Below are 57,111 nucleotides of genomic sequence, written 5' to 3'. Positions count from 1 at the left end.
ATTGAGTGACCACTAGACGTGGCTTGCTGGTATCAGACTGGTCTCCATCCGGATTTTGGAAACCGATTTTCAGAAGTCCAATCGCAGCACCGGTCTCACCCATCTTCATCTCAACATAAGGGATCTTGCTCTTCTTATCCGAGTCCGCAACAGCCTTGAGGCTACCTTGGCCCTTGACTTTTCCGTCTGCTTGGATGACGATTTCAGCTCCCTTGCCATTGCGCCAGGTTCCAACTAAGCTTGAGAAGTCTCCTCCGTTAATGGCCGCAATATCCAAGTCTTTCTCTTTTTTCGGTTGCGGATAAGCTTTCCACCACTCTAAATGGTAATCACGGTAGGCCACGTCACCAAAGAGAATCCGACGTTCTTGGGAAGCTACTCCATCTGGACCTGTCACACCCGCTGGGATTAAGTACAAGGTTTGCTCTTGCCCTTGGATCGCAGTCCCATTTGCCCCAGTGAAATAAACTTCATAATAGCCTTTTCGCTTCTTGGGCTCTTTTTCTTTATTGAATAAGTAACTTGCCCGAGTGCCTCCACTCCAGAAAGTCCAGCCAGTCTCCCCATTTACAATACTTGGAAAGGCGTTGGTCTTATTTTGGTAATATTCTTCTGGAGTATAGCCATAAAGTTTAAAACCGGAATCTGCGATTTCCTTTTCATAGGTATCATTGGAATAAGCACCTTCAAACGGTGAGAGATTGCCATCAAGGACGACATCATTTGGATCTGTCGATTTGAAAAAATCCTCCCGATTGGCAAAGACCATCTCGTGGTCGGGATTTTTATCAGACATGGTGACCGTGATCAAAGGCTTCTTATCTGTCTTGTATTTGAAGATACGAACAGTGACTGTAAAGTCTGTATTACCATCGGACTTTTTCATCTTGCCTGTCGAAACCTTGTTAGACCCTTCGACCTTCCAATCCGTACTAAATTCAGCGGATACCTTGCCGTCAGCCGTTTGGTAATCGATCTTCCAGGACTTGCCCTTTTTCTCGATTTTGGCTTCATCCCGTTCATTGGAGACATAGTCACCACTCAGGTCAATAGTTTTTTCCTTTGGCTTAGTGGCCTTCTTACTGGTCTGGTTAAATTCCTTTTGATGGTCTGGTTGGATGTTGGAACTAGAGTAGAGATAGACTCCACCGATCAGAACAACTGCTCCGATAAGCCCCAAAATCGGCCCCAGGTATTTTTTCTTCCACTTAAGATTCATTTTACTACCTCCATGGAATAAGATCTTTACACTAGTATACCCTAAATCGAAAGTATAGTAAAATTCCCCTCTATGTAGTGGTTTTCCATGTTTGAACTGACTAGTTTTAGTAGAAAATACCTGTTTCTCAAAAACAATATTTTGTTTATCATTATTTTTTTATCGTTTTTCGATACTTTTTTATTGACTAATTTTTTATAAGGAGTATACTATAAGTGAAAAATAAATAAACTTCAAGGAGGCTTGCGATGAAAAACTCAAAAACCTTAAAAAATGTCATTGAAGTCTTAACGGCTTTCATTTACTTCTGTGGCTTTATGACCGTGGCTGCATTGGTCGTCCATCTGCTTTCCCGCATGGGCCTTTTCAAAGATCTCATTCAATCAGGTCGCTTGTCCTTTGATGCGAATGGCATCCAGCTCTTTCCCCAACATCCACAACCTCTCTGGCAGCTGCTCTTCCCACTAGCCTCAAGCGCTATCTATATTTTTCTTCTCATCACCATTCGTAGCTTCCTCCAAAATCTCTACCAAGAAAAGATCTTTTCTCACTCCAACATTGATCTTTGCAACCGAGCTTGGAAGATTCTCTTGGTCTTGTCCTTTATGTCTGGCACACTTGAAACCAGTGGAAATGCTTATCTCCTTCCCTTCACTTTCCAATTTACCTTTAACACAGGGCTTCTCCTTGCCGTTCCAATCGTCTGGGTCTCTGGCAAGATTTTAGAGAGAGGTATTGAGATTGCTGAAGAAAATGAGCTAACCATTTAAGGAGGTTGCCATGATTATCGTCAATCTAGATGTCATGCTAGCCAAGCGAAAGATGAAATCCAACGAGCTAGCCGACAAAATCGGCATCACCACAGCCAACCTCTCCATCCTCAAAACCGGCAAGGCCAAAGCCATCCGCTTTACCACCCTTGAAGCCATCTGCAAAGAACTCGACTGCCAGCCAGGAGATATCCTAGAATACCGGCCAGATGAATAGAAACTGTAATCGGAGACTTTCCTTAGGTGAGGACGGACGGTAGCGAATCCCTTTGGGATTCCATACCTAAGATTTGAGCCCACTGTCTCAAATCTTCCGAGAGTCTGAAACGAAAATGTTTCAGACTCTTTTCTCACTGCGGAAGTCTCCATTAATATTCATTACTAATAGGACTCATCTCTATCCTTGTAAAATTCAATGATGGGAACTATATCAATACAACAAAAGCACTCCCACGGGAGTGCTTTTTTATATATGTTTAACCAATAATGCTTCCATTTGGAACAGATGGATCAACAGTTAAGACTGTTAATTGATCTCCATGTTCAGCTGAAAGAATCATGCCTTGGCTGACGTATTTTTTCATCATCTTACGTGGTTTGAGGTTGGCCACGATTTGGAGTTTCTTGCCGACCAATTCTTGTTCATTTGGATAGAATTTTGCGATACCAGAGAGGATTTGACGGTCTTCGCCATCTCCTGCATCTAGGCGGAAGCGAAGCAGTTTGTCTGATCCTTCGACGCGTTCCACTTCTTTGACTTCTGCTACACGGATTTCAACCTTGTCAAAGTCTTCAAACTTGATCTCGTCTTTTTCAGACTTGAGTTCTACTTCTTCTGGAATCCATTCTTTTTCTTGTGGTTTTCCAGCAGTCATTTGAGATTGGATGTAGGCAATTTCTTCTTCCATGTCGAGACGTGGGAAGATTGGAGTTCCTTTGGCAACCACTGTGACATTTTCAGGGAAGCCGGCTAGGGTCAAGTTTTCAAGATCGAAGTCCAAGCCCAATCCAAGTTGTTCCATGATGGCATTTGAGGTGTTCATCATGAATGGTTGGATCAAGTGAGCCACGACACGAAGGCTAGCTGCCAAGTGAGCCATGACTGCCGCCAATTGTTCCTTGTCACCATCTTCTTTAGCGAGGACCCAAGGCGCTGTCTCATCGATGTACTTGTTGGTCCGAGAGATGATGTTCCATACGGCTTCCAAAGCGCGTGGGTAATCAACCGCGTTCATTTGCTTGTGGTATTCAGCGATGTTTTCTTCAACTACCTTAGCCAAATCTGCATCAAATACAGTAACATTTTCGACATAAGCTGGAACTTGACCACCAAAGTATTTATTGATCATGGCAACCGTCCGGTTAAGGAGGTTTCCAAGGTCATTGGCCAATTCATAATTGATACGAGCCACGTAGTCTTCTGGTGTGAAGGTACCGTCTGAACCAACTGGCAAACTGCGCATGAGGTAGTAACGGAGTGGATCCAAGCCGAAGCGTTCCACCAACATTTCTGGGTAGATGACATTTCCTTTAGACTTAGACATCTTGCCGTCTTTCATGACAAACCAACCATGGGCAATCAAACGTTCTGGCAATTTGATATCCAACATCATGAGAAGGATTGGCCAGTAGATCGAGTGGAAACGAAGGATGTCTTTTCCAACCATGTGGAAGACCGTTCCGTTCCAGAATTTGTCAAAGTTTTCATGATCTTCTTGACCATAACCAAGAGCTGTCACATAGTTAAGAAGGGCATCGATCCATACATAGACCACGTGTTTTGGATTAGATGGAACTGGAACTCCCCAAGTAAAGGTGGTCCGAGATACTGCCAAATCTTCCAAACCTGGCTCGATGAAGTTTTTCAACATTTCATTGAGACGACCATCTGGCGTGATGAAATCCGGTTGGGATTTGAAAAATTCAACCAAACGGTCTTGGTATTTGCTGAGGCGAAGGAAGTAAGATTCTTCAGAAACCCATTCTACTTCGTGTCCTGATGGGGCTACCCCACCGATGACCTTGCCATTCTCATCACGGTAGACCTCAGCCAATTGGCTTTCTGTAAAGAACTCTTCATCAGAGACTGAATACCAACCAGAGTATTCACCAAGGTAGATGTCGTCTTGCGCCAGTAAACGTTCAAAGACGTGAGCCACCACTTTTTCATGGTAATCGTCTGTCGTACGGATGAATTTATCGTATGAGATATCGAGTAATTGCCAGAGCTCTTTCACTCCAACGGCCATCCCATCTACATAAGCTTGCGGCGTAATACCAGCTTCTTCTGCTTTTTGCTGGATCTTTTGACCGTGCTCATCGAGACCAGTCAGGTAGAACACATCGTAGTTCATCATGCGTTTGTAACGCGCCAAGACGTCACAGGCAATCGTTGTATAAGCTGAACCAATATGCAATTTACCAGATGGGTAATAGATAGGGGTTGTGATGTAGAATGATTTTGTCATTTTCTTTTCCTTTCAGGGCTAATGGAACCCAATTTAGTAACACTCTATTATAACATTTTTAGGAGACCCTGAAAACCCAAAACCAGCTAGGATCTAAGGAAGACAAGCAAAAAAGCTGACCGAAGTCAGCTTTCTATGATTGATAACGAATCCTGCTATCTTACTTTCCAAGATAGTATTCTTTCACAACGTTCAATTTTTCGTCAAATTCGAATACCAATGGTGGGAAGTTAGGGATTTCCACATCCATGATTTCGTCGTCTGACAATTGTTTGATGTGTTTTACAAGGGCACGGATTGAGTTACCGTGTGCTCCTACGAATACGTTTTTACCGTCTTTAAGAGCTGGAGCGATTTTATCTTCCCAGAATGGAAGGGCACGTTCCAAAGTAACTTTCAAGTTTTCAGCATCTGGAATCACTGAATCGTCAAGTGAAGCATAACGACGGTCAGTGTGTGCTGAGTGTTCATCATCACGGTCCATTGCAGGAGGCAATACATCGTAAGAACGACGCCAGATGTGAACTTGTTCATCACCAAATTGTTCAGCAGCTTCTGCTTTGTTTTTACCAGTCAAACCACCGTAGTGACGTTCGTTCAAGCGCCATGATTTTTCAACTGGAACCCACAATTGGTCAGAAGCTTCAAGAGCCAAGTTAGTAGTTTTGATCGCACGTTTCAATACTGAAGTGTAAGCTTGGTCAAATTCGATACCAGCTTCTTTGATCAATTTACCAGCGTCGATCGCTTGTTGTGTACCTTTTTCAGACAAATCAACATCAGCCCAACCAGTGAAAAGGTTAGCTTTGTTCCATTCAGACTCACCGTGGCGAGCAAAAACCAATTTTACCATTAGATGGATCTCCTTTTTATTCTCCGAGGTTTCCCCCGTTTATCTATTCTATTCTACTAGATTTTCAGTGAAAAATCTAGTGGCGACCATAGAAAAGTGCAATTTCTCACAAAAAAGAGCCTGACGGCTCTGGTTTGAAAAATGAGGAATGTTTATTCTTACGTTGAAACAGCTTATTCTTCTACTTGATTCTTTTCATTTGAACAATTTCGTTGCTCAATCATTTTTCTTAAATCTTTTAAATCACTATAAATATGGACGATATATACTAGCAGACAAAAATAGTATCCAGTTCCCAAGTTATAATAAGATTTTTGAATCGTTAATGAAAATGCAGCATATATCAAAATCACACTACAAGATAGGTAAATCAAAAACGACTGCAGGCTAGCCAAAAATGGATACCCCTTTTTTTCAAAAGAATCATGAATAAAATAGGCTATAACAGGTAAAACAATTAATAGTATGAGAGAAATAATAAAGTAAGAATTCACCACACCTTTAAATTCTTGCCCCCAAAATACTGAGTTGCTTTTCCGAAATAGAAAAACCTGTGAAGTATCAGAATACGAATAATAATGACCATTCAAAAATGGAAGCCCAACAATTGAAAAAATTAGAATAATATACAATACAAGCTCCCAGATTAAACTAAGATTACTTTCTTGTTTTGTTTCTGACATCTTTAACCCCTTTCCTTAATCACTCTGTCTTCAATATCGACCATATCAAAATCCGAATCGGTCACAGTACCTAAGACATAAAGACCATTGGGCAAATTCGATTTTTGTACAATCGCTTGTAATTCATCCTTAAACCGGATATGATCCCTTTTCACACCTTTAGGTAATGTCACTTGAACATATAGGACATCGTGATCTAAAGCTTCTTTTACCGGAAAATCATACCATCCTCCAAGAACAGTCCGTCCGCTCTTCGCCGATTGTTTCTCGTAATCTTCAAGCCAATGTATCCCGCCAGTATAGTTAATATTACTTGAAATACCAAGTTTTAATTCAACCTTCGATCCTTTTAAGATAGAATTTTGATCTATTTTTTTCTTTAATTCCTGCTCCACCTTTTTTCTCTCAGGATTCAATTCTAGGGCTTTTTCAAGAATGGGTACATACGTGCTAGGAGGCTCACTATACATTCCTATTGAATCACCAAGCAATCCAAAACGTCTTTCTTTAGCTACAGGTGGATAATATGGCAAAATGACTTGTTCTAACATCATTTGTTTCTTCAATGGAATAGAGATGACTTTCCCATTAATCCTTTCAGAATAGGTATAATTAGCATTAATCACTAGTTTTGATTCACTTGTAAGCGAAAGGCCCGTGATCCGAACCTCTCCTGAATAATGATTATTCTTGTAGATTTCCTTGATATTTGATTCTAAATTTTTATAAAAACAAATAGTTAAAAGGATAAAAAAACCAACAATGACCAGTAAACTTTTTAGTTTTTCACTCTTTATCTTCATTTTTTAAATCTTTCTATAAGTCCTTATCTCACAAACATTGTTACTCTATCCAACTATATGAGGGGCCGTTTTCAAAAAAAAGAAAGACCATATAGCACCAATCATAAAAATGGTCACTGCTGCTAAGGCATAGACCTGCCACATTTTCCAAGAAAAATTCTCTAGCTTCTTCATCTCGTTCTCCTTTTGTTTGATCGTGAAAGTATATTATATCATGATTTTCCCTATTTTTCTCTCGCTATCCTAGTGTGGCTTTACCATACAAAAAAGAGCCTGACGGCTCTGCTTTCTCTCACATTAATTTTTCTGACAGTCGGGACAAATGCCATAGACCGTCATCTGGGTCTTGGTGATCTGGTAGCCACTTTGACTGGCTACTTCTTCGCGAAGATCTGGGACTTCGATGTCCACATCTGCGATACGACCACATTTTTCACATACCACATTCAAATGGTCATGCCCCATGAAATCAAAATAGGTCGTGGTATCATTGCGAACCTTGATCTCAGAGACAACCCCCTCATCAATCAAAACTTTGATATTGTTGTAGACAGTTGCTAGACTCATGCTTGGAAACTGAGGCAATAAATCGCGATAGATCTTCTCAGCGCTTGGATGTTCATGACTCGCCACTAAATAGGAAAGAACTGCTCTGCGGGTATCAGTAATCCGAATGCCCTTGGCACGCAAATTTTGCAAGACTTCTTCCACGCGCTCTTCTTCATGACGATGCAATGCGTTCACTATGATTCCCCCTTTCCAATATGATTTAATCGATTCGTTACCTTTATTATATCATGTTTCAAAATAAATCACTATTTAGAATGCTTTTAATTAAAAAAAATGGAAAAGCGAGTTTTTGTCCAGTGGACATTGATTCACGAGCCTGAAATAGATTCATCTACTCTCAACCGATCCAACTGGTCATCCAGCGCACGGTTCCTAGGATCATTTTGACCACGAGGATCATAAAGCAAAATTCCAGTACGAACCACAGCCCTTTCAATAGATACAAAATAGGTCGAATAAACAACAAGGCAAAGAGTCCTAAAATGAATCGCATGGTCTTTTCTCTCTCCTTCTTTTTTCCTATTATACCCTTATCCTATAGAGCTGTCCAACAAAAAAACCATCCTAGAAATCTAGGATGGTTTTTCAAAATGCAATTATTTAACTGCTTCTTTAAGAGCTTTACCAGCTTTGAATGCTGGAACTTTAGAAGCTGCGATTTTGATTTCTTTACCAGTTTGTGGGTTGCGACCTTTACGAGCTGCACGTTCACGAACTTCGAAGTTACCGAAACCGATCAATTGAACTTTTTCACCTTTTGAAAGGTATTCTGAAACTGCTGCGAATACAGCGTCAACAGCTGCTGCTGAATCTTTTTTAGTCAATTCTGTAGCTTCTGCCACTTTTGCGATCAAATCTTGTTTGTTAGCCATTTAACAAATCCTCCAAATTTTTTTAGGCTTTACGCCTTAACAGTACTATAATATCTAAAAAAAGCCTTTAGGTCAAGTACTAAACCTGTTTTTTCAAACATTTATTCAGCTTATTCGTAGCGCACCAAAACTGCAAATGCATTCTCACCTGTATGGGTTTGAATAATCGATCCAGTTTCGAGAACAGGGATTGCTTTTTCAACGAGCGATTGCAACTGAGCCTTCATTTCATTGGCCCACTCTGGTGTCCCTGCGTAAGAAATCCCGATCTCAGCTACCTTGCTATGGGAAAGTTTCTCTACCAATTCATCCAACCATTTCTTAAAGGTCTTGTTTCCACGTCCTTTGACGATTGGTTCCAACTGATGGTCCTTCATTTGCATCACCACACGGATGTTAAGAAGCGAGCTCAAAAGTCCGGTAACACGGCCAATCCGACCACCTTTAACTAGATTTTCCAAGGTAGATACGCCGATATACAACTCTGTCTTTTCTTTGACTTCTTCAATACGAGCTAAAACGGTGTCTAGATCTGCTCCTTCTTTAGCCAACTTAGCTGCCTCAACCACTTGGAACTTCATAGCTTGGTCTGTAAAGCCACTATCAATCACGGTCACATCTGCTCCAGATAAGGTTGCCCCTTGACGAGCTGCCTCTACGGTTCCGGATAAGGCATGAGACATATGAATTGAAACGATATGAGCTCCGTCTGCTGCTAACTTTTCATACACCTCCGCAAAGACTCCAACGGGTGGTTGGCTGGTCTTTGGAAGATTTTTGCTAGACTGCATTAAGCGCAAGAAGTCCCCTTCACCCAACTCACTGTCGGAATAAAGGACTCCATCCACCATAACAGAAAGTGGCACAATGGTAATGCCATATTCTTCAACCACTTCAGGCTCAATTGTAATAGATGAGTCTGTAACTATTTTAATATTTGCCATATATTTCTATACTCTTCCTAAGAATGTTCTGCTTTCATTATATCAAAAAACACGGGGTTTTGCAGTGAAAGATATCCATTCCTGCCTTCTCAGTCGTCTGCAGCAGAAAAACCTGTATTATGAAGGACATGGTCATGGACGATGCCTTGATCATCCAAGAGCAATCCATGGAGGACTCCACCAAAGACAGCGCCCCCATCGACACCCATCTTCTGATCTGAAATCCAAAGATTTTCGGTGCCGACTGGCTCATTGAGCAGTCCATAGACTGGTGTATGGCCAAAGACGATCCATTTGCCTGTATGATTCTCCGCTTCATGGAATGGTTTTCGGATCCAGACTTTTTGGTAATCACTGGTTTCTCGCCAATTTTCAAGGGTTAGATCCACACCAGCGTGGACAAAATAATAGGTCTCTGTCTCGTAGTCAAAAGGCAAACTACGGATGAAGGCCACCAAGTCAGGAACGGCATTTTCTACTGCTTGCGCATCTGCAATGCCATCTACAGGAGCATCGAGCGGCCGGCCTAACAGAGAGTTGATGGTCGTATCGCCACCATTTCTTCGGTAGTGGTCATAACGCTCTTCTGGATTGTCCAACCAGGCTAAAAACATGTACTCGTGATTCCCGGAAAGGCAAACAGCTCCGTGATGGTCTACGTAGTCCTTTACGATTTCAATTGATCGTTTGCTGTTTTCGCCTCGATCTATCAAATCCCCTAAAAAGACCAATTGAGCTTTTCCATCCCACTCTGTCATGAGCTCTTCCAGCATTTGTGCTTTTCCGTGAATATCTCCGACTACAAAGTATGTTGACATTGTTTCAAACCTTCTTTCTCTTAACGCTTGAGAAGTTGCTCTGCTTGTTGACGGGCAGCTTCCGTTAGATCCTCTCCTGCCAGCATCTTGGCAATTTCTTCGATTCGTTCTTCTCTATTGAGCAAACGCACAGTAGATACAGTTGAGTGTTCATCACTGATTTTCTCAATATAGAATTGATAATCTGCTGCAGCGATGACTTGCGGCAAGTGAGAAATGGCAAGCACCTGGCCATTTTGACCAATCTTATGAATTTTCGCTGCGATGGCTTGGGCCACGCGCCCAGAGACTCCTGTATCCACCTCGTCAAAGACGATACTGGTTTTTCCTTCTTTTCGAGAAAAAGCCGACTTAATGGCCAACATCAAGCGTGACAATTCTCCGCCGGATGCTACCTTGACAAGGGGTTTAAAGTCCTCACCTGGGTTGGTCGAAATGTAAAATTCGACGGCTTCATTTCCCTCCCGATTAAACTTAGCCTTGCTAAAACGCACTTGGAAAAGCGCCTTGTCCATGTAGAGATCTGCCAATTCTTGCTGGATTTCATTTTCCAAGGCTTGGGCCAAAGTATGCCGCTGATCACTCAAATCTTGAGCCAAGGTGACCAAACTCTTTTCCAAACGTTTGAGTTCTTTTTCCAAGTCCTCAGACGAGAGGTCACTTCCGGTGAGAAGGCTATATTCTTTGGTGATTTGCGCCAGGTATTCTAAGACGTCCTTGACTTGGCCACCATACTTGCGAGTAATAGAGTGGATCAAATCCAAACGCGATTCCACCTGCATGAGGCGATTGCCATCAAACTCCAGACCATCGACCACATCTTCTAAGCGCTTGGTAATATCCTCAAGGGCATAAAAGGTTTCAGATAACTGGCTTGAGAGCTCTTTGTAGCTGGGATCATATTCTTCGATACTTTCCAGATCATTCATGGCTGAGCGAACATTGGAGAGGCTCGAAAATTCTTCTGCATCCAGCATGGTATAGGCATTGGTTAGGGTATCTGCAATCATCTTGTGATTGAGCAGGCGTTGGCGTTCTTGCTCCAGACGCAGGTCCTCATCCACTTCCAAGGCAGCTGCCTCAATCTCTGCAATTTGAAACTCCAACATCTCAATACGGGCCTTGTTTTCCTGCTGGTTGCGCTGGAGTTCCACCACTTGTTTGCGCAGGCGTTTGTAGTCTTCAAAGGTCTGACGATAAGCGTCTTTGGTTTGGAAAAAGGCTGTATCCCCAAATTCATCCAGCATAGCGATATGCAATTGAGGCCGCATAAGTTCTTCCTGATCATGCTGGCCATGGATGTCCACCAGATGTTGCCCAACTGCCTTTAAGACAGACAAATTCACCATTTGTCCATTGATCCGGCTGACACTTCGTCCATTTTGCAAGATCTCTCGGCGAATGATCAATTCATCGGTCCACTCTAGTCCTTGCTCTTCAAAGAGAGCCGTCAAGTGGCGATTGCTCTCAACGGTGAAGAGCCCTTCGATTTCCGCTTTTGGGGCTCCATGTCGGATGACATCCGTCGTTGCGCGGCTTCCCAGCATCATGTTCATGGCATCGATAATGATGGATTTCCCTGCACCTGTTTCCCCTGTCAGTACCGTCATTCCCTTTTCAAAATTTAAGGAAATCTCTTCGATAATGGCAAAGTTCTTAATCGAAATTTCTAATAGCATAGGCTCTTACCACCCAAAGATTGATTTGAGGATATTCTCTGCTTCTGGAGCTGAATAGGCGATCAGTAAGATCGTGTCATCATCTGCAACAATACTAAAGATATGCTCCTTATAAATCTCCCGCAAGCGACGTTTAACTAAAGGTGCTGTCCCCGGAACCATGGTGAAATTGACATATTCTCCCATGCGACGATGAGACAAAATATTGCTTTCGATCATCCCGATCCCTTGGTGGTGCTTGCGTGGCAATTCATAGACATAGGTCATGTCTTTCAGAGGGCGTTTTACGATGCCCAATTCTTTGATATCCCGTGACACCGTCGCTTGGGTTGCTGAGATGCCTTCTTCTTTCAAATGTTCGACGATCTCTTCTTGCGTACCCACTTCATGATCGCGAATGAAGCGGCGAATTTTTTCTAATCTGATATTCTTACTCTTCATGTTTAAATTCCTTGTGTGCCAGCTCCACAACAGCCTCCAGCTGCTCTGTAGTTGACTTTGTTTTCTCTTCTTTTTTTTCTAGATACATCAAAAATTCGATGTTGCCATGGCCTCCTTGGATAGGGGAATAATCCACTCCCATTACCGCAAAGCCATGTGTCCCTGCAAATGCAGCGACCTTTTCAAGAACGGCTAAATGAATCTTAGGATCCTTAATGATCCCATTTTTCCCGATCTGTTCGCGTCCTGCCTCAAACTGAGGTTTAACCAGCGCCACGACTTGTCCATTATCTGCCAAAATCCGGTGAAGGGCTGGCAGAATCAAGTCCAAGGAAATAAAGCTGACATCGATACTGGCAAAGCTCGGTGTCGCTTCAAAATCATCTGGCTCAGCATAGCGGAAATTGAACTGCTCCATCGAGACCACCCGAGGATCATTACGTAATTTCCAGGCCAACTGATTGGTCCCGACATCCACCGAAAAGACCTGGCTGGCTCCGTTTTGCAGCATAACATCTGTAAAGCCACCTGTAGAAGCTCCAATATCAATCGCAATTTTACCCTCTACAGATAAACCGAATTGGTTCAGGGCTTTTTCTAATTTAAGACCGCCCCGGCTGACATATTTGAGCTTTTCGCCCTTTAATTTCAACTCGGTTGCTTCATCAATTTTTTCACCTGGTTTATCGAAGCGCTCACCATTGATAACGGCAACGACAAGACCTGCCATCACCCCTCTTTTGGCTTGTTCGCGGGTATCAAATAGGCCTTGTTTATAGGCTAATACATCCACTCTTTCCTTAGCCATCTATTCGTAATCCTTCTATTAATTTCTTGATTGCTTGCGGATCAAAGTCGCAAGAAGCTGTCATCTGATCCAACAAGTTCTCGCAAACGTCTAATTCGCTTGTAAGCAAAGCTTTTGATTCTTCCAATCCCAAGAGGGCTGGATAAGTCGATTTTTCTGCCACTAAGTCCTTTTGAGGAGTCTTACCCAGAGCTTCAAAATCAGCGACCAAATCCAAAATATCATCCCGTACTTGAAAAGCCAGCCCTAATGTTTTCCCAATTGTTTCTAAAAGCTGACCAATGTCTGCTTGCAACTCTAAAATCGAGGCTGCTGCGATGAATGGATAGGCAAGGAGACGTCCTGTCTTATTGGCATGGATGGTTTGCAATTCTGCTAGAGTGAGCTGTTTGTGCTCCCCTTCCATGTCAAGGACTTGGCCAGCTACCATTCCACGACTGCCGGAAGCATCTGATAACTCAAGGATCAAGGAGACCTTGACCGCATATGAAAGGTCACTCGCAGCAATCATTCCAAAGGGATCGAGGAAAAGTGCATCTCCTGCTAAAATTGCCAGGTCTTCTCCAAATTTCTTGTGGTTGGTCAATTGCCCCCGACGGTAATCGTCATTGTCCATGGCCGGTAGATCATCATGAATAAGGCTTCCTGTGTGGATCATCTCCAAAGCCCCTGCCACTTGAAAATGAGCCTCTGTCAACTCCTGACCGAAGGCTTCTAACAATTCTAGAAGAAGCATTGGGCGCAGGCGTTTTCCACCTGCTTGAATCGAATAAAGGACCGACTCCACTAAATGGGGAGCGATGGATTTTTCCTCATAAAAAGAGCGAATCGCTTGTTCTACTCTATTTCGTTTTTCTTCTTGTCTCATGCTAGATCCGCTTCAGTACCATCTGCTTGCATGACCTTGACCAAGGTTTTCTCTGCTTGATCCAAGGTATCTTGCAATTCTTTTGACAACTTCATTCCTTTTTGGAATTCTGTAATCGCTTCTTCAAGAGCCACATCACCACTCTCCAATTTTTGGACGATGTCTTCCAAATCTGCTAAATTTTCTTCAAATTTCTTTTCTTTCGACATGTTTTACCTCTACTTCTAACTGGCCATCTCTCATGATGAGGGACAGCGGGTCTCCTTCTTTTACTTTCGCAACCGAATCCAAGACTTGATCGTCTTGCTTGACCATGGCATAGCCACGCGCAATAATCCGACTGGTATCCAGCATCAAGAGGGCTTCTGATAAACCTTGCACCTTGACCTTTTGCTCTTTTAGGACTTGTTCCATTCGACTGGTTAAGATCCTCTTATCTTGGAGAACACGGTCTTGATAACGCTCGATACGATGCAATGGAGACATAGCTTCTAAGCGATGACGCAGACCTTGTAGCTGATTGGCCCCTTGTCCATAAGCATCCCGCATCCCTTGTTTCAAGCGCAATTGCAACTGGTCAATCTTTTGCAGGTAGCCATCATAGAGTCTTTCAGGCTGTCTAAAAATAACCGATTGACTTAATTTGGCCAAACGTTCTCGATTATAGGCCAAACGATTGGACATGGCTGTTGCCATGCGATTCTCCTGCTTTTGTAAATGCGACAAGAGATCTAATTTCGTCACCGGAGTGGCTAATTCAGCTGCTGCCGTCGGAGTAGCGGCTCGTCGGTCCGCTACAAAATCTGCTAGAGTCGTGTCTGTCTCATGTCCCACACTGGAAATAATGGGAATTCTAGACTCAAAAATAGCCCGCACAACTGGCTCTTCATTAAAGGCCCAGAGGTCTTCAATCGAACCACCCCCACGACCGATGATCAAGACATCTAGGTCCGTCCGAGCATTGGCCTTCTGGATATTAGCAACCACCTCACTTGCAGCGCCTTCTCCCTGGACCTTGGTCGGGTAGAGTACGATGTCCACACCAGGAAAACGACGGCTCACCGTTGTGATAATATCGCGAATCACGGCCCCACTTTGACTAGTGACCACCCCGATCTTTCTTGGGAATTGCGGTAGAGCTTGCTTCCACCGATCCTGAAAAAGCCCTTCTTCGGTCAACTTTTTCTTGAGTTGCTCAAATTGGATGGCTAAGGCCCCTACCCCATCTGGCTCCGCCTTTTCGATGACAATGGAATAACTCCCACTTGGTTCATAAAGCTGAATCCGTCCAATGACGTTGATCTTCATGCCTTCTTCTAGCTCAAAGCCAAAACTCTTATAGATCCCAGCCCAAACAGTCGCCTGAATCACAGCCTTTTCATCCTTTAGAGAGAAATACTGGTGATTGGGACGCTTCCGAAAATTCGAGACCTGACCTGTCAAATAGACCCGCTCCAAATAGGGGTCCTTATCAAATTTTAACTTGAGGTATTTGGTCAGACTGGATACGGATAAATAGTTGGACATAGGAACTCCTTTCTACAGAATATGATCAAGTTTAATTATACCAAAAAACACCAAAAAAAGCTGGCAGACAAAGCGAAATCATGAATTTCCTTTCTCTCCAAGCCTCATTTTATTCAAGTCACTTTCTACTGGTCTATTTTAAACCAGCTTCCCTATTTTTCACACTTCTCTAATCGTTCAATAAAGGAGCTAAGAAGTGCTTGGGGTTCCCCTTCATTTGGGTAGGCATAACTAATATAGAAGACTGTTTTTTCCTCTTCAACCAGCGGAATTTTGACAAGATTTGGATATTCTGGAAAAAGAGTCAGATCGGTCATGAGGCCAATCCCTAAATTTTCTTCGATGAAACTCAAAACCAAGTTGGAATCAGTCAAGACAACAGTAGACTGTGCCAAGTCGTCAAAGCGAGCATTCAAGCGTTTAAAAGCAGTCATGTGCACATGGTGTTCATCCAACAAAATGAAGGTCTCCTCTAAGACCTCCTTAAAAGAAATTTCTTTGCGATCTGCTAGTGGATGATCTTTCGAAACAATCACAAAAAATTCTTTCTTATATAAGAGCTGACTGGTCAAATGCGCGTGTGAAATAGGTTCTAAGCTTCCTAGTAGACTAAAGTCTAAATCTCCACGCATCAACAATCGTATCAAGTCTCTTGAGCCTAACTGCACCAATTGCGATTGACGAAAAATCTCAAGCTCTTCATCATGCGTACCAAATTTTTTCATGATATCACTGGTGATCAATGGCGGTAGCCCAATGCGCAACAGATTCTTTTTACTTCGTTCAACAGCTTTTTCCGTCTTTTCGATTTCGATTAAAATCTCTCGCGCGTGATTGGCTAGAACCTTCCCCGTCTGAGTCAGGTGCAAAACACGATTAGAAGACGATTTTTCTACCAACTGGCACCCATAGTGGTCCTCTAATCGCTTGATGGCATAGGTCACAGTTGGTTGACTTACTTGAAAATAATGCGCCACGTCCGTATAAGACTTTAGCTTCGACAGTTGATAAAAATATTCCAAGTCCCGGATATTCATCTGTATCCCTCTATTTCTACAATTTCCATTTCCTTCATTTTAACATAAAAATCTTACTTATAAAATTTTTTTATAAGGATAAGGGAAGTTGACTATAAGAAACACAGAAGACTATAATGGCTTGCGTGAGAAAAATCTTACAGATAAAATATTTATGAGGAGTATTTCGCAATGAAATCACATGAAATTTTAAACAATCCATTCCTTAATAAAGGAACTGCTTTCACAATGGAAGAACGTAAAAAACTTGACCTAATTGGTCTTCTTCCTCCATATGTTCAAAGCATCGAAGAACAAGCTGAACAAGCTTACCAACACTTCTTACGCAAACCATCTGACCTTGAAAAACGTCTTTTCTTGATGGAAATCTTTAACACAAATCGTACTCTTTTCTACTACCTCTTTAACCAACACATCGTTGAGTTCAACCCAATCGTCTATGATCCAGTGATCGCAGACACCATTGAACAATATTCTGAACTCTTTGTAGACCCACAATATGCAGCTTACCTTGATATTAACCATCCCGAAAATATCGAAGAAACATTGAAAAATGCGGCTGGCGATCGCGATATCCGCTTGATCGTTGCAACTGATGCAGAAGGAATCCTTGGTATTGGTGACTGGGGTGTCCAAGGGGTTGACATTTCTGTAGGAAAACTCATGGTCTACACTGCTGCAGCCGGAATTGATCCAGCTTGCGTTATGCCTCTTGTCATCGATGCTGGTACCAATCGTGAAGAATTGTTGAACAATCCAATGTATCTTGGAAACCGTCATGAACGTGTTCGTGGTGAAAAATACGATGCCTTTATCGATCAATTTGTTCAAACAGCTGGAAAACTTTTCCCTAAATTGTACCTTCACTGGGAAGACTTCGGTCGTTCAAATGCAGCTGATATCTTGAACCGTTACAAGACAGAAATTCCAACTTTCAACGATGATATTCAAGGTACTGGTATTGTTGTCTTGGGCGGTATCTTTGGAGCGATGGATATCACTGGCGAAAAATTGACAGACCAAGTTTACCTTTGCTATGGTGGTGGTTCTGCTGGTGCTGGTATCGCAGACCGTGTTCACGCTGAAATGGTTGCAGAAGGTCTTTCTCCAGAAGAAGCTTACAAACGTTTCTTCATGATCGATAAACAAGGTCTTTTGTTTGATGATATGGAAGATTTGACGCCAGCTCAAAAACCATTTGCTAAGAAACGTTCTGACTTCGAAGGTAAAGGCGATATGACCAACCTTCTTGAAGTGATCAAAACCGTAAAACCAACGATCTTGGTCGGAACTTCTACAAACCCAGGTGCCTTCACTAAAGAAGTCGTTGAAGCCATGTGTGAAAACACTGAACGCCCAGTTATCTTCCCAATTTCTAACCCAACCAAAAAATTGGAAGCAACAGCCCAACAAGTCATCGAATGGTCAGACGGTAAAGCCTTTGTCGCTACCGGTGTCCCTTCAGGAACCATCAGCTACAAAGGTGTGGACTACGAAATCGGTCAAGCCAATAACGCTTTGATCTACCCAGGTCTTGGTCTTGGTATGTTGGCATCTGAAGCCAAATTGTTGACAGATGAAATGATTGGGGCAGCTGCTCATTCATTGTCAGGTATTGTCAATCCAGGCCAACCAGGTGCGCCAGTCCTTCCACCATTCCAATATGTGGCTGATGTGTCTATCAAGGTGGCAGAAGCTGTTGCTAAGAAAGCCCAAGAACAAGGTCTTGCACAAGCCAAAGAAACAGATATGGCAAAAGCTGTACGTGATCTTAAATGGTATCCTAAATACTAATAAGGAGCTGACTGAACAACCATGAAAAAATTGAATGAAATCAAAATTTCCGGTGTCAGTCTCCCTCTATATGCATTCATCGTCATCGTTCTCGCGGTGACGATTGCTATGGGGAAACTCCCACTCAATATGCTTGGATTAACCCTCCTTTTGGTCGTCATGGGGCACCTACTCTACTTTATCGGTGAGAAACTTCCAATCATGAATTCTTACCTAGGTGGAGGATCCGTTTTCACCCTACTAGGAGCTACTCTTCTAGCGACCTTTCATGTTATTCCAGCAAACATTATCACAGCCACCAAGGGCTTCTTGGGAGATTCATTTGGCTTTCTTGATTTTTATATCGCAGCCTTGATTTGTGGAGCTATTCTAGGGATGAATCGCAATCTCTTGGTGAAAGCTTCTGCTCGTTTTATTCCTGTTTCCTTGGTCACCATGGCCATTGGTGCTCTCTCTGTTGGAATCGTTGGAACTCTTTTGGGGCAAGGATTTGGACACTCGATCCTTTATGTATCCTTCCCTCAAATGGTAGGGGGCATGGGAGCTGGAATCCTGCCTCTTTCGAAGATCTATGCTGCCAATCTCCATGGAAGCCAAGCAGCCATCTTCTCTCAATTGGCACCGGCTACCACACTGGGTAATATCCTTGCCATTATCGGAGCGGTGATGATTGTTAAGGTCTTTGCAGACAGCCCCTACAATGGTCACGGCGTCTTGATTCCTGTCAATAAAGATGAATTGAAGAAAGAAAAGCTCATACTTGATCCAACCCAAATCGGGGTTGGTATGATGTTTGCCTTTAGTATTTTTCTTCTTGGGGTCATCTGCAATGCCTTTGTTCCAAAAATTCACAGCTATGCCTTCATGATTATCATTGTGTTTATCCTAAAAGCATTCAATGCTGTTCCAAAACCTTTGGAAAACTGTGTGGTCATGTTTAACCAAGTCATTATGACCAATCTCACCCATGCAGTCCTAGCTGGGATCGGTCTTTCCTTGATTGACCTTACAACTCTTGCGAAAGCGATGACTTGGCAGTTCATTCTCCTTAGCTTGACTTCTGTAGTAGCTATGGGGCTTGCATCTGCCTTGATCGGAAAATTGGTTGGATTGTATCCTGTTGAGACTGCTATCGGATCTGGTATGATCAATAACTCTATGGGAGGAACCGGAAATATCGCCGTGCTCTCTGCATCTGATCGTATGGAAATGATCGCCTTCGCCCAAATGGCCAACCGACTGAGCGGGGCTATCATCCTCATTCTCGGAGGACTCCTCGCTTCCGTCCTATCCTAAAACAAAAAGACAAGTCCTGCGACTTGTCTTTTTGTTCTTTAGGAGATTTTTATATACCTATTTTTGATAGGTTTTTACGACCCAATCGACCCCTTCATCTGCCGTGAGAGTATAGACGGGATTTTGACTCGTTTCATAAAAAGTCATCGAGAGAGTTTTGCCATCCACGAATACTTCGATGGAGTTGGTATCGCGAATGATCGAAAAATGATGATCTTTTTCAGCATCCAACTGAATCCATCTCGATTGAAATGCTGGATTTTCTTTTCCAGAAATGGGGTGCCCAAATTGGTCTCGACTGAAGCTAAAACGTTTTTGAGAGGCGTCGTAAATCAATCGCAAGACACTATCAGGATCAGTTTCATCGCCATAACCTAAGATAAAGGAGCAACCCGGTTTGGCATCTAGTTCAAACAAGGTTTGTTTCCCTCTCGCTGGGATCGTGATCTGATTGCCCTGAACAATGGTTTCTGACGCATGCTCTACAAGAAAGTGTTCTTTCACTGACTCAGGTAACTCCTGAACCAATCGTCCGTCTTTCAAGGACAATTTTCTTGGAAGAGTCATACTACCTGCCCACCCATGAGCTAAATCATGACTGGGGATAGACCGGTGCCACATTTGCATCCAGGCAACCATGTATCGTTCGCCATTTGGTCCTTGACAAGTTTGAGGGGCATAGAAATCCATACCACCATCCATTTCATCATAGGAATCAACACGAAAGTGCCCCGTTTCCCAATTCATGTCACCGATAAAGGAAACCGTCGAATTTAAGTTCCAGTATTTTTCTTGCTGCCTTTCCATTTCAATGGGAGACAGGATCAAGACCCATTTGCCATCTAAAGGGAAGAAATCAGGACACTCCCACATAATTCCTTGCCCTTTTTCACCTTTTAAAAGAACTGATGTAAAAGTCCAATCTACTAGATTACTTGATGCAAATAGGAGAATTTGACCTCTGTCATCCGGTGTCTTAGAAGCAACGACAGCGTAATAGCTTCCTTGGTATTCAAATACTTTAGGATCACGAAAATCTGCAATATCTGCGATCCCCTCAATATGTTGAGCATGGATCACTGGATTAGTAGGCAATTTTTCAAAGGTAATGCCGTCTGTCGACACCGCAAGACACTGAGTCTCCTCGCGCTTTTCCTCATCGTCTACATGACCCGTATACAGCAAATAGAGCTTGTCATCTTTCACGATAGCACTACCCGAGAAACAACCATCCTTATCATAGCTTTCACTTGGTGCTAAAGCTACTGGCAGTTCTTCCCAATGGAGAAGATCTTTTGATTTGGCATGCCCCCAATGCATGGCCCCCCAAACACTATCATAGGGATAGAATTGGTAAAACAAATGGTATTCCCCACGGAAATAAACAAAGCCATTTGGATCGTTCATCCAGCCGATTGGAGGTAACAAATGAAATGCTCCTCGATATTGCTGGTTGACCTTCTCCCTGTTTTCATCGATATACTGATTTGCTTTCCGAATGCTTTCCTTCATCTTTTTTACCTATTTTCTATTTTCAGTGCTGGCAACCTGGTCTTGGTCACTCCATTTCTTCATCCATTTTGGGATTTCTTGGCTGATGGTTGTCGGTAGAACCACATAAGCCTCCTTGCTCAAGTCTTCAGCAATGGCTGAATGGAGGTAGGTCGCAACCACCACGCGCTCATAGAGACTGACCTGTGGGAATTGACCCGCAAATCCTGCGATCATCCCTGCCAAGGTATCCCCCATGCCCCCTGTTGCCTGATAGGGACCACCAACATCTAGCTGATAGCCCTCTTCTTGCCCACTTGCCCAAATGCGGGTGTGGGGTCCTTTTTCTACAATGACAGTCCCTTGTGGAAAACTTTGAACCGCTTTTCGGCTTTTGTCTTCTGTCTGGCTTTCTAGATCAAGCCCTGACAGTTTTTCCCATTCTTTTTGATGGGGGGTAAAGACCAACCGAGCCTCTGGCAATTCAAACTGAGAGGCTGCAAAAAGACTAATAGCTCCGCCATCTAATATCAAGACCTGCTGGCTAGAGATTTTTTCAAAAATCATGTGCAAGATTGCTTGGTTTTCTCTTGCTTCCTTTAAGCCTGGACCGACAAGAATCACGCTGGCTTTTTGGAGCTGCTCACAAAGGAGTTCGTGATCTGCCAAATCAAAGCCCATGGCTTCAGGAAGATGGCTATGAAGGGCTGTCAGATTATCAGGATCTGTTGCGACAGTAACCAGCCCCGCACCACTATGAACCGCAGCAAGCGCCGCCATAATAATAGCTCCTCCATAGGGGTAAGTCCCCCCAATCAAGAGCAGGCGACCAAAATCGCCCTTATAAGATCTTGCCTCTCGCTTCACAATGACACGCTGAATCTCATCTTTTTGAACTGTATTCATACCTTCCTCATTTCTAGCGAAAAAGGAGAAGCCACGACTCCCCCTCCTTCTTTTATTTTCCTCTGAATTCTGCAAAGACTTGCAAGATCTTAGCAGCCACAGCTTGTGGTTGATTTTGTTTGGCTACCAATTGATCATCCGCATAAGGCCGAAGGGCTGGAAAATCACCAATTTGAACTGCATAAAGAGCTTTTTCAAAGAGCTCGATATCATTTTGATCATTGCCAAAAGCCACGAAATTCTCTCCACAGAGTTCTTCTACGGTTGTCGCTTTATGCGTGTCTGCTGGATTGAGATAGATGCATTTTTCATGCGCATGATAGCGGATATGGGCCTTGTCTGTCTTTTCGATCCGCTCGATGATCTCATCCACGAGCTCCTCATGGCCACCCATATAGATCACGACCTTAATCGGATCTGTCAGCTCCTCTAATGAACGATACTGGGCTTTCTTGAGGGGATCTACATTAGCAACAAAAGGAATCTTTTCCAAAATCTGTCCGCTATAATCAAAGGTATCATCCACAAAAAATGGTAGATTGTAATGGCGACAAAAGCCAAGGACTTCCCGATACACGTCCTTGTCCAATTGTTCCTCATATACCAATTGTCCCTGGCGATAGGCCAATCCACCATTTAAACCAATCACGAGTTGCTGACTCAATGGGTCCCCTAAAAGACCCAAGCAGTCTCGGTAAGAACGTGCAGAAGCAAAGGCAACTTCATGGCCAAATTCTTCTGCTCTCAATAAGACCTGTTTGATTTCATCATCGATTGTGACACCATCGAATGACAGGGTTCCATCTAAATCAAATACAAACTTCATCTTGTTCACACTTTCATTTTTTTAAGGCACGAACAGCTGCTTCGTAGGTCTGCTCCATCAGCATGGTGACGGTCATAGGCCCAACCCCTCCTGGTACCGGAGTAATATGACTGGCCAAAGGGGCAACGGATTCAAAATCGACATCCCCACACAATTTGCCATTCTCATCTCGATTCATTCCGACGTCAATAACGACGGCGCCTTCTTTCACGAAGTCTGCTGTTACAAATTTCGCACGACCGATCGCAACAACCAAGATATCTGCTCTTCTAGCAATTTTAGGCAGATGATGGGTCCGGGAATGGGTCAAGGTTACCGTCGCATTTTTGGCGAGGAGCAACTGCGCCATTGGTTTTCCAACGATATTGGAACGACCAATCACGACTGCTCGCTTCCCTTCTAGATCAATCCCGTACTCTTTGAACATCTCCATGATCCCAGCAGGCGTCGATGGCACCATAATAGGATTTCCAGCCCACAAGCGTCCCATATTCAATGGATGAAAGCCATCCACATCTTTTGCCGGGTCAATCGCTAAAAGGACTGCATCCGCATCGATATGCTTAGGCAGTGGCAACTGCACCAAAATCCCATGCCAAAGGGGATCCTGATTGTAGTGTTCGATCACTTCTAATAATTCAGCTTGGCTGATGCTTTCAGGAAGTCGTCTCACTTCACTCCGAAAGCCTGCCGCAATAGCAGAACGCTCTTTATTTCTTACATAGATTTTGCTAGCTGGATTATCTCCTACCACGATGACAACGAGGCCAGGCACAACTCCTGTCTCTTCTTTTAATCGTGCTGTTTTCTCTGCAATCTCACCCTGTAATTTTGTAGCGAGCGCCTTCCCATCAATGAGTGTCGTCATATCAATTCTCTTTCTAGTCAAGTAATGAAAATAGTCCTCTCTATTATAGCAGATTTCAACTCTCAAACCTAACTGTTCCTATTTAGAATTTCTTATAGACGAAAACTATAGCCAGATGGACAAAAAATGAGCTTGAGACCACCCCAAACTCATCCACACAGCTGCTTAGTAAAGCAATTCATAAATTTCCATTGCAATTAAATCAATGCTATCAAATGTATAGGTTTCACGCGCTTCAACATCACGAAGTGTAAAGGTTGAACCTTCTTCTTCATTGTGGTTGTAGGCTACTTCAGCGACAACAACACCGTCACGTTCAAAATTACGTTTTAAGTTTCCACCGTCTTTTGTCATCGTCTCCAAACGGTTGATAATCCGTACTAAATGTGATTCCATTTTATTTCTCCTCTTTACTTTCTACTCTCCTATTTTATCATAAAAGAGAAAGCTCTTCCAATAAAAATTCACATTTTTCCATTGATTTGCTTTCTTCAGTATTCCTAAGCGACATTTCGTAGCAAATTCTTGCAAACTTCTAGAATACTGATATAATGAAACTATAAATCTTTGACTATTTTTGACCTTTTAAAAATAGGCTCGTCTCTTGATGGAAGACCATCAAAAACCTACTGTGAGGTATGTATATGCTTTGTCAAAATTGTAAAATAAATGAATCAACCATCCATTTATATACAAATGTAAATGGACGCCAGCAGCAAGTAGACCTCTGTCAAAATTGCTATAAAATTATGAAAACAGACCCAAATAACAGCTTTTTGAAAGGCATGACCCAACGGAGCCAACTGACTGGAGATCCCTTCGAAGATTTCTTCAATAACCTTGGAAACTTCCAAAGTCCACAAGAACCTCAAACACCTCCAACTCAATCTGGAGGCAGTTATGGAGGTGGCGGTTACGGCCAAAACAATAACCGTAGCGGCAATCAAGACCCACGTCAAGCTCGCCCTCAAAAGCCTAAAGGACTATTAGAAGAATTCGGTATCAATGTCACAGAAATTGCCCGCAAAGGGGATATTGACCCTGTCATCGGCCGTGATGAAGAAATTATCCGTGTCATCGAAATTCTCAACCGTCGAACCAAGAACAATCCGGTTCTGATCGGAGAACCTGGGGTCGGAAAAACTGCCGTTGTGGAAGGCTTGGCCCAAAAAATCGTCGACGGAGACGTTCCTCATAAATTGCAAGGAAAAGAAGTCATCCGCCTGGACGTCGTTAGCCTCGTTCAAGGCACAGGTATTCGTGGTCAATTCGAAGAACGCATGCAAAAATTAATGGATGAAATTCGTCAACGTGAAGATGTTATTCTGTTCATCGACGAAATCCATGAAATTGTTGGCGCAGGATCTGCTGGCGAAGGCAATATGGACGCTGGAAATATCCTCAAACCAGCCTTGGCGCGTGGTGAACTCCAATTGGTCGGTGCTACTACCCTCAATGAATACCGTATCATTGAAAAAGATGCGGCCTTGGAACGTCGGATGCAGCCCGTTAAGGTCGATGAGCCAACCGTTGAAGAAACCATCACCATCCTCAAAGGCATCCAGAAAAAATACGAAGACTACCACCACGTCCACTATACAGACGGGGCCATCGAAGCAGCAGCTATTCTTTCAAACCGCTACATCCAGGATCGCTTCCTGCCAGACAAGGCCATTGATTTGTTAGATGAAGCTGGGTCTAAAATGAACCTGACCCTAAACTTTGTGGATCCAAAAGTGATCGACCAACGCTTGATTGAAGCCGAAAACCTCAAAGCCCAAGCGACACGCGAAGAAGACTTTGAAAAAGCAGCCTACTTCCGTGACCAAATCGCGAAATACAAGGAAATGCAAGGACAACATGTCACAGATCAGGAGACTCCTGTCATCAGCGAAAAAACCATTGAGCACATCGTTGAACAAAAGACCAATATTCCTGTTGGTGATTTGAAAGAAAAGGAACAGTCTCAATTGATCAATCTGGCTTCTGATTTGAAAGCCCATGTGGTCGGTCAAGATGATGCAGTGGATAAAATTGCGAAAGCCATTCGACGCAACCGTGTCGGCCTAGGATCGCCAAATCGTCCAATCGGAAGCTTCCTTTTTGTCGGACCAACCGGTGTCGGGAAGACCGAATTGTCTAAACAATTGGCGATTGAACTCTTTGGTTCTGCAGACAATATGATCCGCTTTGATATGAGCGAATACATGGAAAAACACAGCGTAGCGAAACTAGTCGGAGCTCCTCCGGGCTATGTGGGCTACGATGAAGCTGGACAACTAACTGAAAAGGTCCGCCGCAATCCATACTCTCTCGTTTTGTTGGATGAAGTTGAAAAAGCTCATCCAGACGTCATGCACATGTTCCTGCAAGTCTTGGATGATGGCCGTCTGACAGATGGTCAAGGCCGCACCGTCAGCTTCAAAGATACCATTATCATCATGACCTCTAATGCTGGAACCGGTAAAGCTGAGGCCAATGTTGGTTTTGGAGCGGCTCGAGAAGGACGCACCAACTCTGTACTTGGAGAACTCGGTAACTTCTTTAGCCCCGAATTCATGAACCGTTTTGATGGCATCATTGAATTCCAACCTCTATCAAAAGAAAACTTACTTCAAATCGTTACCCTCATGCTCGATGAAGTCAATCAACGTCTCGCACAAAATGAGATTCATCTGGACGTGACAGAGAAGGTGAAAGAAAAATTGGTCGATCTGGGATACGATCCAAAAATGGGGGCCCGCCCACTCCGTCGTACCATCCAAGACTATATCGAAGATGCTATTACCGATTATTACCTGGAACATCCAAGTGAAAAACAACTCAAAGCCGTCATGACCAGCAATGGGAATATTAGTATTAAATCGGTTTCTAAGACAGTTGAAAAGACAAAAGAATAATCATCCAAATTATGAAAGAATGAGGCTGAAAAATCCAGTCTCATTCTTTTTTCTCTCCAGATTTTTGCTAAAAAATATGATATAATGATCAAAAAAACAAGAAAAGAGAAAACCATGACCATTCCAAGTTTTGGTGAAAAGAAACAAGATGTGACCTACGTCAATCGCTATGGTGTCTACGCTGTTATTCCCAATAAGGACAAGGATCAGATCATCCTCGTTCAAGCTCCTAATGGAGCTTGGTTCTTACCTGGAGGGGAAATTGAGGCAGGTGAAGATCACGTGCAAGCTCTGAAACGGGAACTGATCGAAGAATTAGGCTTTACCGCTATTTTAGGGCAATACTATGGCCAAGCAGATGAGTATTTCTATTCCAGTCATCGCGACACCTACTACTACAATCCTGCCTATATTTATGAAGTGGTAGACTATACAGAGACTCAAAAACCACTGGAAGATTTTAACAATCTTGCTTGGTTTCCTGTAGATGAAGCGATTGAAAAACTCAAACGTGGTAGTCACAAATGGGGCATTGAACAGTGGAAAAATACCCACAAAAAATAAAGGAATTCTTTCACAAAAAATAAAAAAGTGCTATAATAAATGAAGATAGAGGTCAGGAGGAACTCATATGAAGCTCATTAATACCACCAATAGTCATGCTGCACTGGTCAAGAGCCAACTTGCCAGCACTGACGCCTTGCTTGTCGAGGTTTATTCCGCGGGCAATACTGATGTTGTTTTTACACAAGCCCCAACCCACTATGAATTATTGATCAGTAACAAACACCGTGCTATTCGTGAAACTGAAGTAGAATTAATTCGTGAGTTCTTTTTAAAACGTAAGATTGATCTTCAAAACATTGACCAATCCGCTATTAAAACCCTCTACTCCGATAAACTAATTGAAATTTCCTTTCCAATTACAAAGTAAGGCCAATTTGCCTTACTTTTTTTATTTCCTTAATGCATGAATCTCTACACCATTCTGTCACCAAAAAAAAGTTCCATAATGGAACTTCATTTAGAATGTAAACAAACTATTTTAAAGTAAAATAAGTTAAGTGATTCTGCAAAAAAATAAATTTGAGTCCCAATTTTTAAATCGATTTAAGAAAATACTGAAACTTTCCGCTGTGAGAAAAGTGCCTGAAACAACAACGTTTCAGGCACTCGGAATTATTGAGACCTTAGGCTCAATAATTAGTCATGGAACTTCAAAGAAGTTCGCTGACGTCCGTACTCACCTAAGGAAAGTTTTTAAGATGATTTTGTCTTCAATATAAAAGAAGTTCCTTTATGGAACTTCTTTTCATGGCTTTTATTTAGCTTCAAATCCTTCTGCGACTGCGTCCGCAAAGTTCTCTTCGACAATGCTTGCACAGTGATCACAGATGGTTGCGTGGTAGTGGCGTTCTGCAGTTGATGGATCGATACGACGGCAACGATCACAAACTTCACCAGCTGCACGTTCAACCGTGAAGGCAACATCTTCGAAGGCCACTGCACCTTCTGGAGCTGAACCTTCTGCAATGGTCAACTCAGAAACAATCAAGAGTTGAGCGACATTGCTATCAACAGCTCCAAGAAGTGTTTTTACCACTTCATTTGGATAAACTGTCAAGTGAGCTTCTAGTGATTTACCAATCACTTTTTCATTACGTGCTTCTTCCAAGGCTTTTTGAGCTTGACCACGGAAGTCCATGAAGGCTGACCAAGTATCCAAGATTTCTGCTTGGTTGGCAAACGTTTCTGCTTCTGGCAATTCTGATAATTGAACAAAATCCTCTGCTTCAAACTCAAGGTATGACCAGATTTCTTCAGCAGTGTGAGGAAGAATTGGCGTCAAGAGTTTAGTGATTTTCACCAAAATATCATAGAAGACAGTTTGCATTTGACGGCGTTCAAGTGATTTAGCCCCTTCGATGTAGACAACATCTTTGGCAAAATCAAGGTAGAAGGCTGACAGATCAACATTGATAAAGTTAACCAAAGCCTTATAAATCGTCAAGAATTCGAAGTTTGCATAAGCGTCACGGATGGTCTTGACAAGCTGGTTAAAGCGAATGGTCATGTACTTGTCAACAGAACGAAGCTCGTCGTAAGCTACTGCATCCTCAGCTGGGTTAAAGTCAGAAGTATTGGCAATCAAGAAACGAAGAGTATTCCGAATCTTACGGTAAGTTTCAGACACTTGGCTCAAGATATCCATTGAGATACGCACGTCATTGCTTGAGTCTACACTGGTTACCCAGAGACGCAAGATTTCTGCACCAAATTGCTTTTCAACATCACTTGGAGCAATGGTATTTCCAAGAGATTTAGACATCTTCTCACCTTTACCATCCAAAGCAAAACCTTGAGACAAGATTTGTTTGTATGGTGCGACACCATGGTTCGCCACAGAGGTGATAAGAGATGAGTTGAACCAACCACGGTATTGGTCTGAACCTTCTAGGTAAAGATCCGCTGGGTATTTGAGTTCTGGACGGTTCACCACAACCCCATTCCATGATGAACCTGAGTCAAACCAGACGTCCATGATATCTGTTTCTTTTGTAAATTCGCCATTCGGTGAACCTGGATGCGTAAATCCTTCTGGCAAGAGGTCTTTCGCTTCACGCTGCCACCAGATGATGGAACCGTGCTCTTCAAAGAGTTGCGCTACATGTTCGATGGTTTCAGCTGTCATGATTGGTGTTCCGTCTTCTGCATAGAAGATTGGAAGAGGCACACCCCAGGCACGTTGACGAGAGATGACCCAGTCACCACGGTCACGAATCATGTTATAAAGACGCACTTTCCCCCATTCTGAGTGGAATTTCACTTTTTCAATTTCGTCCAAGATATCTTGACGGAATTTTGATACAGAAGCGAACCACTGTGGAACTGCACGCCAGATGATTGGTTTTTTCGTACGCCAGTCAAATGGGTAGGAGTGAGAGATTTCTTCTTGAGCAAGGAGCAAATCGCCAAGTTTTTCGATAACTGTTGGAACAACCTTGTCATAGAACTGACCAGCAAAGTCAGGGCCAGCATTTTCCATCATGATTCCGCGTTCGTTAACAGTAACAGCAACTTCGAGGCCATTGGCAATCCCTACATTGTAGTCATCCTCACCAAAACCAGGAGCGGTATGGACGATACCAGTACCTGAATCAAGGGTTACATGCTCACCAAGGATCACCAATTCATCCACTTCAGGATCCCATGGGTGTTCTGTAACGATATGGTTCAATTCTTTTCCTTGGTAAGTCGCAAGGACTTCAGCATTTTCCCAACCGAATTTTTCAGAAAGGCTTGGCAAGAGCTCAGATGCTACGACATACTTGCGGTCAGATCCAGCAGGTTTCACTACGACATAATCAAACTCTGCACCCACTGTCAATCCACGAGAAGCTGTAACAGTAAATGGAGTTGTTGTCCAGACAACGATGTAAGTGTCTGTATCTAGGACACCCTTACCATCTTTAACCTTGTTCGCATAGTAAAGAGACGTTGATACCAAATCATGGTATTCAATCTCTGCTTCAGCAAGGGCTGACTCAGAAGACCAAGACCAGTAAACTGGCTTAGCCCCACGGTAGATATAGCCTTTATTGGCCATTTCACCAAAGACGCGGATTTGCGCTGCTTCATAGTCAGGCGTCAAGGTTACATAAGGATGATCCCAATCACCTGAAACACCTAAGCGTTTAAAGTCTTCGCGTTGTTTATCTACTTGAGAAAGCGCATATTCACGGCAGAGTTTCAGGTACTCAACCAAGTCCATTTCTTTACGTTTCACACCTTGTTTAGCCAAGACTTGCTCAATTGGCAAACCATGGGTATCCCAACCTGGGATATAAGGGGCGTAAAATCCTGACATAGACTTAGAACGAACAATGATATCTTTTGAAATCTTGTTCATGGCATGTCCTACGTGGATATTTCCGTTGGCATAGGGAGGGCCATCATGAAGCGTAAAATGCGGTTTTCCTTCATTCAACTCTTGACGGCGTTGATACAATTTTGCATCTTCCCATTCTTTTTGCCAAACTGGTTCTTTCGTTGGAAGCCCAGCCCGCATTGGAAAAGCTGTTTTTCCAAGATTCAATGTTTCTTTGAGTTTCATTGTGTCTCCTTATTGATTTAAAAGCTATAAAAAAAACACGAGCATCCTAAAAAGGACGATTGCTCGTGGTACCACCTTTGTTCGAGAAGTCGCAAGCGACCTTCTCCTCTCATCCCGTAACGAGGGAAACGTCCGTTCTTACTCAAGGGTTCAGAACGAATACTGTAAAAGGATCATCCATTAAGAGGGAGTGCAGATCTTCCACCATCATCTGCTCGCTAGATCTATCATTAATGGACCTGTTTTTACAAAATTATAAAATATTGACAGATTCACGATTTGCATCATCTTCTGGTTGAACAGTTTCTTCAACCTCAACGACTTCCTCATTTTCATGACGAGCGTGCTCTGCTTCTTCTAAAGCGGATTGAACTTTTTCATTCAAACCTTCAAACGCTTGTGTTGCACCCAATTCTAAATTAGCAGCTTCGATGCGTTTTTGCAATTCTTCGATTTCAGCTGGAGAGAATTGACGAGTCAAATCAATGTTATCATCTTCTGCATGATGATGGTGAACAGATTCACCCAAAGCTTTCTCCACAATTTCACGGAAAGCTTCATCACTTGTTTGAATGTACATAGCTGTTGGACGAAGAATTTCATCCCATTCAGGTGTATCGATAATGCTCAATTGGCTTTCGATGGTTGATTTCAAACGTTGATGGAAGACGCGTGTCTTGTTCTTCAATTCCTCTGTTTCAACGGCAACCTTCTTGGCATTATCCGTTGCATGACGAAGGATTTCATTTGCTTTTTGTTTTGCTTCATCTACTAAATGTTGTGCATCTTGTTCAGCTTGACGAACAATATTTTCAGAACGTTCGTTAGCTGCTTGTTTGACACGTTCAGCAGTATCTTGTGCAATCAAAACAGATTGACTCAATGAATCTTTCATTTCATCAAAATAGTTTAAGCGTTCTTCAAGAGCTTGAATTTTTGCTTCTTGATCATGATTTAAACGAACAAGATCTTCATAATCGCGAACAACGATATCTAGAAATTCTTCTACTTCGTTCGCATCATATCCTCTAAATTTAACGCCAAAAGTTTTATCTTTAATTTCTAAAGCAGTAAGAGCCATAACTCCTCCTCATTTTTTACTTAAGAGTACTTCAACAGTTACTTTATATTTTCCACTCTTTGAAATACCATTTTCAGAAACAATTTTAAGACGCCCAAAGCGTCGGACACTGACTAAATCATTCAGACCTACAGCATAGCTAACATTGGAAGTAGTCGCATAGTTAACTTTCACTAGACCAGAACTAATCAACTGACTAGCTTGTGAGCGCGAAAGCTTGAAGGTCCCAGCAATCACCTTATCTAACCGATAACTCGACACGAGAATATCTCGCTGCTGGCTTTCTTCCTCTACGATCATTTGTTCAGAGAGAGGAACTTCCCTCAGCTTAACAGGTACCCGAGAAATTTTCTGGATGTGATCCATGAAATAGGGAACAAAACGCTGTTCAACAAATACTTGGATCTTTCCATCACTCGTCAGAATATCTCCAAAGGACTTGCGCTCCACACCTAATTGGTGAACAATGGTCCCCAGTACCTGGGAATGGGTCAAGTGATGAAATTTTGAAGCATAGACCATTTCCAATAGGGCCAGATCAAAGTCACTTGGATCTAATTGATAATAATCTGGAGCAACAATAACCTTGGCATACTCCATTTTCTGCTCATCGCTGGAAGCAAAGACCTGTAATTGGTAGCTTGCCGCGACATTTCGTAAAATACCGACCTGATGAGGGTTTAAAAAGCCCGTCACCTCAACAAAATAGCGTTCCACCACTCTTTCAGACAATTCAATACAACGATCAATGAATTCGTGATCTTCGCGATTGAAATGTTGGTAAATCTCTGTCTGTCCCATCGTTTTCTACCCAATCAAAAGTAGGAACAAGCGGGCTAATAACTGATTCATCAAGTTCAAGACCAAAAGTGCTACAAGAACCGTAAAATCCAAGCCCCCAAACTGCAATGGTAACTTTCTAAAAAGGCTCAAAAATGGTTCAACTAGGCGGTGAACCATTTGTCCAAGAGTACTCTGAGGTGCCCCAGGGAACCAAGATAGTAAGGCATAGATGACAAGAATGATGGAATAGATTTGAATGATATTTGATAAGTATTGAAAGATAACCATCTTAACGATTACGTTTCATATCATAGTCAAATTCTGTAACTTCCACATCATTTGGAAGGCGGATATCTTCAATGTTAACGACTACATTAATTGGAGTCAACAAGTACATGGTACTTGCAACACGACGAAGATTTCCTGCTAAAACATAACGAGCCCCATCCAAATAATCTAAACAACGACGTGCTTGTACTTCTGTCATATATTGGAAGTCAATCAAGATACTCTCATTAGATAGTAATAGATCAACAATTTCAGTCGCTTCCTCGTATTTGCGGGGATAGCGTACATCAATGGTAATCTTTTCATCTGTATTCGCACGATTAGCAGCCAATTCACGTTGACGTTCATGCAAACGAGTAATATTTTCAGATGTATTTTTCGTTGTTGAAACAGGTTCCTTCACTGCCGCTGTAGACACTGGAGTCGTAACAGGTGCGACAGGAGTCGGTTTTGGTTTTACTGGTTCTCTTTGACTAATCTGTGGACGTGGAGAAGTCACTTGAGGAGTCGGCTGTGGCTGTGGAACTGGTTGTGTTTCCGCCCCAGCTGCTTTTGCCTCGCGAACTTCTACTTCTTCACCGTCTTCTGTGAAGTAGTCAATAAAGTTGTTAAATTTATCTTTTAATGACATAGTTCTTTCCTATTTAAAAAATGATGTCCCAATTCTAACATAAGTCGCTCCGTTCGCAATGGCTACTTCAAAGTCACGACTCATACCCATACTTAGTTCTGAAAAAGGCATATTTTTTAATTGTTTCTTTTCTAGTTGTTTCTGAAGTTGGTGAGTTTTTGAAAAAATATCCTGCAACTCTTCTTGACTAGCCTCAAAAGGAGCCATCGTCATTAAACCAACAATTTCAATTTTGTCCAGCTGTGCGATTTCCGCTAAAACATCATCCAGTTCATCGGGTGCAAAACCATGCTTACTTTCTTCACCAGAAATGTTCACTTGGAGGAAACACTTGATTGGGTGTTCTGCTCGCTTTTGAATTTCTTGAGCCAGCTTCACCGAATCCAAGGCATGAAAGTAATCGACGAGATTGATCACGTCTTTTACTTTCCGCCGTTGGAGGCTCCCAATCAAGTGCCAAGTGAGGTCATACTCTTTTAGAGCTTGATACTTTTCTAGGAATTTATCGACACGATTTTCACCGATATGTTGGATACCTGTTTTCACCAGTGCTTCTGTTGTGGCAACATCCACATACTTGGTGACAGCTATCACATTAACTTGATCTCGACGGTTAGCTTTGTTTCTTGCTGTTTCTACTTGTTGCCGAACAAGATCAGCATTCTCTCCCAGATTCATGATTAACGATTCCGGAAGAATGGTGGTGTTTCCAATTCATCATCATCTGAAGATGAATCTACGTAACGATCAACTTGATGTGTTGATGTTGGTTCAGTTTGGCGAACGATATTCTCACGACGAATATCCCAATCACCAAAGGCTGAGCCACGGTTTGGTTCTACCGCTGGACGACTTGGAGTTGTTGGCAATTCAACATCTTGTTTCAAATCAAATTCACGGTCAAATGGTGCAGCTTGTGGGCGTTGTTCACGTGGTCCTGTTTTATAAGGACGTTGTGAGGAAGCAATGCCACTAACGCGTTCTACCTTGTCTTGACGGACACCAGTTGCAACAACCGTCACGCGGATTTCATCTTTAAGAGATTCATCAATAGATGTACCCAACCAGATGTTCACTCCGTGACCTGCAGCTTGGTTCACAATTTCTGAAGCTTCTTCTGCTTCGATCAATGTCATATCCAAACCACCTGTTACGTTGACGATCACGTCTTCTGCACCATCAATTGTAGTTTCAAGAAGTGGAGAGTAAATGGCTTTACGAGCCGCTTCGATAACGCGTTCTTCACCGCTACCAACACCAATACCCATGAGGGCATTTCCTTTGTTTTCCATAACAGTCTTCACGTCTGCAAAGTCAAGGTTGATCAATCCAGGACTTGTGATCAAGTCAGTGATCCCTTGAACACCTTGACGAAGAACGTTATCTGCTTCACTCAAAGCTTCAAGAAGCGGTGTCTTCTTGTCTACAATTTCAAGCAAGTTGTTATTAGAAATAATCAACAATGTATCTACATGTTCGCGAAGTTCGTTGATCCCTTCAATAGCGAAGTTGCCACGTTTTGAACCTTCAAACCCGAATGGGCGAGTGACAACGGCTACTGTCAAAGCACCTACAGCCTTGGCAATACGAGCGATGACTGGTGCAGCACCTGTACCAGATCCTCCACCCATCCCTGCAGTGATGAAGACCATGTCTGCACCTTGCAAAGCCTCTGTTAACACTTCTTCGCTTTCTTCAGCTGCCTTACGACCAACTTCAGGTTGACCTCCAGCACCCAATCCACGAGTCAATTTTGGACCCAATTGGATAACTGTTTCAGCTTTTGCACTTGAAAGTGCTTGAACATCTGTATTAGCTGCGATGAATTCTACACCGGCAACGCCTTCGTCAATCATACGATTGATGGCGTTACCGCCACCGCCACCGACACCGATTACTTTAATTACTGCACCTTGTGCCGCTGCTGTGTCAAATGAAAATGTCATAAATACTTACACTCCTTAATCAAACATATTACCGATCAAATTTTTCATTCGGTCTGTGAATGTAGTTTTTGGTTCTTGTTTGCTATCATTGCTTGCTGCTGGAATTTCTTGAGCATCCACTGGAGATTCAATCTTCTCAGCATTGTATGCAGGTACTACCGGTTGTGCTGGAGCAGCAGGTTGTGGTTGTACTTGTGGTTGAACTGGACGATCAAATTGAATCGGTTGTTGACGCAAGACTTCGTCTCCATGAACCGCAGCTTGAGCAATAATATCCACATCTGTCAAATTGCCTGCATATTCAGACAAGCTAATTACATGGGCAAAAGCTGGATTGCGAATTCCAATTTGATTTGGAACAAACAATTTCACATTTACACCAAAGACTTCTTGAGCCAATTCTTCAACACCAGGAAGGATCGCACCTCCACCGATAATCACAATACCACCAGGAAGATCCAACAAATGTCTTCTCTCAAGGTCTTGTTTGATTTGCTCAAAGATGTGTTTAATACGTGCTGAAATGATTTCAGCTAAGTACTTCTCAGTCACTTCAACTGGCTCTACTTCACCGATGACTTCTACATGGAAGACTTCGTTTCCAGCAGATGGCACATAGGCCTCACCATAGTTGAACTTCAAGCCTTCTGCCAATTTTTGAGAAGTTTTCAATACTTTAGAAATATCTTTGGTAACATAATCGCCACCTTCTTGGTAGATATTTGTAAATTGAAGTTCTTGGCTACGAACAGATGCCACCGTTGTTTGGCCACCACCCATATCGATCACCGTTGCTCCGAATTCACGTTCGCCTTCATTCAAGACTGTTTTGATCATCGCAAGCGGTGAAATGATGATGTTTTCAACTTGTAAGCCTGCACGTTCAACGGTTTTACGCAAATTGTGCAAGATTGTACGAGGTCCTGTATAAAGAAGGCCACGCATTTCAAGTCGGATCCCCATCATTCCGCGTGGATCGCGGATCCCTTGGAAACCATCAACTGTGAATTCCTCAGGAATGAAGGTGATTACTTCACGATCCGGTGTCATACTTTTTGTGAGTGCAGATTTGACAACATTTTCAACATCTGCATCTGTGATTTCTTTCGAATCACTTGTGACTGGAATCATTCCTTGAGTTGCTTCGATTTGTAGTAAGTTTGCAGGCAACCCAACATTGACTAGATTGATTGAAATCCCTGCTTTTTCTTCAGCTTGGCTGATTGCATTTTTAATTGCATTTGAAGCAGCTTCGATATCTACTATAATTCCATCTTTGACGCCAGCACTTTTTGCATTGCTGACTCCAATTACATTCATTTCTCCATTGACATGTTCTGCCACCAATACTTTTATTGAACTAGTACCGATATCTAAACCTGTAAAAAAGCCGTCTCTAGCCATTACACCAGTCCTCTCTCTTTATTTGTTTTCACTTTACATCTATTTATAGCCCTTTTAGTTGGAACTATCCAAACTTCATTATATCACAAAGAAGCCTAAAATGGACATTTTTTCTTCAATTATTTGAGATAATTTATGGGCTTTACTCATTCCCAGAAGAATTCTCCCCTTCTGGATTCTGTTCTTGATTCTGTTCTTGATTCTGTTCTTGGCTTGCTTCCTCAGAATGTTCATTCTGATTTTCTGTACTTTCAGCCTTTTCTTTCTCAGCTTGCTCTTTGGCATCTGCGATGGATTGTTCACTATAGCTGAAAACTCCAGCCTCCATATCGATAGTCGAATCATCGTCTAATTGCTTACTAATGGCTTTATAATAAGGAAGCTTGCGGGTAATTTGGGAAACAGGCACCAAGATTTTATTATCGTTTTTCATGGTGATGGTCACCAGATCCTTGGTGACCTTACTTGGTGTCAGATCTACCGAAACAATTTTATCCGTAATGGAAGAAGATATAGACTTCATTTCTTGGACAAATTGTCTAACCAATTCTCGATCTGAGAATTTTAAACTAATATAGGAGGACGGCAATTCCGAAGCTGGAGTTACTGTCTCAACGACTTCTCCATTTTCCAATACTGGATAGTGGTCTTCTCCGGTCACATAATAAGCAACTACTTTGTGTTCCACGACATTGACTTTAAAGGTCACTGGGAATTGATAATGCATGTGCACTTCTTTGATCCACGGACTAGCCGTTTTCATATTTTGTTCATAGACCGATTTATGAAGGAAGGTCGTCAGAGTATAATCTTCTTCTTTGATGCGACTTTTTTCATACAAGAGTTGCTGATCAACCGCTTTGTTCCCTGAAAATTCAATCACTTTCTGTGTGGACAAGGGACTTAAAAAATAGATTGAGAGAAGGGCGACAATCGAGCTGATTCCGATTACCGGAAGGGCACGATAGATATGGCGTTTTGCCACTGTCGGTTCCTTCTTTGGCTTTTTCGTCTTTAAGCCTTTAAAGAATGAAGGCTTTTTCTCTTGCTTCTCTGAAGGATCTAGCTCCTCTACAGCCGGATCATCCTCTTCTCCTTCTGAACTTTCTCCATCCGCATCTGGATCCTCTTTGGCCTCAGATTCAGATTTATCTTCAGATTCTTCTATTTCTTCAGATTCTTCCTCTGAGCCGGAAGCTGTTTCTTTTTCTGAAAGGTTTTCGTCTTCTTGTGCTTCTTCGCTTTCAGTTTCCTCTGTTTCAGCTTCTTCCGCTTTTTCAAGCGCTTTTTTTTCTAAATATTCTTTGTTTCTTTTTTGCCAGGCTGACAATTCTGTAATTTTGTCATCCGTTGGCGTTTTTTTATTGTCGTCCGTCATCTTTTCCCTTACTGATATCTTTTTGAAGCAGACCATAAAAATCGTCTAGTGAAAGGAGTTCTGTCGATTTTTCCATTGCTTGGTGGTAGACTTGGCTTTGCTTCAACATTTCTTGAATGGTTTCATTAAAGGTTTCGAGCGTCAATTGCTCTTCCTGCAATTGCTCTGCATAACCTTTATCCACAAAATATTGGGCATTTTCAATCTGATCGCCACGGCTGGCTTCTTTTCCTAGCGGTACAATCAAATGGAGTTTGTTCATGGCTAAGAGCTCAAATAAGGTATTGGCTCCACCTCTAGTCACCACTAAATCAGCCTTCTGGAGCATGGGTAAATACTGATCGGTTACATAATCCACTCGATACAAGCCACCCTCAGCCTGATTCAATGTTGAATCACCCGTCAAATTGATGATATTGTAGTGCTGCAAGAGCTCTGCTTGATGCTCTGTCACAAATTCATTAAAGACACGCGCACCGGCTGATCCTCCGACAAAGAGAAGGGTAGGCAAGTCTTTTCGGAAACCTTTTGTTTTTTCTTCTAAAACTTCTGAAGTTGGCGGAATATGATCTGTGACCTTGGTTACCGCACCGATATGCTCACTCTTTGTTAAACCATGAGCTTGCTCAAAAGTCGTGTACATCTTGGTAGCGAATTTATAAGCAATTTTATTGGCCAATCCCATCGAGAGATCCGACTCATGGATATAGACAGGGACACGCGTGAGTCTAGCTGCGATCACCGGCGGCACAGAGACAAATCCCCCTTTTGAGAAGAGAACTTGTGGGCGCACACGAAGCAGGATTGCAATGGACTGGAGCGTTCCCCAAGCCACCTTGAACACATCCATCATATTTTGGAAAGAGAAATAACGGCGCAATTTCCCCGTTGCAATTGAATGGAAGCGTATGTCTAGGCCAGACTTTTTGATCTCTTGGTATTCGATTCCTTTTTTGTCCCCAATATAATGAACTTCCCATCCATCTTCGATAAATTTTGGAATCAAGAGGAGATTAAGGGTCACATGTCCCACGGTTCCCCCACCAGTAAACATTATTTTTTTCATCTTATTTCAACCCTTTTACTGTAGCAAGGAATTCATCCCCACGCACTTCAAAATTCGGATACATATCCCAGCTGGCATTAGCAGGACTTAGTAGCACAACATCTCCGGGGCTAGCCAAGTCGAAGGCTTTCTTTGTAGCATCCGCTACATCTGCCGCATCAACATAAGAGACGCCAGCTTTATCTGCTGCGCGTTTCACTCGAGGAGCTGATTCCCCTAGAATCACCATTTCCTTTAAACCAGTAATGTGAGGCACCAATTCATCAAATTCATTGCCACGATCGAGCCCCCCTGCAATCAAGATCACCTTGCTGTTATCAAAACCAGAAAGAGCTTTTTGTGTTGCTAGAATATTAGTCGATTTGCTATCATTGTAGAATTTGACACCTTGAATCTCATCCACATATTGAAGACGGTGTTTCACTCCTCCAAAGGCTGACAAGGTTTCTTTAATGACCTCATTCTCTACTCCCCGGACTTTTGCGACCGCAATCGTTGCCAAGGCATTCTCTACATTGTGGCTACCTGGAACTCCCAGTTCATCTGCTCGCATAACAACTTCTCCCTTAAACTTGAGAAGTCCATCTTCCAAATAAGCCCCATCCACTTTTTCAACCGTTGAAAATGGAAGGACCCTTGCCTTGGTTTTTGTAGCCAGTTCCTTGGTCAGGTCTTGGTTGAAGTTCAAGACAATGACATCTTTTTCTGTCATATTCTTTTGAAGATTCCATTTGGCAGCTACATAATTTTCAAAAGAACCATGATAGTCGATATGGGTTGGCATGAGGTTGGTAATCACTGCAATCTCTGGATGGAAGGCTTCAATTCCCATCAATTGGAAAGAAGACAATTCCATGACCAGAACATCCTTTTCTGTTGCTGTTTGTGCAACTTGACTAGCTGGAAAACCGATATTCCCAGACAATAGACCACCTTGGCCGGCAGCCGTCAAGACTTCCCCGATCATGGTTGTCGTCGTCGTTTTTCCGTTTGATCCTGTAATCCCAATAATTGGCGCATCCGAGATCAGATAGGCCAATTCCACTTCAGTGAGGACGGGAATACCCTTTTCAAGCGCTTTTTCGACCATTGGGTTAGAATAAGGGATTCCTGGATTTTTGACCATGACTGCAAAGTCTTCATCCAACAATTCCAGAGGGTGACCTCCTGTCACAACTTTAATCCCTTCTTCCAGTAAACTTTGTGCTGCTGGATTTTCTTCAAAAGGTTTGCCATCATTGACGGTCACAATTGCTCCTAAGCGATCCAACAAACGGGCAGCTGACTCGCCTGACTTAGCCAAACCTAATACAAGAACCTTTTTATTTTCAAATTGTTTCACAAATTTCATGATTTCTTCGCTCCATTTTTATCACTCTCTATTTTACCTTTTTTTAGCAAAATTAAAAAGCCCAAAGGGCTTTAAAAATCACGTCAGCGTTTATTTTTTCTGTTTGGTCGTCATTTTGGAAATATCCACCAAAGCCAGGTAGCCAACAAAGGCGAGAAAGGCACCGACAAAAAACTCAGACGGTAGTTGGAATATCTGAAAAATGGCCAGACAAGTTAGTACGATAATGGAGACGATCAAGACCACCATTGTGACACTGTTTAAGGTACCACGAATACTTTTGGGGGTCATAAAAAGGTAAAAAAGGAGAATCAAAATCCCTAAGATAAAATAGACCATTTTGTTTCTCCTTTCTTTCCGTATTATTCAGCAGCTGCTGATTTTTTCTTTTTATTTGCTTTTTCGCGTTCTGCTTTGTTCAAGATTTGTTTCCGCAAACGGATAGATTCAGGCGTTACTTCCATGTACTCATCGTCATTCAAGAACTCAAGAGATTCTTCCAAGGTCAAGATACGAGGAGTCTTGATAACCGCTGTTTGGTCCTTAGTAGCTGAACGAACGTTGGTCATTTGTTTGGCTTTCGTAATGTTTACGGTCAGGTCGTTCTCACGAGAGTTTTCCCCAATGATCATTCCTTCGTAAACTTCTGTACCTGGATTGACAAAGATCGTACCACGTTCTTCGATAGACATGATAGAGTAAGTGGTTGCTTTTCCGTTATCGATTGAAACAAGAGCACCACGGTGACGTCCACCGATTTCTCCTGGAATCACTGGCAAGTATTGATCAAAGGTGTGGTTCATGATTCCGTAACCACGTGTCATTGACAAGAACTCAGTTGAGTACCCAATCAAACCACGCGCTGGAACAAGGAAGACCAAACGAGTTTGACCGTTACCAGTTGCGATCATATCCAACATTTCACCCTTACGTTCAGAAAGGCTTTGGATAACAGATCCTTGGTATTCTTCTGGTGTGTCGATTTGTACGCGCTCAAATGGTTCACATTTGACACCATCAATTTCTTTGATGATAACTTCTGGACGAGATACTTGCAATTCGTATCCTTCACGACGCATGGTTTCAATCAAGATAGACAAGTGCAATTCCCCACGTCCTGAAACGGTCCATTTATCAGGTGAATCAGTTGGGTCAACACGAAGAGAGACGTCTGTTTGCAATTCCGCTTGCAAGCGTTCTTCGACTTTACGTGAGGTTACCCATTTCCCTTCGCGACCAGCAAATGGTGAGTTGTTGACCAAGAAGGTCATTTGAAGCGTTGGCTCATCGATGTGAAGGATTGGAAGAGCTTCAACTGCGTCTGTCGGTGTGATGGTTTCTCCAACGAAGATATCTTCCATACCAGAGATAGCGATCAAATCACCTGCTTTAGCTTCTTGAATTTCACGACGTTCCAAGCCAAAGAAACCAAAGAGTTTGGTAACACGGAAGTTCTTAGTCGTTCCATCCAATTTAGAAAGAGTTACTTGGTCCCCAACTTTTACAGTACCACGGAAGACACGTCCGATACCGATACGTCCAACGAAGTCGTTGTAATCAAGCAGGGATACTTGGAATTGAAGAGGTTCATCTGAGTTATCAACTGGAGCTGGGATGTGATCAATGATGGTATCAAAGATCGGCGCCATTGTGTGCTCTTGATCAGCTGGATCGTCTGAAAGTGAAGAGGTTCCGTTGATCGCTGATGCATAAACAACTGGGAATTCCAATTGGTCATCATCCGCACCCAATTCGATGAAGAGTTCAAGAACTTCATCTACAACTTCTTCTGGACGAGCAGATGGTTTGTCGATTTTGTTGACAACAACGATTGGAACAAGATCTTGTTCCAAGGCTTTTTTCAATACGAAACGCGTCTGAGGCATGGTTCCTTCGTAGGCATCTACGACCAATACAACCCCATCGACCATTTTCATGATCCGTTCCACTTCTCCACCGAAGTCCGCGTGTCCTGGTGTGTCCATGATATTGATTCGAGTTCCGTTATAAGCAACGGCTGTATTTTTAGCAAGAATGGTAATCCCACGTTCTTTTTCAAGGTCGTTTGAGTCCATTGCACGTTCTTGCAATTCTTTACGTTCATCCAAGGTGTGCGATTGTTTCAACAATTCGTCTACCAAGGTTGTTTTCCCATGGTCAACGTGGGCAATGATCGCAACGTTACGAATATCTTCTCTTAATTTTGTCATGATTTCCTCTATAAAATTTTAAATAATATTTCTAACTGAACAATTATACCACAGTCCTATCTAAAAAACACAGTTCAGCTAGTTGTAAATGTTTTCATCTTCATTTCTTTTCTCCGACTCGATTTCCTTTTCTTTTCATGATACACTGATGATAAGAATTTCAGAAAAAGAGGCTCCCATGAGATTAGATCAATTGATGGCAGACCATCAGTACGCTCGCAAAGACATCAAACAACTTCTAGCCCGAAGGCAAATCTTGGTCGATCACCTACCAGCTCAAAAGCTATCCCAAAACATCGACCCTGGACTCCAACAGATTCAAATCGGGGAACGAATCATTCAAGAACCACGTCACCACTACTACATGCTCCATAAACCAATCGGGGCCGTGACCGCCAAAAGAGACGCCCACCATCCAACGGTGATCGATCTAGTGGACCCTCAGCAAGAGTACCCAGACCTCTATCCACTTGGTCGCCTCGATCGCGATACCAGTGGTCTTCTCCTCCTCACAGACAATGGTCCCTTAGGCTTTCAACTGCTCCATCCTCAATACCATGTGGAGAAAGTCTATGAGGTAGAAGTCAATGGATCGCTCTCATCAGAACATATCCAAAAATTCAAAGATGGGATTATCTTTTTAGATGGAACTAGCTGTAAACCTGCTCAACTTGAGATTCAAGTTTCAAGCCCCAGTCTAAGCAGAGCCACCATCACCATCTCTGAAGGGAAGTTTCATCAGGTCAAGAAAATGTTCCTCTCTGTCGGTGTCAAGGTCACTGCCCTAAAACGAGTTCAGTTCGGGGATTTTACATTAGATACAGAGCTAGCAGAGGGTCAATACCGGCCCTTGAACCAAGATGAATTACAAATTGTTAAAAACTATTTAGAATACAATCGGTAATATAAAAAGAGAGTGGGACAGAAATCGGTAATTCGTTAGAATTCGATTTCGTCGTCCCACCTCCGCACAGTTGAGTAGGGCTATAAAAACTGATGAAATCAGCGTAGTAGAGCCCACTCAACCACTGCGTCTTGTTCGACAATCCAAAAACAATTAAGAGGCTAGGACTTTTGTCCCAGCCTCTTTTTATTTTAATTTATTCCTGAGAGTTGTGAGATAAATACGATACAGAAAACTACAGAAAGGAAAATCCCTATAATGGAGAGAATTATTTCTAGACCATAGTCCAGTCCAGACTCTTTTTGATGCAAACTAGCCGAGACCAAACCCAAAACACCAAAAATAATACTTAACAGTGGAAGTCCAAAGACAAATATGATAGATAGAATACTCAAAACAAGTGAGTCTTTTTCCTTTTCTTTCATGTTCATAAAGCCCCTTAAAATTCATACTATAAAAAGTCCGTTATTAATAGAACTATTATATGGCAACTTTTTTACATCCAATTAACTGGACTTTACCTTCCCATTCCAAGAATCAAGACCATAAGACAAGACATAAATGTCTGTATAACCTTTTTTCTTGAGAAAGAGAGCCGCATTGGTTACTCGAGAACTACGGCTATTCTCATAGAGCAAAATTGGTTTGTCTTTGCGCAAGGCTGCAAGACTCAATTTCAACTGAGTAGAAGGAATGTTGCGTGCTCCTAAAATATGCTTGGCATGAAACTCAGCTGGCTCTCGCAAGTCAATCAACTGCCCTTGACGAATCAGCTCTTCAAAGGTTGCATTGTCCACAAATTTAGCAGCTTTACGGATGCGGAAATAATTAAACGCCATCCATCCAAATACTCCTAAAATAGCCAACCAAACAATGATATTTCCCATCACTCTACCTCACTCTTTTTCAAAAATTCTAATTCTTGCTTGTGTTCTCTTCTTAAAACGGTATCGGCTTCTATATAATCGAGCCGCTCCATCAGGCCTGCATCATAAAGACGTTGGAGCTCAATTTTCATCAATTCGATGTCATAGAGGCGCTTCCCTACGTAAATGATGATTCCAAAACGTTTTAAAAATTGTTGAACATCATACAGGTTTTTCATGTTCATTATTGTATCAAATTTAGAAAGGCTTTACAAGATTTTCAAGCAAATGATGAAATTTTCCGATTGCTTTACGAATAAATAAGTATGATCAACTTTTATTTTTTTACCATCGGTACTTGCATCGCCTCTTTTTTGGGACTCGTTGTCGATCGTTTTCCAAACCAATCCATTCTCACTCCTCGCAGTCATTGTGATCACTGTCAGCACGTCCTTGGAGTTTGGGATCTCATCCCCATCATCTCGCAACTACTCCATCGCTTTCGCTGCCGCTATTGTCATCAGCCCTACCCATTTTGGTACTGCCTTTTTGAGGTCTGGAGTGGCCTACTCTTTTTAGCCTGCGCCAATGGTTTCCTTTCTCTGCCTCAGCTTCTAACACTACTGGGAGCTGCCGTTTTAGCCATCTATGACCTTCGCTTTATGGAATACCCTTTATTCATCTGGTGCTGTCTCCATGCCCTGGTCCTCTTTTTATCCGGTGGTAATCTCCTCATGCTGGTCTTTTTACTCCTTGCGATAGGAGCTCACTTTTTCTTTATCGGAATGGGAGCAGGAGATTTTCTCTTACTAGCTACCTTTTCGCTGACCTTTTCTTCTACCCAGATTCTCTTTCTCATTCAGATCGCATCCATCTTAGGTATTCTCGTCTTTGCTCTCAAAAAAGAAAGAGACCGGATTCCCTTTGTTCCCTGTCTCTTTCTCAGTTATCACGCTTTACTGCTTTATACGATATTTTGCAGATAAGTTCTTCTTATTTTGTAGCTTTCGCTTCTAGATAATCAGCGACGGCAGCTACGTCCTTGTCCCCACGTCCGGAAACATTGATGATGATGATCTTGTCTTTATCCAATTGTGGAGCACGTTTGACTGCTTCTGCAATCGCGTGTGAGCTTTCAATGGCTGGGAGAATTCCTTCTGTCTTACTGAGAAGAAGAAGGGCTTCTACTGCTTCATCATCTGTCGCTGCTACATATTCGACACGACCAGAATCTTTAAAGAAAGCATGCTCCGGGCCAACCCCTGGGTAGTCCAAACCAGCAGAGATCGAGTAAACTGGCGCTACTTTTCCATCTTCGCCAAAGACAGCATAGGTCTTCATACCATCAACCACACCGATAGTCCCTTTGGTCATGGTCGCTGCGTGTTGATCGGTGTCCAAGCCATGTCCAGCTGCTTCTACCCCAATCAAGCCGACTTCCTCTTCTGCGACATATTCAGAAAAGGCACCAATGGCATTAGAGCCACCACCGACACAGGCAATCACATAATCCGGCAAACGGCCTTCTTTTTCCAAGATTTGACGTTTAGATTCTTCACTGATTACTTTTTGGAATTCATGCACAATGGTTGGGTAAGGGTGAGGGCCAACAGCAGAACCCAAAACGTAAAAGGCATCCAGATCCGCCATCCATGCTCCAAACGCCGCATCAACGGCATCTTTCAAGGTCTTAGTACCGGTTTCAACCGCATGGACGGTTGCCCCCATCATTTCCATGCGGAAGACATTCAAGCGTTGGCGTTCCACGTCTTCTGCCCCCATGTAGACATCACAGGCCATGCCAAACTTAGCTGCCGCTGCTGCTGTAGCCACACCGTGTTGACCTGCTCCTGTTTCAGCAATCACGCGAGTTTTGCCCATGCGCTTAGCCAAGAGGATTTGCCCCAAGACGTTATTTAATTTATGCGAACCTAGGTGATTCAAGTCTTCGCGCTTCAAATAAATTTTTGCCCCACCTAAATGATCTGTCAAACTTTCCGCAAAGTAGAGTGGTGTTTCGCGTCCAGAATAATCTTTCAAATAATGTTTGTATTCTGCGATAAATTCTGGATCATTTTTATACTGTTCAAAGGTTTCCTCTAATTGATTGAGCAAGTTTTGAATGGGTTCTGGTACGAAAGATCCACCAAATTGTCCGAAATAGCCTTTTGTTTCTGTCATGATTGTGTCCTCTTTTCTCTATCTTCAATCTTGTTTATGATCTTTTTCTCTCGCGGGCCCTTTGAGCTGCAGTCTCACTGGGTTCCTATGAGATACAAAAAACCTCACACAGAAAAATCTGTGTGAGGACGATTCGATACCGCGGTGCCACCTCAATTGTAGGAAGCTATTTTTTCTCCTACATCTCTGACCTGTCTAACAACAGGGTGCACGATAAGGTGTGCTCACCGAATTTTTATTGTTTCAAATTCATCATCATAAACGCATCAGCCCATTTCAAGATTCACCACTGCTTGTTCGCAATCACCACAAGCTCCCTGGAAGTGAGAAAAATCTCTACTTTTCTGATGTCTTGAAGCTATTATAGCTCCCGCTTCTGATTTTGTCAACAAAAATTTTAAAAAGTGGTTAAAATGTTCGGATTTTACATTTCACCATTTTTTGCTAGCAATCGTGCTCTGAAATACTGAAAGCCTATATAAGCCAGATAAGCCCCTAAGGTATTGGTCCACAAATCATCTAGCTCAAAGACACGATTGGCATCAAACAAGAGATCTAACAGAACTTGGCTGCATTCAATCCACAAGCTCATCGCAAAGCCGAAGCACAAGACCCGTTTGCGGCTCCTCAACCAGGGCCATAGCCAGAGAAGTTGAAAGACCAGCGGGCTTAACAAAAAGATATTGGCTATATTTTGGAGGATGACCTTAATGAGTTGGAGGACACTGGTAATCTGGCCAAGATTCATCACCGAATTAAGAGGAACTAGCAGGACGACGATACGACCGAAATGTTGAATACCCGGTGTTTCCATACCTGGCTCTGGCTGTTGGGGCAAAAAACACATCAAACACAAGAGGATAAAATAGAAGAAGCTGCCACTCCGTAACAGCCTTCTTCCTCTTTTTGTTAGTTCTGTATGATCCATCAGCCCTTGTTTAAGGTTGCGCATGTTCAACAATCGCTTTCTCCCGGTCCCGTTTCATGGTATTTGAACGCAATTGGCCACAGGCAGCATCAATATCTGTACCGTGCTCTTGACGAACTACACAGTTAACACCTTGTTTTTTCAAGGTATCATAGAAGGCCATGACCCGTTCTTTTGGACTCCGGCTATATTGGTCATGCTCACTGACAGGATTATAAGGAATCAAGTTGACATAAGACAATTTCTTGATATTCTTGAGCAATTCTGCCAACTCTAAGGCTTGCTCGACTCCATCATTGACTTCATTGAGCATGATGTACTCAAAGGTCACCCGACGGTTCGTAGTCTCAATATAGTATTCAATCGCCGCAAACAATTTTTCAATTGGAAAGGCCCGGTTGATCTTCATGATGCTAGAGCGCAAGTCATTGTTTGGAGCATGAAGGGACACTGCCAAATTGACCTGCACACCTTCATTTGCAAAGTCACGAATTTTATGAGCCAAACCAGAAGTTGACACTGTAATATGGCGAGCACCAATCGCTAATCCCTTGTCATCGTTGACCGTCCGGATAAATTTCAAGACATTGTTATAGTTGTCAAATGGTTCTCCGATCCCCATGACAACGATATGGCTGACCCGTTCATCTTGGCCACGTTCGTCAAAGTATTTTTGGACCAACATGATTTGAGACACAATTTCCCCATTGTTCAAATCGCGTTGTTTTTTGATCAAACCAGAAGCACAGAAGGTACAACCGATATTACATCCTACTTGAGTCGTTACACAGACAGATAATCCATAGTGCTGACGCATCAAGACGGTTTCAATCAACATGCCGTCTGGCAATTCAAAGAGGTACTTGACCGTCCCGTCTGCTGACTCTTGCACGATCCGTTGCTTGAGTGGGTTGACGACAAACTGATCATTCAACTTCGCAATCAAGTCCTTAGAAAGGTTGGTCATTTCTTCGAAGGACTGGACGCGTTTGCGATAGAGCCATTCCCAGATTTGTGCTGCACGGAATTTCTTTTCGCCGTTTTCTTCCGCCCAATCAATCATATCCTGGCGTGTTAAACTATAAATGGATGGTTTCATTCTTTCTTACTCCTCTTTTTGTCGAATCACAAAATGACGTTTGTTGTCTGTCTTAGTTGTCTTTTTAGTCTCAGCAGACGATCTTGTTTTTTTCGAGTTTTTGGCTGGTTGTCCCTTGTCGCGTTCTCGTTTTTGGAAACGATCTTTTTGTTTGCGATTGCGCGAACGCTTCTTCGGCTCTCTTTCTTCTGATTGAGCTTTTTTGACCGGTGATTTCTTATCAAAAGAAGCACGATGGGGTTCCTTATTTTCAAGGACAAAATAAGCACAACCATAGCTACAATATTCTAACAAATAATCGTCTAAGCGACTTAATTTATCCATCGTTGCAACATCGCGCTCTTCCTTATAGAAGCCACGCAAGCGCAACTGCTCATTGCTCCAATCACCAACAATGTAATCAAACTTGGTTAAAATCTCAGAAAATCGCTGACCAAAAACAGTCGCATCAAAAGCTTCCTTCTCATTTTTCAAGAGCTCAAAGGAGAGGTTTTCTGAAAGGATCTGGTCTCCTACCTGACGAAACACAGGTCCAGGAAATTTATTGTAATTATATAATTCAGGGTCAATCTCTTTTCGCATAGTGTTCCTTCATCAAAATCTATTTACTGTAACACTTTATTTTATCATAAATTTGATGACTTGCGTCAGATTTGACTAGAAAAGAGTGGAAATTCAACATTGAAAGTTTCCAAAAGGAAAAAGAGACAAAGAAGGCAATCTTTGTCTCTATACATGTTCATCAGATGATGAAAGGGGTAAAAATAGAGTAATTTTGGTATAGCTATTGGCCTTAGAATCAATCTCCATATGATAGGCTTCGCCAAATTGAAGATGCAATCGTTGGTCCACATTTTTCAAGCCAACACCTCCTAAACGAAGAAGGGTTTGGTCTGTTGATTCTGATCGATCAAACCCTCGTCCATTGTCAAAAATCGATACGCAGGCGTAGTCTCCACTGACTTCAGTTGTCACTCGAATGAGACCTGGCCGATCGATCTCTTTAATGCCATGGTAAATCGCATTTTCCACTAAGGGTTGAAGCACTAATTTGGGGAGCTGATAGTCGACCAACCGTTCATCTTCTAGAATTTCATAATTGAGCTTTTCACCATAACGTTGCTTCTGAATGAAAAGATACTGGCGGACATGGTCGATTTCATCTCTCAGTAGGATTTGTTCCTGGCCTTGGTTGAGAGCCAGTCGAAAATATTGGGCCAAAGACTTGGTGATGTCGACCACGCGCCGACTATCGTTAAACTCTGCCATCCAGACAATCGTATCCAAGGTATTGTAGAGGAAATGCGGATTAATCTGAGCCGAAAGTGCCCGCAACTCGTACCGACGTGCGTTCTGCTCCTCTTCCTTAACCTGTTGCATGAGGTTATCGATTTGGTCCAACATGGCATTAAAAGCTTGAGCGAGGGCCACCAATTCTGGAGATCCTTTGGCTGCAGCCCTCACGTGAGCATCTCCTGCTCCAATCCTCAAAATGATAGTCTGAAGGTCTTGTAAGGGTTTGATCCACAAACGCAGAACAAAGCCGATCCCTATCAAACACATGATCAAAGCTAGTAATCCTAGACCAATGAAAGAGTACAGGAGTTGCGACTGCAGCATCTGAAGTCCTTCAAGTGAAGCCACTCCAATCAAGGTCCAATCGCTATCTGGAATCGGAACCTGATAGATAAAATTCTGTCCTCCTTTAGCATAGCCATCTGTCACAGCAATATAGGGCTGCATGGCCTGCATTTCTTGGCTGGAGGAATAGACCGCCTTTTTAGGATGGTAGACAAACTCATGCTTTTGATTAATGATAAAACTAAAGCCTTGTCTCCCTAGTTGAAGGTGATCCAAGTAAGCCTGAAGGCTATCGTAGCCAATATCCAAGCGTACTACTCCGAGATTTTGACCAGCCTGATCGACCACTTCTTGGGTAATAGAAACCACCCATTTTTCTTTTTCCGAGGTCAAGGATTCCTTTCGAGCTGGCGTCAAAACTGGCATGGCTCTTTCCTTAATCGCCTCTTGATACCAACTTTCATTCATCATATCTGAGGAAGTCTGCATGCTGATTTTGGAATCTGTCGCTACCAGACGTCCATCCTTGGTCACCAAGACCGCTGAGACCAGGTCCGGATCCGTTTCTATCATCGTTCGCATCAAGTGTTGAACCGTTTCTTGATCCGCACTCTTGTCTTGGGCAAATTGGCGAACAGCCTGTTCCTTGCTAAGCACCGTTGTCGTCTGCTTTAATTTTTTTAGATAAGAGGTGATAAACTGACTGCTTTGATCGATACTATTTCTTGTCGTCCGTTCCGTTAGCTGGCGGATCGTCCCTGAACTCGTTTGATAGTAAAGGCTACCGATGAGACCAAAAAGTAGGAGAATGAAGAGAAAAAAGTAGAGGACCAGCTGAATCAGCAAGGGATATCGTTTCATTCATGCTCTCCTTTTTTGTACTGCCTTGGTGTCACCCCAACCACCTGCTTAAAGCGTTGAGAAAAATAGTTCATATCTTCAAAACCAACCTGATCGGCGATCTCATAAATCTTTAGATCTGTCGTGAGAAGCAAGAGTTGAGCCTTCTTCATTCGCTCCTGGATGAGGTAGTCTTGGAAGGGGAGTCCCAATTTTTTCTTGATCAATACACTTAGATAAGAGGCACTGAAACCAAGTTGATAGGCCAGATCCTTTAGAGTTAACTGAGAGTCTGCTAAACGAGCATGAATGGCTTCTTCCAAGTCTGTCGAATAACCATGACTGACCAAATCTTCGACTTGCGCCTTTTTTCGCTCTTGATCGAGTTTTCCCTTCACCTTTGCTAACATCTCTTCAATATCATCTTTTGAAAAAGGCTTCAGCAAATAATCATCTGCACCTAACTTGATGGCTTTCCTCGCAAACTCAAAGTCATCATAACCCGTCAAAAAAATGATATGACAAGACGGAGACTTCTCCTTGACGAGATGGGCCAGATCCAAGCCGTTCATTTGTGGCATATTGATATCAGTTAGAAGGATGTCGGCTGGTTGCTCTTGAAACTTCTCCCAGGCCTCACGGCCATTTTCTGCCTGGTTGATGACGGTCATTCCAAACTGTTCATAATCCACTAAGGAAGTCAGTCCCTGCCGGATAAGCTCTTCATCTTCCACAATCATGATCGCATACATGTCTTTCACCTACTTGTCTTTGCTATACTTATTATAGCAAATTATGGTTCCAAATGTCTCAGACGTAGTCCAATAAATAACCGTAGCCCTTTTCTTTCATTTCTGCTTTGGGAATGAAGGTAATAGACAAACTATTGATGCAATAGCGAAGGCCGCCTTTTTCCTTGGGACCATCGGTAAAAACATGGCCCAGATGAGAATTTCCTACACGGCTCCGAACTTCTGTCCGAGTCATATTGAAACTCTTATCCTCCTTATAGATGGCCACATCAGGACTAATAGGCCGACTGAAACTTGGCCAACCACAACCAGAATCAAATTTATCCTTAGAGGAAAAGAGCGGCTCACCGGTCACGACATCTACATAAATACCGGCATCAAACTGATCCCAGTAACGATTGGAGAAGGCCCGTTCGGTATCATTTTTTTGTGTCACCGCATACTCTTCAGGAGATAACTTCTTTTTGATTTCCTCATCGCTTGGCTTAGAGTAGCGACTGGCATCAATAACAGGATAAGAAGCCTGATTGACATCGATATGGCAGTACCCATTCGGATGTTTCTTTAGATAATCCTGGTGGTAGTCTTCCGCCTGGATGAAATTGGTCAGTGGCTCTTTTTCCACTGCTAACGGTTTGTCGTATTTTTTTGCTTCTTCTTCAAAGACTTGATTAATGGTTGGAAGGTCTTCTTGAGAGACATAATAGACACCTGTTCGGTATTGAGTCCCTTGATCATTTCCTTGTCGATTCTTCGACGTTGGGTCGATAATCCGGAAATAATGCAGGAGCAATTCTTTCAGAGATACCTTCTTGACATTGTAAGTGATGTAAACTGTTTCGGCATGACCTGTTTGAGGGACCAATTCATACTTGGTCGTTTCTCCCTTTCCATTGGCGTAGCCTGATACAGCATCGATCACACCTGGAACACGGGAGAAATATTCCTCTACGCCCCAGAAGCAACCACCAGCCAAATAAATTTCACGCTGATCCTTTGGATCAACCGTTTCATTTGTTTCCTTTTTGGCTACTGGAGTCTGACTCATCGATGCTTTTTTGATCTGCTCAGTCGTCGCATCTGATGTATCCAAGGCCATGGATCCTTTGATAAGGAAAAAGATTCCAAAACAAAATAGCCCCACTAAAAGAATGGAAATGAGTTTCCATTTTGTTTCCATTTTATGTCCTCCTTACTGCATGTTCTCTAGGGTCTTGAGGATATCCTCTTTATTCATATAGCCTATCTGGCTCTTTGATAAAGTCCCATCACTATTGATAAAGAGCGCCGATGGATATGAACGAATCCCATACTCTTTTAGCAGTTCCCCTTTACTATCTAGCAAGACCGGGAAATCCTTGTAATCCAAAGACTGGTACCAGTTTTTGAAATCTGCTTCCGATTTTTCACCATTAAAAGTTGGAGCTACAACGGATAAGACCACATAATCCTTACCCTCCTCTGCCTTTGCTAAATCATTTGTGTCGCCTAATGTTGAAAGACAGATTGAGCACCAGGAAGCCCAAAATTTGAGGTAAACTTTCTTTCCCTTGTAATCGGATAAGCGGTAGGTCTTACCGTCTACTCCTTGCAGGTTAAACTCCTTCACTTTCTTGCCAGATGGTTGCCTAGCCCCAGCTTTGGCTGTTTGTTGGCTCATGTCCTTATTGGAAGTAGCCATTCCTTGACTCGAACAAGCCCCCAAAAGTCCAGTACACAAGAATCCTGCAGCTACTAAAGCTAATTTCTTCATCATTATTACCTCTTTAAACAAGGAGAAAGTCATCCTCAGATGACCTCTCCCTTCTTTCATTCCTTGTCTGATTTCATATCAGATGATTCACTCTTTTCATTTTTCATTTCTGAATCGCTAGATTTCATCTCATCTTTTTTCATATCGTCCTTCATTTCCGAACTGCTGTCAGACATCATAGATGAATCTTTCATGTCTTCTTTTTTCATTTTATCATCGGACATGGATGAATCCTTCATGTCATCCTTCTTCATATCTTCCTTCTTCATATCGTCCTTCTTCATCATACTACTATCGTCCGTTTTTTTCATGTCTGAATCTGATTTCTGTCCAGAACAAGCTGCTAAAGTGACGATGCTAAGTGTAGCAATAGAAAGTGCAAGAATTTTTTTCATGATTTTTCTCCTTTAATCATTCAAGATTAGTGAAACAGGGATGCGAGGCTATTAAGATTTCCTAGCATCAGCAAGATGCCCATCAAGATGATGAGGGCACCACCAATTTTTTTCAAGGTTCCCATATGGGGCTTGAGCTTAGCAAAATGTTGTAGAACCCAGCTAGAAGCCAAGGCCAAAAGCAAGAAAGGCAGAGCCAAACCTAATGTATAGACCAGCATCAGGAGAGCACCTTGTAAAGCACCATCTCCTCCAGAAGCGGCAATGGCTAGAACCGAACTCAAAACTGGTCCGACACAAGGGGTCCAACCAAAACTGAAGGTGACCCCTATCAGAAAAGCATTGAAGAATTCATTGCGCTCCCGATTCTTTTTGAGTTGGATAGTCTTTTGCTTTTGGAGTTGTCTCAGATTGATCACTTCCATTTGGTGAATCCCTAATAGGATCACAATCCCTCCTAGCAGATAGCGAAACCAGGGAGCATAAAGCACCTGGCCAAGGGCCCCTGCACCGTATCCTAGAATCAGGAAAACAGTTGATAGACCTGCGATAAAACAAAGAGTCTTCACCAAGCCATACCAAGAAATATCTCTTCCAAAAATCCGAACAGTTTTCACACGTTCAGAATCCAATAGAATCCCTACATAGACTGGCATCAGCGGCAAAATACATGGGGAGAAAAAGGATAGAACTCCCGCTAAGAATACTGAAATGGAAAACAAACTGGTTTGAATCATTTCACTACCTCCCTTTCTTTCTGATACCAGTATAAAGAAAAAATCCCTCTAAAAATAGAGAGATTGATAAGCAAAAACTTGAATTTGATTAGAAGGTGAATCTTCCTATCTGCCAACTCTACCTCGTACTTTCAAGTACGAGACTGATCTAACAAGATACTTCTACTTCTTCTTCAAATAATCAATGGCGTCTTGAAGGGTTTTGACGGGTACGATTTTCATCTTCGAATGAATTTGTTTTGCTGCTTCTTTCGCTGTTTCATAGTTTGATTTGGCCTTGGGATTGGCTTTCTTTTCTTCTTTGGAAACAGGGTTATTAGGGGCGAAGAAAATTTCTGCTCCTTCTTTATCGGCTGCGACGACTTTCTTGTCAATCCCACCGATATCGCCAACCGTTCCATCTTGGTTAATGGTTCCTGTCCCTGCAATATGGCGTCCCTGACGAAGATCTGGATCAGCCACTTGGGTGTAGATGGCTAGGCTAAACATCATACCGGCACTTGGTCCACCAATCCCTTGAGTCGCAAATTGGACAGGAACATCGCCTTTGGCTTCAGTCCGGTCGATCAGGCTAATCCCGATTCCGTTTTTCCCGTTGGACAATTTGATGATCTTCCCATCTGCGGTCTTGGTTTGCCCATCTTCAATATAGGTCACCGAAACGGGGTCGCCAATTTTTTGAGAACCAACATAGTCAATCAATTCTTTGGAACTTTTAAAGGTCTTGCCATTCACACCGGTGACGGTATCCGCAATGTTCAAGATTCCCTTAAAGGTCGAGTCATCTGCTACCTGCATGACATAAACACCTAGAAAGTCCATCTGGGTTTCTTTTCCAGCTGCCTTTAACCCTTGGTAGATGGCCATATTTTGCGAGGTTTCCATATAGAATTGGTTAATCCGCGTAAATTCTTGGCTCGAACTACCACCTGTCATATCCTTGGCAGAGTAGATATCTGTAAAAGGGGTCGCCCAAGCATAGATCAAATCAGCCGGGGTCGCTTCTTTCACTGCCACGGTTACAAAGTCATAAGATCCTGATTTGGTATCCATTTTTCCATCAACTGTCATGACGGATCGAATATCTTCTGCCGTACCCGGCATCTCAATATAATAGGGCAGGCGAATCACAAAAGCAGAGAGCAAGAGGAGCAAGAATAGAACGCCTGCAATCGGCCATCGGTATTCTTTCAACCGTCCTTTTTTCTTTTTAGTGGTCAAGCTTGGTTTATTCGCTTGTGTCATCTTTGATTTCCTCCATTACACTCTTTGGTACATAAGGTGAGATATCTTGCTGGAAAGCCAGTAACTCTCGAATACGCGTTGAACTAATGGCCTGGTAAGGAGGCTGGGCATAGAGATAAACCGTCTCCAATTCAGGCGCCAACTGATGATTAAAATAATCCATATTGGCTTCGTATACCAGATCCTGTGCATTGCGCAAGCCCCGGATCAAGGTGATAACGCCAAGATTGCGCGCCACTGTCACAGCCAACTCTTGAGTTGACGTCACAATTTCAACATTTTCCAAATGAGCCAAGGCCCCTTTCACCATGCGCACGCGCTGCTCAATAGAAAAGAGTCCGACTTTTTCCGGATTATAAAAAATTCCGACATAGACACGGTCAAACAAGCGACTAGCTCGCTCGATCAATTGCACATGCCCAATGGTAATCGGATCAAACGATCCTGTAAACAATCCACTTCTATCTGACATATACTGTTACCTTACTAATTCCATAGATTTTTTCTTTCCAGATTCCCACTTGTCCGATTTCCTCAGGAAGTTCTACGTGTTTATCGGTTTCGCACACAATCATGATGTCCTCTGACAAGAGTTGGCGCTCGCACAAGGTTTCGATATCGCGAACAATCTCTTCCTTAGCATAAGGAGGATCCAAGAAAACTAAGTCAAAGGTGCCCGTTAGAAGTCCCAAGGCCTGCTTGGCCTCCATTTTTAGCAGTTGAAACCGTTCCTTTTCCTTAGTCATGGCAATATTGGATGCTACAATCTCCTGCGCTCTACGATCTCGTTCTACTAGAACGGCCTCTGACATGCCTCGAGAAACGGCTTCGATAGAGAGCCCACCGCTTCCTGCATAGAGATCCAGCACTCTTCCACCGTCAAAGTAAGGACCAATCATATTGAACATAGCCCCTCTGACCTTATCAGAAGTCGGCCTGGTTGTTTTTCCTTCAAGTGTTTTGAGGGGGCGTCCCCCATAGGTTCCAGATACTATTTTCATAGGGACCATTATACCAAAAAAAATCAGAAAATTGCGATTTGATATGGTCAAGCGATAATTAAAAGAGGCTGGGACAAAAGTCCTAGCCTCTCAATTATTTTTGGATTGTCGAGCAAGACGCAGTGGTTGAGTGGGC

The 57,111-nt window shown here is 42.7% G+C and carries 61 protein-coding genes and 1 other annotated feature (1 of these 62 only partly in view); of the genes, 9 read left to right on the top strand and 52 right to left on the bottom strand.

The features are described 5' to 3' along the window. On the bottom strand, positions 1–1,219 hold the 5' portion of the coding sequence (locus tag ACESR9_RS08145) for a DUF6287 domain-containing protein (RefSeq protein ID WP_373106261.1). 44 nt of this gene lie to the left of the window's left edge; the window shows 1,219 of its 1,263 coding nt (coding positions 1–1,219); its start codon is at positions 1,217–1,219; the stop codon falls past the left edge of the window. Between the two features lie 248 nt (positions 1,220–1,467). Here ACESR9_RS08145 and ACESR9_RS08140 point away from each other — a divergent pair, with 248 nt between their 5' ends. Beyond that, the gene (locus ACESR9_RS08140; RefSeq protein WP_373106260.1) at positions 1,468–1,989 is read left to right on the top strand and encodes a DUF2975 domain-containing protein; all 522 of its coding nucleotides are present in this window, start codon (positions 1,468–1,470) and stop codon (positions 1,987–1,989) included. Positions 1,990–1,999: 10 nt separating this feature from the next. Next, positions 2,000–2,206: a helix-turn-helix domain-containing protein gene (locus tag ACESR9_RS08135; protein WP_003006064.1), complete on the top strand. Its 207-nt coding sequence runs from the start codon at positions 2,000–2,002 to the stop codon at positions 2,204–2,206. Positions 2,207–2,465: 259 nt separating this feature from the next. Here the strand turns inward: ACESR9_RS08135 and metG are convergent, their stop codons facing one another. From metG to ACESR9_RS08050, 17 genes are all read right to left on the bottom strand, one after another. After that, entirely contained in the window at positions 2,466–4,457 is a 1,992-nt protein-coding gene (gene metG / locus ACESR9_RS08130; protein ID WP_373106259.1) for a methionine--tRNA ligase, read from the bottom strand. Positions 4,458–4,617: 160 nt separating this feature from the next. Then, a complete protein-coding gene (locus ACESR9_RS08125; protein WP_003012031.1) occupies positions 4,618–5,310 on the bottom strand; it encodes a phosphoglycerate mutase in 693 nt (230 codons plus the stop codon). A gap of 173 nt (positions 5,311–5,483) precedes the next feature. Beyond that, positions 5,484–5,993: a hypothetical protein gene (locus ACESR9_RS08120; protein ID WP_373106258.1), complete on the bottom strand. Its 510-nt coding sequence runs from the start codon at positions 5,991–5,993 to the stop codon at positions 5,484–5,486. Between the two features lie 2 nt (positions 5,994–5,995). Next, a complete protein-coding gene (locus ACESR9_RS08115) occupies positions 5,996–6,796 on the bottom strand; it encodes a hypothetical protein (protein WP_373106257.1) in 801 nt (266 codons plus the stop codon). Positions 6,797–6,841: 45 nt separating this feature from the next. Then, complete coding sequence (locus ACESR9_RS08110; protein ID WP_003006046.1) at positions 6,842–6,970, bottom strand: hypothetical protein; 129 nt, start codon at positions 6,968–6,970, stop codon at positions 6,842–6,844. A gap of 123 nt (positions 6,971–7,093) precedes the next feature. After that, complete coding sequence (locus ACESR9_RS08105; protein ID WP_080934814.1) at positions 7,094–7,540, bottom strand: Fur family transcriptional regulator; 447 nt, start codon at positions 7,538–7,540, stop codon at positions 7,094–7,096. A 163-nt stretch (positions 7,541–7,703) separates the two neighbouring features. Beyond that, complete coding sequence (locus tag ACESR9_RS08100) at positions 7,704–7,859, bottom strand: hypothetical protein (RefSeq protein WP_004219735.1); 156 nt, start codon at positions 7,857–7,859, stop codon at positions 7,704–7,706. 103 nt (positions 7,860–7,962) lie between these two features. Beyond that, complete coding sequence (hbs, locus tag ACESR9_RS08095) at positions 7,963–8,238, bottom strand: non-specific DNA-binding protein Hbs (protein ID WP_003006038.1); 276 nt, start codon at positions 8,236–8,238, stop codon at positions 7,963–7,965. A 110-nt stretch (positions 8,239–8,348) separates the two neighbouring features. Further along, on the bottom strand, positions 8,349–9,182 hold the full coding sequence (gene fakB, locus ACESR9_RS08090; protein ID WP_118095796.1) for a DegV family protein: 834 nt from the start codon (positions 9,180–9,182) through the stop codon (positions 8,349–8,351). Positions 9,183–9,271: 89 nt separating this feature from the next. Next, complete coding sequence (locus tag ACESR9_RS08085; RefSeq protein WP_021152788.1) at positions 9,272–10,000, bottom strand: metallophosphoesterase; 729 nt, start codon at positions 9,998–10,000, stop codon at positions 9,272–9,274. A gap of 20 nt (positions 10,001–10,020) precedes the next feature. Further along, the gene (recN, locus tag ACESR9_RS08080; protein ID WP_373106256.1) at positions 10,021–11,679 is read right to left on the bottom strand and encodes a DNA repair protein RecN; all 1,659 of its coding nucleotides are present in this window, start codon (positions 11,677–11,679) and stop codon (positions 10,021–10,023) included. A gap of 6 nt (positions 11,680–11,685) precedes the next feature. After that, positions 11,686–12,120 (bottom strand): arginine repressor, encoded by a 435-nt coding sequence (locus tag ACESR9_RS08075; RefSeq protein WP_003006022.1) that lies wholly within the window; start codon positions 12,118–12,120, stop codon positions 11,686–11,688. Further along, positions 12,110–12,928: a TlyA family RNA methyltransferase gene (locus ACESR9_RS08070; RefSeq protein WP_373106255.1), complete on the bottom strand. Its 819-nt coding sequence runs from the start codon at positions 12,926–12,928 to the stop codon at positions 12,110–12,112. The genes ACESR9_RS08075 and ACESR9_RS08070 overlap by 11 nt, the downstream gene beginning before the upstream one ends. Further along, on the bottom strand, positions 12,921–13,796 hold the full coding sequence (locus tag ACESR9_RS08065; protein ID WP_254727975.1) for a polyprenyl synthetase family protein: 876 nt from the start codon (positions 13,794–13,796) through the stop codon (positions 12,921–12,923). Before ACESR9_RS08065 ends, ACESR9_RS08070 begins: the two co-directional genes overlap by 8 nt. Continuing rightward, positions 13,793–14,005, bottom strand: coding sequence for an exodeoxyribonuclease VII small subunit (locus ACESR9_RS08060; protein WP_254727977.1), 213 nt, complete (start codon positions 14,003–14,005; stop codon positions 13,793–13,795). The genes ACESR9_RS08065 and ACESR9_RS08060 overlap by 4 nt, the downstream gene beginning before the upstream one ends. Beyond that, entirely contained in the window at positions 13,983–15,323 is a 1,341-nt protein-coding gene (gene xseA / locus ACESR9_RS08055; protein ID WP_373106254.1) for an exodeoxyribonuclease VII large subunit, read from the bottom strand. The genes ACESR9_RS08060 and xseA overlap by 23 nt, the downstream gene beginning before the upstream one ends. A 152-nt stretch (positions 15,324–15,475) precedes the next feature. Then, the gene (locus ACESR9_RS08050; protein WP_254727980.1) at positions 15,476–16,360 is read right to left on the bottom strand and encodes a LysR family transcriptional regulator; all 885 of its coding nucleotides are present in this window, start codon (positions 16,358–16,360) and stop codon (positions 15,476–15,478) included. Between the two features lie 171 nt (positions 16,361–16,531). Between ACESR9_RS08050 and ACESR9_RS08045 the strand changes: the two genes are divergently transcribed. Together ACESR9_RS08045 and ACESR9_RS08040 are read left to right on the top strand one after the other, a co-directional pair. After that, entirely contained in the window at positions 16,532–18,154 is a 1,623-nt protein-coding gene (locus ACESR9_RS08045; protein WP_373106253.1) for a malolactic enzyme, read from the top strand. A 21-nt stretch (positions 18,155–18,175) separates the two neighbouring features. Then, positions 18,176–19,450 (top strand): 2-hydroxycarboxylate transporter family protein, encoded by a 1,275-nt coding sequence (locus ACESR9_RS08040; protein ID WP_373106252.1) that lies wholly within the window; start codon positions 18,176–18,178, stop codon positions 19,448–19,450. A 57-nt stretch (positions 19,451–19,507) separates the two neighbouring features. Here ACESR9_RS08040 and ACESR9_RS08035 read toward each other — a convergent pair whose 3' ends face one another. From ACESR9_RS08035 to ACESR9_RS08015, 5 genes are all read right to left on the bottom strand, one after another. Next, positions 19,508–20,962, bottom strand: coding sequence for a glycoside hydrolase family 32 protein (locus tag ACESR9_RS08035; protein ID WP_373106251.1), 1,455 nt, complete (start codon positions 20,960–20,962; stop codon positions 19,508–19,510). Positions 20,963–20,971: 9 nt separating this feature from the next. Continuing rightward, a complete protein-coding gene (locus ACESR9_RS08030) occupies positions 20,972–21,847 on the bottom strand; it encodes an NAD(P)H-hydrate dehydratase (protein WP_118228437.1) in 876 nt (291 codons plus the stop codon). A gap of 52 nt (positions 21,848–21,899) precedes the next feature. Next, on the bottom strand, positions 21,900–22,673 hold the full coding sequence (locus tag ACESR9_RS08025; protein ID WP_045759174.1) for an HAD-IIB family hydrolase: 774 nt from the start codon (positions 22,671–22,673) through the stop codon (positions 21,900–21,902). 13 nt (positions 22,674–22,686) lie between these two features. Further along, positions 22,687–23,541: a bifunctional methylenetetrahydrofolate dehydrogenase/methenyltetrahydrofolate cyclohydrolase gene (locus tag ACESR9_RS08020; protein WP_373106250.1), complete on the bottom strand. Its 855-nt coding sequence runs from the start codon at positions 23,539–23,541 to the stop codon at positions 22,687–22,689. Between the two features lie 165 nt (positions 23,542–23,706). Further along, positions 23,707–23,937, bottom strand: coding sequence for a DUF1797 family protein (locus ACESR9_RS08015; protein WP_003005989.1), 231 nt, complete (start codon positions 23,935–23,937; stop codon positions 23,707–23,709). Between the two features lie 248 nt (positions 23,938–24,185). On the opposite strand from ACESR9_RS08015, the gene ACESR9_RS08010 reads away from it, so the two are divergent. The 3 genes from ACESR9_RS08010 (at position 24,186) to ACESR9_RS08000 (ending at position 27,375) form a co-directional block, all read left to right on the top strand. Next, positions 24,186–26,441, top strand: coding sequence for an ATP-dependent Clp protease ATP-binding subunit (locus ACESR9_RS08010; protein WP_373106249.1), 2,256 nt, complete (start codon positions 24,186–24,188; stop codon positions 26,439–26,441). Positions 26,442–26,555: 114 nt separating this feature from the next. Further along, the gene (locus tag ACESR9_RS08005) at positions 26,556–27,005 is read left to right on the top strand and encodes an NUDIX hydrolase (RefSeq protein ID WP_070666453.1); all 450 of its coding nucleotides are present in this window, start codon (positions 26,556–26,558) and stop codon (positions 27,003–27,005) included. A 67-nt stretch (positions 27,006–27,072) separates the two neighbouring features. After that, positions 27,073–27,375, top strand: coding sequence for a DUF1827 family protein (locus ACESR9_RS08000; protein ID WP_021152773.1), 303 nt, complete (start codon positions 27,073–27,075; stop codon positions 27,373–27,375). Positions 27,376–27,762: 387 nt separating this feature from the next. Here ACESR9_RS08000 and ileS read toward each other — a convergent pair whose 3' ends face one another. The 13 genes from ileS to typA form a co-directional block, all read right to left on the bottom strand. Next, entirely contained in the window at positions 27,763–30,555 is a 2,793-nt protein-coding gene (ileS, locus tag ACESR9_RS07995; RefSeq protein ID WP_373106248.1) for an isoleucine--tRNA ligase, read from the bottom strand. 253 nt (positions 30,556–30,808) lie between these two features. Then, positions 30,809–31,636 carry a DivIVA domain-containing protein gene (locus ACESR9_RS07990; RefSeq protein WP_021152770.1) on the bottom strand — a complete coding sequence of 276 codons (828 nt, stop codon included), beginning with the start codon at positions 31,634–31,636 and terminating at the stop codon, positions 30,809–30,811. 9 nt (positions 31,637–31,645) lie between these two features. After that, positions 31,646–32,437: a YlmH family RNA-binding protein gene (locus tag ACESR9_RS07985; protein ID WP_373106247.1), complete on the bottom strand. Its 792-nt coding sequence runs from the start codon at positions 32,435–32,437 to the stop codon at positions 31,646–31,648. A gap of 6 nt (positions 32,438–32,443) precedes the next feature. Then, entirely contained in the window at positions 32,444–32,707 is a 264-nt protein-coding gene (locus tag ACESR9_RS07980; RefSeq protein ID WP_003011858.1) for a YggT family protein, read from the bottom strand. Between the two features lies 1 nt (position 32,708). Continuing rightward, on the bottom strand, positions 32,709–33,338 hold the full coding sequence (locus tag ACESR9_RS07975; RefSeq protein WP_003005962.1) for a cell division protein SepF: 630 nt from the start codon (positions 33,336–33,338) through the stop codon (positions 32,709–32,711). A 9-nt stretch (positions 33,339–33,347) separates the two neighbouring features. After that, positions 33,348–34,016 carry a YggS family pyridoxal phosphate-dependent enzyme gene (locus ACESR9_RS07970; RefSeq protein ID WP_049472963.1) on the bottom strand — a complete coding sequence of 223 codons (669 nt, stop codon included), beginning with the start codon at positions 34,014–34,016 and terminating at the stop codon, positions 33,348–33,350. Positions 34,017–34,018: 2 nt separating this feature from the next. Next, complete coding sequence (gene ftsZ, locus ACESR9_RS07965; RefSeq protein ID WP_003005955.1) at positions 34,019–35,284, bottom strand: cell division protein FtsZ; 1,266 nt, start codon at positions 35,282–35,284, stop codon at positions 34,019–34,021. Between the two features lie 15 nt (positions 35,285–35,299). Then, positions 35,300–36,688, bottom strand: a complete 1,389-nt coding sequence (gene ftsA / locus ACESR9_RS07960; protein WP_003005953.1) for a cell division protein FtsA — start codon at positions 36,686–36,688, stop codon at positions 35,300–35,302. 142 nt (positions 36,689–36,830) lie between these two features. Continuing rightward, positions 36,831–38,066, bottom strand: coding sequence for a cell division protein FtsQ/DivIB (locus tag ACESR9_RS07955; protein ID WP_373106246.1), 1,236 nt, complete (start codon positions 38,064–38,066; stop codon positions 36,831–36,833). Continuing rightward, positions 38,050–39,132, bottom strand: coding sequence for a UDP-N-acetylglucosamine--N-acetylmuramyl-(pentapeptide) pyrophosphoryl-undecaprenol N-acetylglucosamine transferase (locus ACESR9_RS07950; RefSeq protein WP_373106245.1), 1,083 nt, complete (start codon positions 39,130–39,132; stop codon positions 38,050–38,052). The genes ACESR9_RS07955 and ACESR9_RS07950 overlap by 17 nt, the downstream gene beginning before the upstream one ends. Position 39,133: 1 nt before the next feature. Continuing rightward, positions 39,134–40,483, bottom strand: coding sequence for a UDP-N-acetylmuramoyl-L-alanine--D-glutamate ligase (gene murD, locus ACESR9_RS07945; protein ID WP_373106244.1), 1,350 nt, complete (start codon positions 40,481–40,483; stop codon positions 39,134–39,136). Positions 40,484–40,573: 90 nt separating this feature from the next. Further along, positions 40,574–40,822: a DUF3165 family protein gene (locus ACESR9_RS07940; protein ID WP_004219693.1), complete on the bottom strand. Its 249-nt coding sequence runs from the start codon at positions 40,820–40,822 to the stop codon at positions 40,574–40,576. Positions 40,823–40,845: 23 nt separating this feature from the next. Continuing rightward, positions 40,846–42,693: a translational GTPase TypA gene (typA, locus tag ACESR9_RS07935; protein WP_003011633.1), complete on the bottom strand. Its 1,848-nt coding sequence runs from the start codon at positions 42,691–42,693 to the stop codon at positions 40,846–40,848. Between the two features lie 178 nt (positions 42,694–42,871). On the opposite strand from typA, the gene ACESR9_RS07930 reads away from it, so the two are divergent. Next, a complete protein-coding gene (locus ACESR9_RS07930) occupies positions 42,872–43,597 on the top strand; it encodes a pseudouridine synthase (RefSeq protein WP_314654251.1) in 726 nt (241 codons plus the stop codon). A 191-nt stretch (positions 43,598–43,788) separates the two neighbouring features. Here ACESR9_RS07930 and ACESR9_RS07925 read toward each other — a convergent pair whose 3' ends face one another. The 3 genes from ACESR9_RS07925 to ACESR9_RS07915 form a co-directional block, all read right to left on the bottom strand. Further along, positions 43,789–44,022: a hypothetical protein gene (locus ACESR9_RS07925; RefSeq protein WP_227223815.1), complete on the bottom strand. Its 234-nt coding sequence runs from the start codon at positions 44,020–44,022 to the stop codon at positions 43,789–43,791. Positions 44,023–44,103: 81 nt separating this feature from the next. After that, positions 44,104–44,484, bottom strand: coding sequence for a rhodanese-like domain-containing protein (locus ACESR9_RS07920; RefSeq protein ID WP_314654081.1), 381 nt, complete (start codon positions 44,482–44,484; stop codon positions 44,104–44,106). Next, the gene (locus ACESR9_RS07915) at positions 44,484–44,702 is read right to left on the bottom strand and encodes a YqgQ family protein (protein ID WP_373106243.1); all 219 of its coding nucleotides are present in this window, start codon (positions 44,700–44,702) and stop codon (positions 44,484–44,486) included. Before ACESR9_RS07915 ends, ACESR9_RS07920 begins: the two co-directional genes overlap by 1 nt. 87 nt (positions 44,703–44,789) lie before the next feature. Between ACESR9_RS07915 and ACESR9_RS07910 the strand changes: the two genes are divergently transcribed. Beyond that, complete coding sequence (locus ACESR9_RS07910) at positions 44,790–45,449, top strand: prepilin peptidase (RefSeq protein ID WP_314654080.1); 660 nt, start codon at positions 44,790–44,792, stop codon at positions 45,447–45,449. A gap of 7 nt (positions 45,450–45,456) precedes the next feature. On the opposite strand, the gene trpB is transcribed toward ACESR9_RS07910, so the two are convergent. The 13 genes from trpB to rsmD form a co-directional block, all read right to left on the bottom strand. Further along, positions 45,457–46,644, bottom strand: coding sequence for a tryptophan synthase subunit beta (trpB, locus tag ACESR9_RS07905; RefSeq protein WP_314654078.1), 1,188 nt, complete (start codon positions 46,642–46,644; stop codon positions 45,457–45,459). Positions 46,645–46,765: 121 nt separating this feature from the next. Continuing rightward, positions 46,766–47,001, bottom strand: a binding site (T-box leader). Between the two features lie 67 nt (positions 47,002–47,068). Beyond that, entirely contained in the window at positions 47,069–47,596 is a 528-nt protein-coding gene (locus tag ACESR9_RS07900; protein WP_049498348.1) for a VanZ family protein, read from the bottom strand. Further along, positions 47,583–48,671, bottom strand: coding sequence for a dual-specificity RNA methyltransferase RlmN (gene rlmN, locus ACESR9_RS07895; protein ID WP_003005918.1), 1,089 nt, complete (start codon positions 48,669–48,671; stop codon positions 47,583–47,585). Before rlmN ends, ACESR9_RS07900 begins: the two co-directional genes overlap by 14 nt. 6 nt (positions 48,672–48,677) lie before the next feature. Beyond that, positions 48,678–49,253: a YutD family protein gene (locus tag ACESR9_RS07890; RefSeq protein ID WP_049507012.1), complete on the bottom strand. Its 576-nt coding sequence runs from the start codon at positions 49,251–49,253 to the stop codon at positions 48,678–48,680. Between the two features lie 147 nt (positions 49,254–49,400). Next, positions 49,401–51,113 (bottom strand): cache domain-containing sensor histidine kinase, encoded by a 1,713-nt coding sequence (locus ACESR9_RS07885; protein WP_314654071.1) that lies wholly within the window; start codon positions 51,111–51,113, stop codon positions 49,401–49,403. Further along, positions 51,110–51,844, bottom strand: a complete 735-nt coding sequence (locus ACESR9_RS07880) for a response regulator transcription factor (RefSeq protein WP_223325774.1) — start codon at positions 51,842–51,844, stop codon at positions 51,110–51,112. Before ACESR9_RS07880 ends, ACESR9_RS07885 begins: the two co-directional genes overlap by 4 nt. 58 nt (positions 51,845–51,902) lie before the next feature. Continuing rightward, positions 51,903–53,024 (bottom strand): peptide-methionine (R)-S-oxide reductase MsrB, encoded by a 1,122-nt coding sequence (gene msrB, locus ACESR9_RS07875; protein WP_373106242.1) that lies wholly within the window; start codon positions 53,022–53,024, stop codon positions 51,903–51,905. Positions 53,025–53,036: 12 nt separating this feature from the next. After that, positions 53,037–53,597, bottom strand: a complete 561-nt coding sequence (locus ACESR9_RS07870; RefSeq protein WP_257738706.1) for a redoxin family protein — start codon at positions 53,595–53,597, stop codon at positions 53,037–53,039. A gap of 56 nt (positions 53,598–53,653) precedes the next feature. Further along, positions 53,654–53,992, bottom strand: a complete 339-nt coding sequence (locus ACESR9_RS07865) for a hypothetical protein (RefSeq protein WP_257738528.1) — start codon at positions 53,990–53,992, stop codon at positions 53,654–53,656. Positions 53,993–54,018: 26 nt separating this feature from the next. Further along, positions 54,019–54,729 carry a thiol-disulfide oxidoreductase-associated membrane protein CcdA2 gene (ccdA2, locus tag ACESR9_RS07860; RefSeq protein ID WP_004219721.1) on the bottom strand — a complete coding sequence of 237 codons (711 nt, stop codon included), beginning with the start codon at positions 54,727–54,729 and terminating at the stop codon, positions 54,019–54,021. A gap of 162 nt (positions 54,730–54,891) precedes the next feature. Further along, positions 54,892–55,974, bottom strand: coding sequence for a SepM family pheromone-processing serine protease (locus ACESR9_RS07855; protein ID WP_373106241.1), 1,083 nt, complete (start codon positions 55,972–55,974; stop codon positions 54,892–54,894). After that, entirely contained in the window at positions 55,958–56,446 is a 489-nt protein-coding gene (coaD, locus tag ACESR9_RS07850; protein WP_003011880.1) for a pantetheine-phosphate adenylyltransferase, read from the bottom strand. The genes ACESR9_RS07855 and coaD overlap by 17 nt, the downstream gene beginning before the upstream one ends. Then, a complete protein-coding gene (rsmD, locus tag ACESR9_RS07845; RefSeq protein ID WP_373106240.1) occupies positions 56,436–56,975 on the bottom strand; it encodes a 16S rRNA (guanine(966)-N(2))-methyltransferase RsmD in 540 nt (179 codons plus the stop codon). Before rsmD ends, coaD begins: the two co-directional genes overlap by 11 nt. Between the last annotated feature and the right edge of the window lie 136 nt (positions 56,976–57,111).

This window comes from Streptococcus parasanguinis (genome assembly GCF_964238605.1).
Lineage (GTDB): Bacteria > Bacillota > Bacilli > Lactobacillales > Streptococcaceae > Streptococcus > Streptococcus parasanguinis_AJ.
The sequence above is the reverse complement of the archived record's forward strand: the minus strand, read 5'-3'. Positions and strand labels throughout refer to the sequence as shown.

Excerpts from the sequence above, each read along its gene's own strand:
- ACESR9_RS08120 (WP_373106258.1), bottom strand. The coding sequence starts at position 5,993 with ATGTCAGAAACAAAACAAGAAAGTAATCTTAGTTTAATCTGGGAGCTT.
- ACESR9_RS08125 (WP_003012031.1), bottom strand. The coding sequence starts at position 5,310 with ATGGTAAAATTGGTTTTTGCTCGCCACGGTGAGTCTGAATGGAACAAA.
- ACESR9_RS08060 (WP_254727977.1), bottom strand. The coding sequence starts at position 14,005 with ATGTCGAAAGAAAAGAAATTTGAAGAAAATTTAGCAGATTTGGAAGAC.
- ACESR9_RS07855 (WP_373106241.1), bottom strand. The coding sequence starts at position 55,974 with ATGACACAAGCGAATAAACCAAGCTTGACCACTAAAAAGAAAAAAGGA.
- ACESR9_RS07980 (WP_003011858.1), bottom strand. The coding sequence starts at position 32,707 with ATGGTTATCTTTCAATACTTATCAAATATCATTCAAATCTATTCCATC.
- rsmD (WP_373106240.1), bottom strand. The coding sequence starts at position 56,975 with ATGAAAATAGTATCTGGAACCTATGGGGGACGCCCCCTCAAAACACTT.
- ACESR9_RS07870 (WP_257738706.1), bottom strand. The coding sequence starts at position 53,597 with ATGAAGAAATTAGCTTTAGTAGCTGCAGGATTCTTGTGTACTGGACTT.
- ACESR9_RS07970 (WP_049472963.1), bottom strand. The coding sequence starts at position 34,016 with ATGAATCTGGGAGAGAATGCTGATCTTGTTCGGCAACAAGTAGAAACA.
- ACESR9_RS08015 (WP_003005989.1), bottom strand. The coding sequence starts at position 23,937 with ATGGAATCACATTTAGTACGGATTATCAACCGTTTGGAGACGATGACA.
- ACESR9_RS08115 (WP_373106257.1), bottom strand. The coding sequence starts at position 6,796 with ATGAAGATAAAGAGTGAAAAACTAAAAAGTTTACTGGTCATTGTTGGT.
- msrB (WP_373106242.1), bottom strand. The coding sequence starts at position 53,024 with ATGGAAACAAAATGGAAACTCATTTCCATTCTTTTAGTGGGGCTATTT.
- ACESR9_RS08025 (WP_045759174.1), bottom strand. The coding sequence starts at position 22,673 with ATGAAGTTTGTATTTGATTTAGATGGAACCCTGTCATTCGATGGTGTC.
- ACESR9_RS08000 (WP_021152773.1), top strand. The coding sequence starts at position 27,073 with ATGAAGCTCATTAATACCACCAATAGTCATGCTGCACTGGTCAAGAGC.
- ACESR9_RS08110 (WP_003006046.1), bottom strand. The coding sequence starts at position 6,970 with ATGAAGAAGCTAGAGAATTTTTCTTGGAAAATGTGGCAGGTCTATGCC.
- ccdA2 (WP_004219721.1), bottom strand. The coding sequence starts at position 54,729 with ATGATTCAAACCAGTTTGTTTTCCATTTCAGTATTCTTAGCGGGAGTT.
- ACESR9_RS08010 (WP_373106249.1), top strand. The coding sequence starts at position 24,186 with ATGCTTTGTCAAAATTGTAAAATAAATGAATCAACCATCCATTTATAT.
- ileS (WP_373106248.1), bottom strand. The coding sequence starts at position 30,555 with ATGAAACTCAAAGAAACATTGAATCTTGGAAAAACAGCTTTTCCAATG.
- ACESR9_RS07930 (WP_314654251.1), top strand. The coding sequence starts at position 42,872 with ATGAGATTAGATCAATTGATGGCAGACCATCAGTACGCTCGCAAAGAC.
- ACESR9_RS07865 (WP_257738528.1), bottom strand. The coding sequence starts at position 53,992 with ATGAAAAAAATTCTTGCACTTTCTATTGCTACACTTAGCATCGTCACT.
- ACESR9_RS07915 (WP_373106243.1), bottom strand. The coding sequence starts at position 44,702 with ATGAAAAACCTGTATGATGTTCAACAATTTTTAAAACGTTTTGGAATC.
- ACESR9_RS08135 (WP_003006064.1), top strand. The coding sequence starts at position 2,000 with ATGATTATCGTCAATCTAGATGTCATGCTAGCCAAGCGAAAGATGAAA.
- ACESR9_RS07890 (WP_049507012.1), bottom strand. The coding sequence starts at position 49,253 with ATGCGAAAAGAGATTGACCCTGAATTATATAATTACAATAAATTTCCT.
- ACESR9_RS07900 (WP_049498348.1), bottom strand. The coding sequence starts at position 47,596 with ATGCGCAACCTTAAACAAGGGCTGATGGATCATACAGAACTAACAAAA.
- murD (WP_373106244.1), bottom strand. The coding sequence starts at position 40,483 with ATGAAATTTGTGAAACAATTTGAAAATAAAAAGGTTCTTGTATTAGGT.
- rlmN (WP_003005918.1), bottom strand. The coding sequence starts at position 48,671 with ATGAAACCATCCATTTATAGTTTAACACGCCAGGATATGATTGATTGG.
- ACESR9_RS08100 (WP_004219735.1), bottom strand. The coding sequence starts at position 7,859 with ATGCGATTCATTTTAGGACTCTTTGCCTTGTTGTTTATTCGACCTATT.
- recN (WP_373106256.1), bottom strand. The coding sequence starts at position 11,679 with ATGCTATTAGAAATTTCGATTAAGAACTTTGCCATTATCGAAGAGATT.
- ACESR9_RS08040 (WP_373106252.1), top strand. The coding sequence starts at position 18,176 with ATGAAAAAATTGAATGAAATCAAAATTTCCGGTGTCAGTCTCCCTCTA.
- ACESR9_RS07920 (WP_314654081.1), bottom strand. The coding sequence starts at position 44,484 with ATGGGAAATATCATTGTTTGGTTGGCTATTTTAGGAGTATTTGGATGG.
- metG (WP_373106259.1), bottom strand. The coding sequence starts at position 4,457 with ATGACAAAATCATTCTACATCACAACCCCTATCTATTACCCATCTGGT.
- ACESR9_RS08070 (WP_373106255.1), bottom strand. The coding sequence starts at position 12,928 with ATGGCTAAGGAAAGAGTGGATGTATTAGCCTATAAACAAGGCCTATTT.
- ftsA (WP_003005953.1), bottom strand. The coding sequence starts at position 36,688 with ATGGCTAGAGACGGCTTTTTTACAGGTTTAGATATCGGTACTAGTTCA.
- ACESR9_RS08085 (WP_021152788.1), bottom strand. The coding sequence starts at position 10,000 with ATGTCAACATACTTTGTAGTCGGAGATATTCACGGAAAAGCACAAATG.
- ACESR9_RS08030 (WP_118228437.1), bottom strand. The coding sequence starts at position 21,847 with ATGAATACAGTTCAAAAAGATGAGATTCAGCGTGTCATTGTGAAGCGA.
- ACESR9_RS07885 (WP_314654071.1), bottom strand. The coding sequence starts at position 51,113 with ATGAAACGATATCCCTTGCTGATTCAGCTGGTCCTCTACTTTTTTCTC.
- ACESR9_RS08050 (WP_254727980.1), bottom strand. The coding sequence starts at position 16,360 with ATGAATATCCGGGACTTGGAATATTTTTATCAACTGTCGAAGCTAAAG.
- ACESR9_RS08035 (WP_373106251.1), bottom strand. The coding sequence starts at position 20,962 with ATGAAGGAAAGCATTCGGAAAGCAAATCAGTATATCGATGAAAACAGG.
- fakB (WP_118095796.1), bottom strand. The coding sequence starts at position 9,182 with ATGGCAAATATTAAAATAGTTACAGACTCATCTATTACAATTGAGCCT.
- ACESR9_RS07990 (WP_021152770.1), bottom strand. The coding sequence starts at position 31,636 with ATGGCTCTTACTGCTTTAGAAATTAAAGATAAAACTTTTGGCGTTAAA.
- ACESR9_RS08005 (WP_070666453.1), top strand. The coding sequence starts at position 26,556 with ATGACCATTCCAAGTTTTGGTGAAAAGAAACAAGATGTGACCTACGTC.
- ACESR9_RS08140 (WP_373106260.1), top strand. The coding sequence starts at position 1,468 with ATGAAAAACTCAAAAACCTTAAAAAATGTCATTGAAGTCTTAACGGCT.
- trpB (WP_314654078.1), bottom strand. The coding sequence starts at position 46,644 with ATGACAGAAACAAAAGGCTATTTCGGACAATTTGGTGGATCTTTCGTA.
- typA (WP_003011633.1), bottom strand. The coding sequence starts at position 42,693 with ATGACAAAATTAAGAGAAGATATTCGTAACGTTGCGATCATTGCCCAC.
- hbs (WP_003006038.1), bottom strand. The coding sequence starts at position 8,238 with ATGGCTAACAAACAAGATTTGATCGCAAAAGTGGCAGAAGCTACAGAA.
- ACESR9_RS07940 (WP_004219693.1), bottom strand. The coding sequence starts at position 40,822 with ATGGTCTATTTTATCTTAGGGATTTTGATTCTCCTTTTTTACCTTTTT.
- xseA (WP_373106254.1), bottom strand. The coding sequence starts at position 15,323 with ATGTCCAACTATTTATCCGTATCCAGTCTGACCAAATACCTCAAGTTA.
- ACESR9_RS08075 (WP_003006022.1), bottom strand. The coding sequence starts at position 12,120 with ATGAAGAGTAAGAATATCAGATTAGAAAAAATTCGCCGCTTCATTCGC.
- ftsZ (WP_003005955.1), bottom strand. The coding sequence starts at position 35,284 with ATGACATTTTCATTTGACACAGCAGCGGCACAAGGTGCAGTAATTAAA.
- ACESR9_RS07955 (WP_373106246.1), bottom strand. The coding sequence starts at position 38,066 with ATGACGGACGACAATAAAAAAACGCCAACGGATGACAAAATTACAGAA.
- ACESR9_RS07925 (WP_227223815.1), bottom strand. The coding sequence starts at position 44,022 with ATGAAAGAAAAGGAAAAAGACTCACTTGTTTTGAGTATTCTATCTATC.
- ACESR9_RS07975 (WP_003005962.1), bottom strand. The coding sequence starts at position 33,338 with ATGTCATTAAAAGATAAATTTAACAACTTTATTGACTACTTCACAGAA.
- ACESR9_RS07950 (WP_373106245.1), bottom strand. The coding sequence starts at position 39,132 with ATGAAAAAAATAATGTTTACTGGTGGGGGAACCGTGGGACATGTGACC.
- ACESR9_RS08045 (WP_373106253.1), top strand. The coding sequence starts at position 16,532 with ATGAAATCACATGAAATTTTAAACAATCCATTCCTTAATAAAGGAACT.
- ACESR9_RS07880 (WP_223325774.1), bottom strand. The coding sequence starts at position 51,844 with ATGTATGCGATCATGATTGTGGAAGATGAAGAGCTTATCCGGCAGGGA.
- ACESR9_RS07910 (WP_314654080.1), top strand. The coding sequence starts at position 44,790 with ATGATCAACTTTTATTTTTTTACCATCGGTACTTGCATCGCCTCTTTT.
- ACESR9_RS08020 (WP_373106250.1), bottom strand. The coding sequence starts at position 23,541 with ATGACGACACTCATTGATGGGAAGGCGCTCGCTACAAAATTACAGGGT.
- ACESR9_RS07985 (WP_373106247.1), bottom strand. The coding sequence starts at position 32,437 with ATGGGACAGACAGAGATTTACCAACATTTCAATCGCGAAGATCACGAA.
- ACESR9_RS08065 (WP_254727975.1), bottom strand. The coding sequence starts at position 13,796 with ATGAGACAAGAAGAAAAACGAAATAGAGTAGAACAAGCGATTCGCTCT.
- coaD (WP_003011880.1), bottom strand. The coding sequence starts at position 56,446 with ATGTCAGATAGAAGTGGATTGTTTACAGGATCGTTTGATCCGATTACC.